Below are 57,059 nucleotides of genomic sequence, written 5' to 3' on the forward strand. Positions count from 1 at the left end.
CGGCGCCATCCACCTGTTGCCCGGTTCCGCGGCGCAGGTTCAAGGCATCTTCAACCCCACCGTCCTGCCAAAATTCTTGCGGGATCAGCCTATAAGTAGCGCGCCGACACCGCTATTGGCTTCCCCGTTGTCTTCACCTGCCAGGGATGCGGCCCGCGCCCTAGCACAGCATACGAGCGCTGAGACAGATTCTCGCGCGCTACTTCCAGGCCTCCTCGTGGGCATAGATGGCGGTGCTGGTGACGTAGTGGCGCAGCGTCCCGCACTCGGGGCCATTTGGCGTGGACAAGGCTACGAGGTCATCGAGGACGCAGCGCCGACTGGCAATGTGGTGGCTATTGATGAGCTCGCAGCGCTTATCGAAGCCGCGATAGCTAGGGAAGCATCTGCACCTGAGACAGACAGTGCCAAGGCGGTAGAACTCATCGCTCCCGAAGCCGAGCACTTGCCTATCGGATGGCTGCCTGACAAAGAAGATCCAGCTCGTGTCAGCCTCGGCGCAGGCTTAGCCGATGGGCTTCTCTCCGCCGAGATAGCGGCGCTCCTAGGGCGGTTGGAGGTCGATATCAGTATCACCCCGTGGCGAGGGTTGCTCTTTCACGACCTCCCGGAAGGCGATGCCGAGGTCATAGTGAAAGTACTGGCGCCGCGCGGTTTCATCTTCGATATCAACTCGCCGGAGCTGTCCTTCTAGGGGCTTTCTTTCATGGGCAAGCTCGCTAGCGGGGCATGTGCCGCCACAAGGGACGCGGAACGCAGCGCATAATCCATGCGAGGATTCGCAAGGAGGAAGGAATCCACAGCGTGCGGCTGCGCAGTCGGGGCAGGCGGACGGAGTCCTGCACTGCGTCAGTCCCCTGCCCGTGCGCATCGATCACCGATTTGTCCATTGCATCGACGACGGCCATGGCCACGTCGGCTGGGGTCACTGAAAGCGGAGCCGGCTTCATGCCCTTGGTCATTGAACCGATGACGAAGCCGGGGCGAGCGGTCAGCAAAGCCAGGGGTCCCGCATGCAACCTATCGGCCAAGCCCTGGCAGAAGGCGTCTAGGCCGGCCTTTGTAGAGCCGTACACGTAGTTGGCGCGCCGCGCTCGCCAACCGGCTATCGAAGAAAAGGCCACGATATATCCGCTGCACATCTGCGAGGCCAGCACTGTGAGCATCGATACTTGCGCAGCATAATCCACGACCGCGATGTCATAGGCGTGCGCCTCGTCTTGCTCTGCGCGGGTCTGGTCGCCGAGAATCCCAAAGGCAACGACGGCGACGTTGATGTCACCGGCTAATGCCCTGGCGCGTTCGAATACCTGCCGGTGTTCGGTTTGGTTGCAAGCATCGAAATCAATGACGTGGACACTGGCCGCCGTTGTTGAAAGCGCATGGACGAGATCCTCCATGCCGTGTTCGCCACGCGCAGCAAGGACAACGTCATTTCCAGGCGCTAGCCGTGTGGCAATCTCGTCACCGATGTCGCTGCGGCCTCCCAGGATGAGTATGCCGGCCACTTAACGCAGCTCCCGTGGGCCGTCGTTCAAGCAAATGCACTCGGCGTCACCGACCACAACGATGTCCTCCAAACGCATGCCCCACTGGCCGGGCATATAGATTCCCGGCTCGATGGAAAAAGCCATGCCAGGCTGCAAAACTACCTCGTTGCCGCGCATAATGAAAGGCTCCTCATGCGTGGAAAGCCCAATGCCGTGGCCAGTGCGGTGAACAAAATACTCCCCAAATCCTGCGTCGCTGATAATGCGGCGTGTTACCTCATCGACCTCGGAGGCGGTGGAACCAGCAATTGCCTGCGCACGGCCGGCGGCTTGGGCTTTGAGGAGGACATCATAGGCCTGAGTGAAGCCGGCAGGCGCGGCATCAAGGTCACCGCCGACGATATATGTGCGCGTGCAATCGGAATGATAGCCAGAAGGCAGCGTTCCGCCGATATCGACGACCACCGGGTCCCCGTGCTCCATAACGCGATCGGAGAAGCTGTGGTGGGGGTTTGCTCCATTCGGCCCAGAGCCGACGATGACAAAGTCCACCTCAGCGTGCTCACGCAGGATTTTCTCGTGCAGCTGTGCGGCTACCTGTGCCTCCGTTAGACCTGCCTGCAAAAGCTGTGGCACGGCGTCATGGACCGCATCGATGGCTGCGCCCGCCTTGCTCAGCTCGGCGATCTCGGCAGCGTCCTTGCTCATGAACAGCTCCGCCAAGGCATAGGTGGCCAGGCTGAACTCCGCGTGGCTGAGCAGTTGTTGGAAACGCAGAACGTGGTCGGCCGTCAAAGAGGAACCAAGGGCTATGCGCTCAGGCTTAGCCATGCCTTCTACGGCACTACGATAAGGGTCCTCCCCGTCTTTCCAACCGCGGATCTCCACGCCTATCTCCCCCAGCGGAGAGGAGAAAAGATCCTGGTAGTCCGTCTGCGGTGCTAAGACGCGGCAGTCGCCTTGAGCCGGGACCACCAGCGCTGTGAGGCGCTCGTGGGAAGACATCCAAGAGCCCGTTAGGTACGCAAAGTCCGCTCCGGTGCCGACGATGAGCAGATCGATCCCCGTGCTCGCCACAATGCTCTGAGCCTTATGTAGGCGTTCAAGATAAACAGAGGGAGCGAAACTTGTCGGAGTAAAAGTCATGCCAGACATGCTACCCGTGCCGCTTACGCGGCCTCGGGTGCAGGGACACTGGCCAGAGAGTGCAGCTAGGGTATGTAATGTGAACCTAAGACAGATACTCCCGGAGGATGCGAGGCGCGCCACGGTCCGGCTAACTGCGCCGACTAGCTATTGTTCTGGAGTGCTCATTGCCGCAGACCTCGGCGCCCACTCGGCTAAGGCCACCGCCTTCGTGCTGACCTGTGCGCATTTCTTTCGAGGCCTTCCCGCCAATCCTGTTCCTGCCATCACAGTCACGGGGCCGGGATTTAGGCGCACAGTGAGTGCGGTGAGGAGGATCCGTGGCACTGATATCGCCGTCGCCAAGCTTGACTCCCCCGCCCCAGCGCGGGCCCTGCCACCAGTCACCCGGCGCGGGGCGGTGTGGATGCAGCGCATTGTCACCTACGGCTACGGCGGAAGGCGCACCACCGCGAGTGAAAAGCCGGGGCGGGCACTTATCACCCTCCCTCTGAGCCTTTCACGCAACCTCTCTACGCTTGTCGCCCCAGCCGGGCTGGTACTTAACCGCCCTGGGGCAATCAAAGGAGATTCCGGAGGCCCAATCTTTGGCGCCGGCGAGGTGCTCGCCACCCAGTCCCTCGTACTGGATCCCGCGGGTGTGCAAACTCCCTTGGCTACCACTTCCCTATTAGGCAGTCACCGCGGTGCACTAAGGCGTGCGATAGGAGCTCTTTAAACTGGGGCGTGAATGCTAGGCGAATGAGCGCTGCCCTCGACTGAGCTCTGCACTATCGTGCCTAGCAGCCCTGCCGCCTTAAGCACCTATGGCCACGACCCCGCGTTGGATGGCATCGATAGCGCGGCGCGCATTGCTGCGGATATCAGGTTCATATCCGGTCTTCGCCACCTGCTGGAGTAGATCGACAACCTGCCTGCACCAGCGCACGAAGTCACCTGGAGTAAGCTCCGCACCGGATTCTGCAGCGGCTGCAAGGCAATATCCCAACGGAGCACCGGCCGCCCACTGGTGGATAGCCAGGGCAAAACCCGGCTCCGGCTCCCGGGTTATGGGTAAGCTATGGCGCTTCTCGTCCGAGATGAGCTCGGTGTAGATGCGCCACGTTGCCTCCATGGCCACGCCCATGGCTTCCGTGGCAGCCTGCGGCTCGCCACCAGTGGCTTTACGGTTCTCAAAAGAGCACAGAGAAGCCACCCCCGCGAGTTCAGCTGGGTCAAGATCGTTCCAGATGCCGCGTTTGAGGCATTGAGCCACGAGGAGATCTGACTCGTTGTGGATCTGCGCGAGCCGCTCGCCTTCCTCGGTGATGACGGGAACGCGTTCATCCCCAAAGCCTTCAAAGACCACATAGTCCATCTCTGAGAGTAGACCAACGATGCGCTCGAAGGTGGAGGCCAGCGTGTCAGTAGCGCGCTTAACCGTCGAATTGAGCCTTGCCAGATCGCGCTCCCGCCGCAGCAGTTTCTGCACGAGGCGCGCCAACTGCTCGCGGTCCGTTGCCGGCCATCCATGAGCCGGGTGGCTGCGGATGGCTCGCCGCAACTCATCGACGCGGTGCGAGGGGCGCTGGCGTGGAGTCCGCCGCATCTTATGCGGACGATCATAATGATTGCGGCGGAAGGAATCCTCCACGAACTTAGTATTGCGCCGCGGATTCTTTTGCACGGGTCGCGGCAACTTCATGTGGCCGACGTGGATGGGCGGATTGTCAATACCGGCGGCGTCGATACGCCCTGACCAGCCCTGCTCTGTGGTGACCCAAGGGCGAGGATCCGCACTCTGATTGGCCGGAGTGATAACCACAGCCAGGACAGGATGCTTGCGGCCAGCCATAGCGATGACATCCCCGACCTGGAGGCGAGACAAGACTGCGGCCACCTCCTGCTTGCGCTGCGTATCCGAGGTAGATTGTGAAGATTTCTCTTCATCGCTCAACTCGCGACGAAGGCGCACATAATCCACGATGACATCGACTGGATCGGACTCATCGAGGGTAGGCGGCGCTAGAGACTCAATGAGCTCGCTCAATTGTGCGCGCAGCTCGCGTACGCGGTGCTCGGCGCGTTCTATTTCCCGCGTCTCCTCCACCACGGAGTCATCCGCTTGGAACTGCGCGAAAGACTTCTCGAGTAGGCGCAGCGAATCCTCGAAGCCGAGCATTCCCAGGAGATTGACGGCCATGTTATAGCCGGGCTGGAACGTAGAGATAAGTGGATAAGTTCGGGTTGAGGCCAAGCCTGCTACTTGCCGTGGGTCCATTGCCGGTGCCCATTGGACTACAGCGTTGCCCATCGTATCAATGCCGCGCCGGCCCGCCCGCCCGGTGAGCTGGGTGTATTGACCCGGCGTGAGATCAACATGGGCCTCGCCGTTGAACTTAACGAGCTTTTCGAGCACCACGGTGCGCGCTGGCATATTTATGCCCAGCGCCAGGGTTTCCGTGGCGAAGACTGCTCGCACCAGCCCCTTGACAAAAAGCTCCTCCACGATGTGTCGAAAGGCGGGGAGCATACCTGCGTGGTGCGCGGCAAAACCGCGCGAGAGGGCCTCGCGCCAGCGCGTGAAATCCAGCACCTGCAGATCCTCTTCCGGGATGCCCTCGACCCCAGCATCGATGATGGACTTGATTCGCTCCGATTCTTCAGGCGAGGTCAGGTGCATGCGGCTGCGCAGGCACTGATGCAAGGCACCATCGCAGCCAGCGCGGGAAAAGATGAAGGTAATAGCAGGGAGCATGTTGAGCTCCTGCAGGCTACGCAGCACCTCCGGCCGCCCGAGGGGACGGTAGCGATCTTGAGCGCGCGGGGCGCCAGAGCGGCCTGCCCGCGATGATCCTTCCCCATCGCCGGAGCCACCCTTGTGCCGCGCCCGCGCCCGAAAGCTCTTGCGGGAGCTGTACTCCGAACGCCCTTCATCCGCAGTACCAGACTCTAGGCGCTGGATGCGGCGAACCAACTCGCCATTGACTTGGCCTTGGGTCCTCGGCTCAAACAAAGGGAAGATCTTCTTGCCCAGCATCATCCACTGATCCAACGGGACAGGGCGGTGCTCGGAAACAATGACGGCGGTGTCTCCGCGCACGGTGCTGAGCCAGTCTCCGAATTCCTCGGAGTTTGAAACCGTGGCGGACAGCCCAATGATGGAGACGTGTTCGTCAAGGTTGAGGATTACTTCCTCCCACACCGCGCCGCGCGAGGCATCAGCCAAGAAGTGGATCTCATCCATCACGACGTGGCTGAGCCTATCCAAAGCGGCGGACTCGGCGTAGATCATGTTGCGCAGAACTTCCGTGGTCATGACCACGATCTCCGCGCCCGGGTTAATGGAGACGTCCCCAGTAAGCAGGCCGATGGCGTCTTCGCCGTGGACGGCAACGAGGTCATGGTACTTCTGGTTGCTCAGCGCCTTAATAGGAGTGGTATAAAAGCACTTTGTGCCGCGAGCGAGGGCGACGAAGACGGCAAACTCCCCCACCACGGTTTTTCCAGCGCCAGTGGGGGCGCATACCAACACTCCATGGCCGTCTTCGACTACGCGGCAGCCTTGCTCCTGGAAGTCATCGAGGGGGTAAGGAAGTGTTGCGGAGAACTCTCCCAGCAGTGTCTGACTCATAGTGAATCAGGGTACCTTCCCTAGAGAACATCGTCGAAGTAGCCGGCGGCAGGACCTTGCGCGCCGCCGTCAGACTTCTTTTCTTCCTCTTCAGAATGACTTGCCTTGTCACTGTGAGACGCAACAGAGCCTGTGGGAGCAGTCGCAACTGAGGAGGCCGCGTTTGTGGGCTGGGTTGTTGACCCTCGTGCGGCCCCTGTTGCAGATGCCAGTGCGGAACTAGTCGAGGTAGGCGCGGAAACGGGAGTGGGCTTTCCTACTGCGCCGGGGCCCTCATCCAAGGGGGAAGCCGTCTCATCGTCGAGGTCCATCCACTCCGGACGTGTGTTATCACGGCGCTTGTCATTGATCCGGCAGAACTGGAAGGCCAGCTCAACAAGAAGTTCGAGGGAAGCCGCAAGCACAAACATGGAGAAAGGATCCTGGCCGGGAGTGACTGCCGCGGCGAAGATCATGATAACGACGAAGATGATCCGCCGCTTGTCCTTGACTGTTTCATACTCCAGCACGCCGATCATGTTGAGCGCGACAATGAGCAGCGGGATTTCGAAGCTCACACCGAAGATTGCTAACAAGGCCAGCAAGAAGTAGAAATACCTCTCACCTGTCAGCGCTGCAGTCTGATATTCGTCACCGAGCCCCATGAGGAACTCGAGTCCAACCGAGAGAATGAAGTAGGCCAAGACGGCGCCGAGAACGAAAAGGAGAACGGCGGTGCTGACGACGAGGAAAGTGACTCGACGTTCACGCTTGTGCAGTCCGGGCACCACGAAAGCCCACAACTGGTAGAGCCACACGGGCGAAGAGAGCACCGCACCGGCGAGGGCAGCGACCTTCACACGCAGCAACAGCATCTCAAAGGGGCTGGTAGCCAACAGGCGGCATTCGCCGTCTGCGGTAAAACTGGCGCGTTTATCTGCAGGAAGCTCACAATAAGGACCACGCAGGATCTCACCGAGCGGCTGCAAGCCGAAAGGCGCTTGCTGGTACCAAATGAAACCAATGGTGGTGCCAATGACGATCGCGATGAGAGCGATGACTATCCTGCGGCGCAGTTCTTGGAGATGCTCGACGAGCGTCATTTCTCCAAGCGGATTCTTGGGCCGCTTGGCCGAGCGCAGACGCCTAAAGGCGCCTAGTTTCGAGGCCCGCTGTTTTTGCGCGCCGTCCTTATCAGACATGCTTCATGTTCTTTCGAAAAAATGAGCGACCTACCTCTCGCTTTCCTTCCCCACAGGGAAAGGTGAAGGAAAAGGCAAGCCGCTGAAAACTACTGCTGCTGCTGGGTGCTGTCTTGGCCCTTGACGGGCTGAGTCTGTCCCGGCTGCATGTCGGAGCTATTCCAGAACTCTTCGCTGCTCTGCTTCGATGCGGCGATCTGACCCTGCTGTGCGGGATCTTCGTTCTCCGACTTCATTTCCTTTACCTCAGATTTGAAGATGCGCATGGAACGGCCCATCGAGCGTGCCAACTCCGGCAGCTTACGTGCGCCAAACAGCAACACGACTACGAGGACGATAAGTGCAATTTCCCAAGGTCCCAAACTCATGGGTTCCCCTTTTCTGAGTCTTAGACGCGGCGCGAAAACGCGGCCACAATACAACGTGTGATTACTGGCTACCGAGTATAGCCCTCGAGCGCCTTTTCTCTGCGCTCCGCGAGCGCCTCTACCAATTTTTTCGGGCCGGTAACCCGCAATCTATCGGACTCCCCCAAGGCGAAGCGGAGGAACCAGTCCACGGAACCAACCGGCATCGTGGCAGATAGGTAGCCATTTCCCACCGGCTCACCGAGCTTGATGTCGTGATAATCTGCTAACCATGTGAACTCTTGGTGAATCTCTAGTTGCACGTGTTGTGGGCGTTCCATCGCAAAGGGTTCCTCAGGATCGAAGTCGAGCTGCCGCAGATGCGGATTAGCCTTCTCATCGAGGATCTCAATCTCTCGCATGCGGTCGATCCTAAAGCGTCGATGCGCGTGAACCTGCTCGTCCCACGCTGCGAGGTAGGTGTGGGAGTCCACGATAAAAATACGGGCAGGATCGACCACACGGTACTTTTCTTCGTCCGAGGAAGCGCTCCAATAGTAAAACGCCAGCTTCCTGCGCTCATTCAACCCCTGAGCCACTAGGGCTTGGGCCTGTGACTGGCGAGGATCAGCGGCGGCCAGAGAATCGTAGATGGCTGAGGTCTTCTCATCCATAATCCCGCGCAGCTTGGCTGCGGCAGAGAGCACAGCTGCCGAATCCACCAGACCCGGCATGGCCTCCAGCGATTCCAAGGTGAGCAGCAGCGCCCCGGCCTCCGTTGGAGTCAGGCGCAGAGGCTTGTCAAGGCCTTGGTCGTTGTAGATGGTGACACCGTCACGGTAGTTGAAGGACAAGTCGATCAAGTCCTCGGTCCTACGCCCTACGCCGGAGCAGAATAAGCGCTCCACCGCGTCCTTGAGCTCCTCCGGGCGCATTCCCAAGTCAGTCGCTGCTTCCAAGGGAGTCTGGTCCGGATGGGTACGAAAATAGGGAATGAGGTTCAAAGAACGCACTAGGGCTTGCAACTTCTGGGAGCCGTCAGCGGCCATTACTTCTTTCCTTTCTTCCGCGGGGATGCCTCCACAGGGTCTGTCGCTTCCGCAGGCTCCGACGCTTCCGCAGGCTGAGCGGAAACAGCCGTTACTGGGCCTTGCCTGCGTGTGCTTTTACCGCTCAACAAGGCGACTATCTCCGCACGAATCTCCTCTGGAGATACCACGATGACCTCCGGTGCGTAGCCGGCAGCGGTGCGCACCAGCCAGTCCCGGTCGACACCCCGCAGGCGCACTAGGCCACCTTCCATCTGTTCACCAGCCTGGGAGATCTCCTGCGCACGGCCGGCTGGCACACGCACGACGGCGTCGACACTGTCCCCACGCTGCAGTGCCTTAACGACGAGTTCCTGCAGTGGGGCGGCGGGCTGGAGGTGAGTGGAAGAGTCCCGCGAGCGGCGCACGTTGCTCACGCGCAGGATCCTAAACACCCGGGTGGCCTGCTTGTCGACGTCCCAGCCCACCAGGTAAACGCGGCTGTAATGGTTGACTAATCCCCAGGGATCCATGCTGCGGCGCTGTGGCGTAGACGCTGGGGTGGGGCGATAATCAAAGACAATGCGCAAACCGGCGCGCACTGCGGTCAAGATGGCGGTGACTATATCCGCGCTGACGCGAGTGATGTCATTGTTTGCGGTATAAGCCGGAGCGCCGGAGAGATCTCGGGAGGCGCCCGAGGCCGCAATCTTGGTCCAGCCTGAGAGGCTGAAATCACTCAGGCCACCCGGCTGACCAATTCCGCCGGCAAGACCTAGAACCATGGCTTCCTCGGGGCTAAAGCTCACCGGGGGCAATTGATAGTCCTCATCGTTGAGGCGATACATCACCCCATCCTCCCCACTGCTGTGGACAATGGGAACGCCGGCACGCTGCAGAGTGGCCACGTCCCTGCTGATGAGTTTGGCAAAGGCCTCGTTGCTGCGCTCTTGATAGCCCTCGACGTTGAGGCGGATCCAGGCGGCGCTGCGGTCAGGGCTGCCGCCAGAGCCTGCTGCCCCTAAGAGAGAAAAGGCCAGGTTAGTAAGGCGTTCGACGGCCTCAGAGCGGGGTGTCGAAGCGGGTTCTTCCGCTTTAACCATGTGCAGGCTCCTTATCAACGTGTTTATCAAAAGTCTTCGGGCCAGTTTTCCTAAAACTAGGCGCCGCCAGGAAGGCCCAAGCTCTCAGGAGTGAAATTTCTCCATGTAAGCTAAGAGCTCATCCAAGCGTGGATCCTCCGCGTCGAAAGGATCGAGGAACTCCTCCGTGAGCGGCTCTGGGCGGTTGACTTTCAAGCGCGTCCAATCCACCGTGACATTGGCATTGAGTCTGTGTGCTGCGGCCAAGAACTTTCCTCGCAGTGCCGCACGCGTGGTGTCTGGCGCGTGATTGATGGCGTGCTCAATGGCCTCATCCTGCGTCCAGCGCGCGATCATGCCGCGGCGCAAAAGAATATCGTAGAGGCCTCTGCCTGCGCGAATATCGTGATAGGTCAGGTCAATTTGGGCGAGCTTGGGATGACCCCAGTCCCCGCCGAGCTTGTCACGGTAGCGTTCCACCAGCCCGCGTTTGATGATCCAGTCAATCTCCCGGTCGACCTTGCTGAAGTCTTGCGACTCTATGGCAGCCAAGACGCGCTCCCACAGATCCACTACGCGCCGCAACTCGGCGGTGGGTGTGCCAGCGTCTTCGCGCTGCTCCAACCAGCGTTTTGCTTGTGCGCAAAAGGCCGCCTGCACTTCGAGCGCGGTGACCGTGGAACCGTCCTCCAAGTGCAGCGGGGTACGGCCCGTGGCGTCGCGGGCAATATCCCGGATGCGGCTGATGGGTTTGTCGACGGCGAAGCGCGGGACGTCGAAGCCCGCCTCAAGCATCTCGAGCACGAGCAAGGTAGAGCCCACTTTCAACGCCGAGGTGGGCTCAGCCATGGAAGAATCACCCACGATGACGTGCATGCGCCGGAAGCGCTTGGAGTCTCCGTGCGGTTCGTCGCGGGTATTAATGATGGGCCGCGAACGTGTGGTGGCAGAAGAAACTCCCTCCCAGACCTGGTCTGCACGCTGGGACAAGAGGAACTTTGCTGGCTCATTGCCCTTGGCCGGAGCTATCATGCCGGCACCGCAGATGAGTTGGCGGGTGATCATAAAGGGCAGCAGAGCCACGCCTAGATTTTTGAGGATCATGTGTCTACTGATGAGGTAGTTCTCGTGACAGCCATAGGAATTACCGGCCGAATCAACGTTGTTCTTAAACAGGTAAACGCTGCGCGCACAGCCTTCGGCCTCCAAGGCTTGCTCAGCCTTTCTAGCCAGCCCATCCATCACGCGATCCCCGGCCCGCTCATAGTTGATGAGTTGAGTAAGGCTATCGCACTCGGCGGTGGCAACCTCGGGGTGCGAGCCCACGTCGAGATAGAGCCGGGAGGCGTTGGGGCTAAAAATGTTGGAGGAAGAGTACTCATCGATGATGGGCCGGAAAAGCACGCGGGCGACCTCGTCGGGGGTCAGCTTGCGCTGCTCAGGGGTGGCGCTGGTGAATATCCCGTACTCGACCTCGATGCCCATGATGCGGCGGGTAAAAACGGGGCTGACGGCTGCGGAGGCTTCGCTCACGGACTATTCGCCGCCCTTTTGGACGTAAGAGCGAACGAATTCCTCGGCGTTGTTTTCTAGCAAACCGTCAATCTCATCGAGAAGATCATCGGTTCCGGCACTGTTGATGCTGACCTGGCCCGCGGCGACTTCTTCTGCCTCTGCGCCGTTGTCTCCGCCGGATTGGGAAGAGATCTGGGATTTTTCGGTCGACATGGACGTTTCCTTTCAGCTGTTATGGCTTGCTCAATGCTGTTATTGCTTGGGGCTTAGAATACTCGGCTTCTATGAATACTCGGCCTCTATGCCTAGTTGCTGAAGATTGCTCAGCAGCTGCTCGGCATTGGCGGAGCGAGCGAGAATCTCCCCCACCTGCTTTTCGGTGAGTTCGTGGGTATCATCTAGGGCGATCGTGGCCTCTCCGCCCGGCAGGGAAAAGGTCAGGCTCTGCCAGCTGACAGCGAGAAGCTGTTCGGCGAATGCTCGCGTGACCTCACCCCGGAAGTAGGCGCGGGTATCGCGCGGAGGCATGGTCGCCGCCGCGTCGATCTCAGCCTGGTTGACCAACTCGCGCATCCGGCCACTACGTACTAGGGCGTGATAGAGGGACTTGTGGGGGTCGATATCTGCGTATTGGAGGTCCACCAGCGCTAACTTAGGATCCGTGATGGCAAGTCCGCGATCGAGGTATCCCCGGATGAGGCGATACTTGGCTACCCAATCCAAAAGGTGCGCGGCACTGAGAGGGTCTTTCGCCAAGAGGGCCGTGACCTCGTCCCACGATTCGAGAACCTGCTTTTCTACCTCGGTGACCGCGGTGAGACGACTGCGGTATTCCCCCAGCAGCTCTAGCGCACTCAAGCGCCGCCCGTCGCGCAGCTCGAGTCGATGGTGAAGGTCCACATCGTGGCTGACGCGCGAGACTTCGGCCACGGCGTCGACCAAGCGCAGATCACTGAAGTCCACGCCGGACTCAATGGCATCAAGCACGAGGGAAGTTATTCCCAGCTTCAAGAAATTCGAGGTATGAGACATGTTGGCATCCCCGATGATGACGTGCAGGCGCCCGAAGTCTCGCGCCACCGCATGAGGCTCGTCCCGGGTATTGATGATTCCGCGGTTGAGCGTGGTCTCCAGCGATACTTCTTGCTCGATGTAGTCGGCGCGTTGGGAGATTTGAAAACCGGCGCCGCTGCCGTCTTGACCTAGTCCTACCCTGCCAGCCCCGGTGATGACCTGGCGGGCAACGAAGAAAGGAATGAGCCCCTGCGCTATATCTTCGAAGTCTGTGGAGCGATGGTACTGGTAGTTCTCGTGCGAACCATAGCTCGCGCCTTTGCCGTCGACGTTGTTCTTATAGAGGCGCAGTGGCGGGCAGGGCTCGTGGTGCGAGAGCACCGAGGTATTCTGCGCGCTCAGCTCCGCCACTGCGGCGGCGGCTTGGCGCGCGACGACGTCCCCCGCGACATCGTAAAGCATGGCGTCGAAAGCATTGCTACATTCCGGGGAGGAGTACTCCGGGTGGGCGTGATCGACGTAGAAGCGTGCGCCGCTGGAGGTAACCACGTTGGCTACGCCAATAGCATTTGGATCAACGACCGGCACCGTTTTATAGCGCTTGAGATCAAAGCCGCGGGAATCCCGCAGAGGGTGCTCCTCGGCGTAGTCCCAGCGCGAGCGTGCCCCTGTGTAGAGCGCTGCGTAGGCCACGACCGCGTGAGTGGAGGAAACAATCGGCGAAAAGCCGGGGTCGGTGGGAGTGGAGATGCCGTACTCGGTCTCTGTGCCTATGATGCGTGCCATGTGCTGCTCCTATAACCGAGTAACTCAACCCTAACCACCTTGGCTCCGCCCTGCGTGCCAGTTACGATCTTCGCCCAATCCTCCGGGTTCGCCGAGGTAGGAACGTACTCTGACTCCGCTTGCTCGGCTGCGATGGCCTGCTGCAAGTGGGCGAACCTAATCCCGGCTGGGATCTGCGGCTGAGAGCCTGCGGAGCCCGTCGAAGTACCGAGGGCATCTTTGATGGCCAGCTTCTTGGCACGGGAGATGATGTTGGCGATCATGGCGCCAGAAACGAAGTCCCGGTAATGCAGATCCCGGGTCTCCTGACTGTTGAAGTGCAGACGTACGAAGGGACGCTCGGAGTAGAGCTCTTCGACGGCAGCCTCGACCAAGAGATCGCGTTCCTCGGCCAAGGGCACCGTGGTTCCAAGGTGGCGCTGGAAGATTTCCCGCGCGGCCTGACGGTTCGGACGATTGACTCGTATCTTGATGTCGAGGCGCCCTGGGCGCATGATGGCTGGGTCTATCAACTCTTCACGGTTGGTGGCACCGATGACGATGACGTTGCTGAGCTGTTCGACGCCGTCAAGCTCGGTGAGCAACTGCGGCACCACAGTGGTTTCCATGTCCGAAGACACCCCGGAACCGCGGGTGCGGAAGATGGATTCCATCTCGTCGAAGAAGATGATGACGGGGCGGGAGGAATCAGTGGAGGCCAGCTCGCGGGCCCGCTCAAAGATGAGCCGAATGCGACGTTCTGTCTCTCCGACGAACTTATTGAGCAGTTCAGGGCCCTTGACATTAATGAAGTAACTCGAGGAGGTGCTTCCCATGTGCTTGGACAAGGAATTGGCAACTGCCTTGGCAATGAGTGTCTTTCCGCAGCCAGGAGGGCCATAGAGCAAGACACCCTTGGGCGGGCGTAGATCAAAGGCACGGTAGAGTTCAGGATGAAGAAAGGGCAGCTCAACGGAATCCCGGATCTGGGAAATCTGTGCCTCAAGGCCCCCGATATCGCCATAAGAGACGTCCGGGACCTCTTCCAAAGACAGCTGCGCTATCTCGGTCTTGTGGACCTTTTCCAGGCCCAGCCCGGCCTTGGAGTCAACGAGGATGGTGTCCCCGGCGCGCACGTTCGCCCGCAGGGCGTCTGCCAATACAACGACTTCCTCTTCCCCGGAGGCGGTGGCCACGATGGCGCGATCGGTGCCGATCAGCTCGCTGATCGTGCCCAGCGCCCCAATTCGAGGGGTTTCGCAGGCCTCGACGACCACGAAACCGTCTCCCAAACGGACTTGCTGACCCACCTTGAGGGTTCCTGGCTCTAGGGAGGGCGAAATCTTCAGACGCATGGGGCGCCCGTTGGTATAAACTTCGGCGTCTCGGCGTGAGTCATGCGCGCGCCCAGAGTAACCAAGGAACACTCCGTAGGTGGAAGCAGGCTCCGAGAGCGCATTGACCTCGGCGAGCATCTGCTGCAGCTTATCGCGGGATTCTTGCAGCAGACCAGCGAGCTTCACGTTGCGGCTGGAGAGCTTTTCGACCTGCTTTTCTAGGTCGGTAGTTACTTTCATAGATTCCACCCTAGCGCGCGAGGACTTCCGATAACTAAGGTTGGCTTACTTGAATTGCCCACCTGGTCGCCCTCGCAGGATAATGGCTACTTACGAGCGCGGCGCTGCGGGCGCGGCGGGGTGACTCCGTCTGCCAGTCTCCGGGTCCAGATCAGGAAAGCGGTGTGGGCATTCATGCGGTGCTCAGGGCGGGTGGCAAGCCCCTCAACCTTCCACTCGCGCACGAGGGATTCCCAGGCCTTGGGCTCGGTGAAGCACTGCAGCTCGCGGATTCCCTCCATGACCTTCATCAGCTGCGGGACGGTGGCAACGTAAGTCATGAAGACGCCACCCGGAATCAGGAGATCTCGCACGGTATCTAGATGCTCCCAGGGTTCGAGCATGTCTAGGATCACACGGTCAACTGGGCCGCCTAAGTCCTCGACGGTGACATCCCCAAGATCGCCAAGGCGGGGGCTCCACCACTGCGGTTGCTCCCCGAAGTACTCGCGGACGTTATCAACTGCATACTCCAAGTGATCCTCGCGTACCTCATAGGAAAACACGTGCCCTTCAGGCCCCACCGCGCGCAGCAGAGTCATGGACAAGGCCCCCGAGCCGGCACCAGCCTCGAGGACGCGCGCGCCCATGAAGATGTCGCCCTCGACGAGGATCTGTGCGGAGTCCTTGGGATAGATCACCGCCGCGCCACGCGGCATGGACAAGACGTGATCAACCATGAGGTGCCTAAAGAGCAGGAAGGCGGAGCCCATCGTCGACTTAATCACAGAGCCCTCATCCATGCCCACGATGTCGTCATGGTTGATGATGCCCTTGTGGGAGTGAAACTGCCCGCCTTCTTCCAAGACCAGGGTGTAGTGACGGCGTTTGGCATCCGTGAGCTGGACACGGTCACCGTAATGGAAAGGCCCGGAATAAGGCATAGCTGGTGGTGCTCCTCAGAGTGATTCGAGTATTGGTATAAGCCGATCTTTAGCCAAGCACCGGCTTGGCTGTAGCCGAAGGCTTTTCGGTGTTTAACCCACCAAGTATGCCTCAAGAGCCTGGGCCAACCATAGTTGGTCGCGTTCGCCCACCATTTCACGCACAGAGTGCATTGAGAGCATGGGTACCCCGACGTCCACGGTATCGATGCCCAGACGCGTGGCCGTGATGGGGCCGATGGTCGAGCCGCAGGGAACATCGTTATTGCCCACGAAACGCTGAAAAGGAACCCCGGCGCGCTCACAGGCTGCCTCCCACAGGCTAATGGTTACCGCGTTAGACGCGTAGCGTTGATTGGCATTGATCTTGGTTACGGGCCCCTGCCCGATGATCGGGTGGTGTCCCGGATCATGCTTGCTGGCATAGTTGGGGTGCACTGAATGGGCGGCATCGGCGGAGACGCAGCTCGATCGCGCATACATGCGCTGCTTATCCTCGGCGTCAGCCCCCAGGGCACCCGCGGTGCGCCCTAAGACATCATCCAAGATGGGACCAGCTGCGCCGAAGCGCGAGTTCGAGCCCACCTCCTCGTGATCAAAGGCGGCCATGACGAGGATGTCTCTTCCCTCATACTCCCCTGCCGCCTGGGTCAGGGCCCGCAGGCTGGCAAAGACGGAGGAAAGGTTGTCCATGCGCCCGGCGGCGATGAAGCGCTCCCCCGCCCCAAAGACAGCGCCGCGCGCGGCATCAGCGGTGATGAGGTTGAATGCGGCAATATCGCCGGCGTCGATCCCCAGTTGCTTCGCTATCACCTCCAGGATGGAAGTCTCCGGATCACCCACGCTCAGAACCGGCTGCATGTGCTGCTGGCGGTCCGGCTTGAACTCGTCCTGGCGGTAGAGGTGGATAGCCAAGGAGGGCAGGCGCAGCAGCGGGCCGGTATTGACTAGGTGGCGGTCACCGTCCTTGGTTACCAGCTGACCTGCGACAGTAAGCTCTCGGTCAAACCAGGTATGCAGCAAGGCCCCGCCGTAGACTTCCACAGCCACCTGCTGCCAGCCAGCGGCGCTAAAATCAGGCTGCGGTTTTAACACGAGCCCGGGGGAATCCGTGTGAGAACCAATGATGTGAAACCCTGAATCCGGTGAAGCCCCCTCCGGCACAAACCACGCCATGAGTGCCCCACCGCGAATAAGGTAGTGGCCGCCCGGCGTGCTTGACCACCTCTCGCTTTCTGCCTGGCGCTTAAAACCTGCGGCCTCCAAAATCCTCGCGCCTTCTGCAGCGGCATGGTAGGAAGATGGAGATGCAGCGATGAAATCTAGAAAGTCCTCAGTCGAATTACTCATGCCCTCTAGCTTGCCACGAACAAGCAAGCGATAGGCTGAAAGGATCATGGCTTCTTCACATAACACTCCCCGCCCCATAGCCCTCTCGCCCTCGCGGGCTTCCGATTACACCCAGTGCCCTTTGCTTTATCGCTTCCGGGCCATCGACCGCCTGCCGGAGCCTAAAACTGTCGCGCAGGTGCGTGGAACACTCGTCCACGCAGTACTCGAGCACATGCATGACCTCCCCCGCGAGGAGCGCACTTACCCGGCAGCAGTGAAGATGATTAAGCCGGAATGGGCCACCATGGCGGAAAAGGACGCGGAGCTTAGCCAGCTCATCTCCCCAGATAAGGAGCTGGAGTTCTTCGTGGAGGCTCGTTCCCTCATCAAGGGCTATTTCCAGATGGAGAACCCGCAGGGCTTCGACGCCGCGGACACGGAAATGTACGTCAATACCGTGCTGCCCAACGGTGTGCCTGTGCGCGGCTTCATCGACCGCGTCGACGTCGCGCCGGGCGGGCAGGTACGCGTGGTGGATTATAAAACCGGAAAGAAGCCCAGCCCACGCTATAGCCACGATGCCCAGTTCCAAATGCGCTTTTATGCGCTCGTGTATTGGCGGCTCTTGGGAACCATTCCGGCCCAGCTTCGCTTGATGTACCTCAAGGTTCTGGACTCAATGATTCTCAGCCCCAACCGCGAAGAACTCGAGTACTTTGAGCGCGACCTCGGCGTCTTGTGGGCGAAGATTGAAGGCGATGGGCGCAGCGGGGACTTCCGTCCCAAGACGTCCAAGCTCTGCGGCTGGTGCGCCCACCAGGCAATATGTCCTGCCTTTGGCGGCACACCGCCTGCCTATCCTGGCTGGCCGGGATCGACGGCCGATACAGACTAGGGGTTCTGGAGGTAGTTACAGCTCACCTGCGCTGCGTCTAGAACAGGCCGGTGATGTTGCCGTTCTCGTTCACGTCGATGGCGTTTGCGGTGGGCTTCTTAGGAAGTCCAGGCATGGTCATAACGTCTCCGGTAAGGGCCACGATGAATCCAGCTCCGGTACGCGGCAGCAATTCCCGCACGTGCAGGACGTGGCCGCTGGGAGCGCCTAATTCGTGGGGATCATCCGAGAAAGAATACTGCGTTTTGGAAATAACCACGGGCAGGGTATCCCAGCCATTGGCTTTGATGTAGGCAAGGTCCTTCTTGGCCTTCGCTCCGTATTCCACACGGGCGGCACGGTAGATGGAGGTAGCGATCTTCTCAATAGAGGCCTCGACTCCCTTCGCGGGATCGTAGAGGGGGTGAGAATCACCATCGAGGTGCTCGAGGACAAGCTCCGCGAGCTCTAGTGCGCCCTCCCCGCCCTCCCCAAAGACGCGGACCTCAGCCAGCGGAACGCCGAAGAAGTCAGCCCATTCGCTCATGAGCTCACGCTCGTCTGCGGTATCGCTGGGGAAGAGATTAAGGGCCACGACTGGGCTAAGCCCGAATTGCCGGAGGTTTTCCACGTGACGCTCTAGATTTCCTAGTCCTGCACGCAGTGCGTCGAGGTCTTCCACATCAAGGTCCTGCTTGGCGACGCCGCCGTTGTACTTCTGCGAACGGATCGTCACCACTACCACCGCACCGGCGACGTCGAGGTGGCCGAAACGGGCCTTGATGTCGAGGAACTTCTCCCCTCCCAAGTCCGCGCCGAACCCTGCCTCGGAGAGAACATAGTCACCGAACTGCAGCGCGGTGGTAGTAGCCAGAAGCGAGTTGCAACCGTGTGCGATGTTGGCGAAGGGGCCGCCGTGCACGAAAGCGGGAACGCCGCCTAAGGTTTGCACTAAGTTGGGGTTGATGGCATCTCGCATCAATGCAGTAAGCGCACCATCCGCCTCGAGGTCACGTGCCGTGACTGGTTCTTGGTCAAAGGTATAGCCAATGGTGATGTCGCCGAGACGACGCTTCAAATCCTGCAGGCTGGTTGCCAGGCACAAAATGGCCATGATCTCCGAAGCGGCGGTGATGGTAAATCCAGTCTCAGCCGGGACTCCGTGTGCAGGCCCTCCCAGACCGGTGACGACCTTGCGTAGCGAACGGTCATTGACGTCCTCACAGCGCTGCCAGGTAACTCGACGAGGATCGATGTTGAGGTGGTTTCCTTGGTGGATATGGTTGTCCACCAAGGCCGCCAAAGTATTGGTAGCCGCGGTAATGGCGTGAAAATCCCCCGTGAAGTGGAGGTTAATATCCTCCATAGGCACAATCTGGGAGTATCCGCCACCCGCGGCGCCACCCTTGATGCCCATCACGGGGCCCTGGGAGGGCTCACGAAGGGCCACGATGGCTTTCTTGCCTAGCCGGTCGAGGGCATCCGTCAGGCCAATCAACACCGTGGACTTGCCCTCGCCCGCGGGAGTGGGTGAGACTCCCGTGACGAGGATCAGCTTTCCTTGCCCCTCACTCGGGCCCAACTTGGTGATATCCACCTTCGCCTTGGTTGTGCCATAGGCAATAAGGGCCTCTTGCGGTATTCCCGCCTTGGCGGCGATGAGTGAGATGGGCTGTAGCTTATGAGCTTGGGCAATTTCGACGTCGGAAGGCTGTGTAGTCATAAACTGCATCCTACCGAGGTCGAAGCGCATTGCTTAAAGCAGGTCGGGGTGCACTTTAAAGAATCAGCGCGCCGAAGAGGTAGCCCAGGAGGACCGAAAGCACGATGCTGACGACGCCAGGCACGATGAAGGGGTGGTTGAATACGGCCTTTCCGATTCGGGTGGAGCCCGTGTCATCCATCTCCACGGCGGCCAGCAGTGTCGGGTATGTAGGAAGCACGAACAGGGCTGCAACCGCAGGGAATGCCGCGATGGCGGTCAGCGGGCTGACACCCAGTGCAAGCGCGGGCGGAATGATCGCCTTCGTGGTGGCGGCCTGCGAGTAGAGCAAAGCAGCGGCGAAGAAGAGTACCACGGCCAGCAGCCACGGAGCAGATTGGATGACCTCGGAGGCAATGCCTTCGATTCCATCGATGTAGTGGTTGATGAGGGTCGTGCCCAGCCAGGCCACTCCGAGCACACACATGGAGGCAGACATACCGGACTTAAATACCTGCGTATTGAGCACGTCCGCAGCCGGAATCTTAGTGAGCAGAACTATGGCTGTGGCTGCCGTGAGCATCACGGCCATGATGGCCTCGTTGCGTGGCAAGGTCGGATCCGAAATAAGTCCCAGCTGATCGGACGTTAAGGTAGCCCAGGCCATGACGACGAGGATGGCTACAAGGAAGATACCTACTGAGGCTTTAGCACCTTTAGCAGGAACAAAGTTCTCAGCGCTCGCCGGCTTTTCCACGAGACCTGCTGCTAGGCGCTCCTGGTAGACCGGATCATCCTCAAGTTCCTTGCCCATTTTGTTGGCGATCCACGCCGCGGGGAAGATGGACAGGAAGGTTGCCGGAATCAAGATGGCGAGAATCTGCAGGTATCCCACGCCTTTAGGTTCCAACAGAGACGCCAACAAGACCACAGCTGCAGAAAGCGGCGAGGCGCAGATCGCCATTTGGGAGGCAACCACGGCGATAGACAGCGGCCGCGAGGGACGCACCTTACCTTCCTTGGCCACCTCGACGATGACGGGAAGAGTGGAGAAGGCAGTGTGGCCGGTGCCGGCGAGGACCGTCATCAGCCAGGTGACCACCGGGGCGTAGAAAGTGACGCGCCGCGGATTCTTTCGCAGGAACTGCTCTGCCAAATAGACCAAATAGTCCATGCCCCCCGCACGCTGCATGGCAGCAATGGCGGCGATGACTGTCATGATGATGCCGATGACATCAAAGGGAATATCCTCGCGTGTTACTGGGACGCCCGTGGCGCCCAACAGTAAAACACCGAGGCCACCGGCCATGCCGATGCCGATAGAACCCATACGGGCGCCGATGAAAATGGCCCCCAAGACTATAAGAACGTGTACGACAACCATTGATGCTCCCCTAGTTGTTCGATAGCCGGTTCACGTGGACGAGGAAGAGAGCGAGAAGCTAGACAAGACTCCTGTGCAGATCCTCGTTGACGTGAACCTATGATGAATTGCTTAACTTTTACTTTGCTACATTTGAGTAGGTTTTGTGCATATAAACCCCCGCTTGTGTCCGTTCCCACAACCCGTACGGACATCCCACATAAGTGCAGATTTGGCAGGTAGTCCAAAAAGAAGGTGGGAGGCCGAGCCCGGCACAATGCCGGACCGTTCTCCCACCTTTTAGCGCTCGATATGCACTCTCGAGCCGTTAACCCTTGCCGAACCCTCTACTGACGCTGTTTAAAGCGCAGCGATGCTCGGGTGCCTAGGAAGTGCTCAAGGCACTCTGGGTGAAACTAGTTCTCGTCGACGTAGAGCTGGCCGCGGAACTCGGGGTGCATGAGGTTTTCCACCGAAAGAACCTTGTCCAAGGTGGCCTCATCGAGCAGACCCTTCTCAAGGACGAGCTCGCGCACACCCCTACCCGTGTGCAGGGACTCCTTGGCAATGAGATCGCCATTGTGGTGGCCGATGAACGGGTTGAGATAGGTGACGATACCGATGGAGTTCTCGACGTAGGCGCGGCATACCTCCGGGTTGGCGGTGATTCCCACTACGCACTTCTCACGCAGGGTGTCGACAGCGTTGCCCATGATGCGGATGGATTGGAACAGTGCCTCGCCGATGACGGGCTCCATGACGTTGAGCTGGAGCTGCCCAGCCTCTGCGGCCATGGTGACCACGTGATCGTTGCCGAAGACCTTGAAGCAGACCTGGTTGACTACCTCGGGGATAACCGGGTTGACCTTACCCGGCATGATCGAGGAACCAGCCTGACGCGGAGGCAGGTTGATCTCGTGGAGTCCGGCGCGCGGGCCGGAGGAAAGCAGACGGAGATCGTTGCAGATCTTCGACAGCTTCATAGCGGCACGCTTGATGGCGGAGTGCAGCAAGACATAAGCACCGCAGTCCGAGGTGGCCTCGATGAGGTCACGAGCTGTCTTCATCTCCAGGCCAGTAACCTCCGACAGGGCGGCGGTGACCTGGTGGCGGTAGCCAGCCGGGGTGTTAACTCCGGTGCCGATCGCGGTAGCGCCGAGGTTGATCTCGCGCAGGCGCGACTGTGCATCGCGCAAGACAGACTGCTCTTCGGCCAAGTTGTGCGCGAAGGCCTTGAACTCATCTCCCATGGTCATGGGGACGGCGTCCTGCAGCTGGGTGCGGCCCATCTTCAAGATGTCTTGGAACTCGTTACCCTTTGCGTTGAAAGCGGCTTCCAATGCATCGAAGCGCTCGATGAGCTTGTCGACGGCGGCGTACACACCAAGACGGAAGCCCGTGGGGTATGCGTCATTGGTGGACTGCGACATGTTGACATCATCATTGGGGTTGATGATGTCGTAGGAGCCCTTGGGCTCACCGAGGTATTCGAGTGCCAAGTTGGCAACAACCTCGTTGGTATTCATGTTTAGAGAGGTGCCGGCACCACCCTGGAATACGTCGAGGGGGAATTGGTCCATGCAACGACCCTTGTCAAGGATCTGATCACAGGCCCAGATGATGGCCTCCGCCTTCTTGCGAGGCAGGGTGTGGAGACGACGGTTTGCCATGGCAGTGGCCTTTTTGACCTGCACCATGCCGCGTACGAACTCCGGAATGGAGTTGATGGTGACATAGGAGATCTGGAAGTTATCCATAGCGCGCACGGTGTGGACGCCATAGTAGGCATCCGCCGGAACCTCAAGAGAACCGAGCAAGTCGGTCTCTGTACGCGTCTTCTTGGTCCCTAGGCCGGAACCGGGCTTCTCAGTCTTGTCGGTTCCTACAGTCTGGCCAGCCTCCACGGAGGTCTTTTTGACCTCTTCCTTGGAGTCATGGACATTCTTCTTGGAGGGCTTTGCCATGGTGACAAACTCCTTAAAACAGCTCGCGACCTACCTACGGTAAGTCTGGAATGAATTTGATTCACTCACCATCGTAGACGCGCTGGCAGATTAAGGGTGCGAAAAAAGTTATTGTCTACCGCTAGAAGCGGGCTATCCGTAGATCGGAAGCCAAAATGGCCTCCGCACCCAGGGACAATAGCTCATCCATGACGTGGTTGGCGCGCTTACGCGGCACCATGGCGCGAACCGCAACCCAGCCCTCACGCGCCAAAGGCGAGACGGTTGGACCGGTAAGACCAGGGGTCACCCGCGAGGCGGCATCAAGATTGCTCTTTGCCACGTTGTAATCAAGCATGAGGTAGTGACGGGCGTGCAAGATACCCTGGATGCGGCTGAGGACAGTCTCTTCCTCTGCACTCAGGGGTTGCCCCTCGCGTTTGATAACGATAGCTTCGGAGGACAGAATCTTCTCCCCAAAGGGGGCGAGCCCCTGCTGACGCAGGGTAGTTCCGGTAGAAACCACGTCCGCGATGACATCGGCCACTCCCAGGTGGATAGAGATCTCCACCGCGCCATCGAGCCTAATGACCTTGGCTTCAATGCCACGGGCGCGAAGGTCATCACGCACGAGGTTGGGATAAGAGGTGGCGATGGTCTTTCCCTCTAGCTTCTCCACGCTCCACTCCTCACCAGCCGGAGCGGCATAGCGGAAGGTCGATGCACCAAAGCCGAGGCGCAGCACCTCGTTGAACTTGGTACGGGAATCCAACGCAAGATCACGGCCGGTAATCCCCATATCAAGTACGCCTTGGGAGACGTATATAGCAATGTCCTTCGGGCGTAGGAAGAAGAACTCTACATCGTTGTTCTTGTCCACGACGTTGAGGGACTTGTTATGCCCTCGGCCCTTGTATCCAGCCTCGGAGAGAATATCGAGCGCTGCCTCGGACAAAGAGCCCTTATTGGGCACAGCAATCTTTATCATGACTTCTTCCTAGAGATTCTTGTACTGCAGAATGTGTAACACTGGTACTGCTACAGGTACTTATATACGTCTTCCAAAGCGATTCCACGCTTGAGCATCATGACCTGGGTCCAGTACATGAGCTGAGACATTTCTTCCGCGAGTTCGGCGTCTGATTGGTACTCTGCGGCGAGCCATACCTCGCCCGCTTCCTCGATGACCTTCTTACCGATGAAGTGAACGCCCTTATCTAGGGCCTCGACGGTGCCGGAGCCCTCCGGGCGGTTGTCTGCTTTTTCTTTTAGTTCAGCAAAAAGTGCCTCAAAATTCTTCACGGCAGACTATTATTCCACAGTTATCCACCCGAGGCGGCATAAACCATGGCTTTAGCTGCGCACAGTGTTTCCTACCCAGGAAATCTGCCCGAACCAACCGTAGACGTCAACAGCCTGTACCCCGTCGAGGTGAGCGGAACGGTAAAGCTCCGCGATGGTGGAAACCTCCCGGGGAACCTCCACCGACTCATCAGCAGGCAAACCGATAACGCGGCAGCCTGCGTCGACCGCGGCGCGCATACCCGTGGCAGAATCCTCGAACACGAGGCACTGTGCTGGGTCCAGTCCGAGGCGACGGGCGGCCTCGCGGTACATGTCCGGTGCAGGCTTACCGTGCTCTACTTCGTCTCCGCAGATAGTGTCCACAAAGTGCTCTCTGCCCACTGCGTCAATAGCGGCATCGGCGACATTGCGTTCCGTGTTGGTAGTCACCATCATGGGAATCCCGTCGGCACCAAACTGCGCTAAAAGGTCCCGGATACCGGGAAAAACTTCCAAGCGCTGGGAGAAGAGTTCCTTTGTGTACTCAAACATCGCACGCCGGTAGTCCTCTTCCCGCTCCACAGGAGCCTTAATTCCAGCCACCTGCGCGCAGTAGCGGAAGGTGGTGGAAAAAGTGGCTCCGACGGTCGCTAGGCGCTCCGTTGGCGTTAGTCGGCGGCCCATCTGCTCGGACAGGAAGTACGTGGCCTCGGCCCATAAGGGCTCGGAGTCAGTGAGCGTGCCATCCATGTCCCAAAAGATTGCGGCGGGTTTAGAGGCGGCGGGTTTATTCGTAGTCATGCGGGGATTAAAGGTCTCCTTTAAAAAATCTTGCGAGTGCTAAAACTCGAGCTCAGGCAGCTGCGCCAAGGCCTCGTCATCTGCGCCTGTGGCTGCAGAGGCATTGTAAATGAGGACTCCCAGTTCCTGCTTCTCCTCCGGCTCGAGGACCGCATCTGCCTGACGGCGGTTAAAACCTGCCAACTGGGCAACTCCAGCCTCCACCACGGCTGCCAGCGCTTCGCTGTCTGGATCATCGGGCAAAGTATCGAGGGAATCAAGCAATCCCTCGAGGAGAGACTTAAGCTCCGGCAACACTGCCGCATCAAAGGGGGCGGACCAGAACTCTTTTTCCTCCGCACGGAGATAATCCCCGGTTGCGAAGGAATGTAGATTATCGATGAACTCGTCAATTGTGGGTTGAAAGTCTGCGCGAATGCTCATGGTCTAAATACTGCCCTAAGATTGCGCGAGGCGCACCCCCACGAGGGAATCAAAGGCCTGAGAAACCAGCTCCCCTGCTGCGGGGTCATCCTCGCCACGCGACTGCATAGACCATGCATCGACGGCGGCTAGCAAAGCCGGAGTATCAAGATCATTGGACAGCGCCTGGCGCATCTCTTGCACCAGCGCCTGTGCCCTACCAAGCTGGCCGGGATGAGACAGCGCCTCGCGCCAGGTGTGTAGACGCTTCGTGGCTTCGGCCACGATGGCCTGCGACCAGTCCCGATCGCTGCGGTAGTGGCCAGCGAAGACGCCAAGCCGGATGGCTGAAGGCTCGACGCCCTGCTCCACGAGCTTGTGTACGAAGACGAGGTTTCCCAGCGACTTCGACATCTTGACCCCATCGAGGCCGATCATTGCGCTGTGCACGTAGAAATCAGCCATGCGCTCCACCTTGAGCGCGGCTTCCACATGTGCGGCGGAGAACTCGTGGTGCGGGAACTTCAGGTCGCTTCCGCCTCCTTGGATATCGAAGGAAGACCCAAGGTGGTCCGTGGCGATGGCCGAGCACTCGATGTGCCAGCCAGGGCGGCCCGGGCCAAAGGGAGAATCCCACGCGGGCTCGCCCTCGCGGTGGGCGCGCCAGACCAAGGCATCGAGCGGATCCCGTTTTCCAGGACGCTGCGGATCACCGCCACGCTCGGCGAAGAACTCAGCCATCTGCTCGGCGTTGTAGTTGGACTCGTAGCCGAAGTGCTTGGTCGCGTGAACCGAGGCATAAACGTCTGGGTACTCCGGATCATCAACCACATAGGCGGCCCCCACAGCGAGAAGCTTTTCTACCATCGTGATGACCTGATCGATGGCCTCCATCGCGCCAACGTAGTTCTGCGGCGGGAACACGGAGAGTATCTCCATATCACTGCGGAAGAGATCGATCTGCGAGGAGCCGAGCTCCTTCCAATCAACGCCGTCACGCTGAGCACGCTCGAAGAGCGGATCGTCGACATCGGTGACGTTTTGCACGTAATGCACCGCTTTGCCGGCATCGAGCAGCACCCGATAGATGAGGTCAAAAGTAAGATAAGTGGCCGCATGGCCCAAGTGCGTCGAGTCATAGGGCGTGATTCCGCACACGTACATGCGCGCGGCGTCACCCTCTATACGGAGCGGCCGAATCGCTTCATCGGCGGAATCGTAGAGACGCAGAGGCACCGAAGTGCCAGGAACACGGTCGAAATGGGGCGCGGGCCAAGAATGCATGCAGACCATCGTAGCCCCCACCGCGCCGCCGCCGCACTTTGCGCATTCTTAGCCCAGTTGCCCTAAGGCTGCAGAACGCCCAGTGCCAGCAGGATCATGAGCAGCACGCCAACTGGGATGCGGTAAGCAGCGAACCAGGCGAAGGAGTGGTTGCCCACAAACTTGAGCAGCCACGCAATGGAGGCATAGCCCACGCCGAAGGCGATGGCGGTGCCCACCAGCAGCTGCATGCCGGTGGCGGATTGACCGACGGTGGGGCCGAAGGCGTCGTCAAGCGAAAACAGACCCGAGGCCAAGACCGCCGGAATAGCCAAAAGGAAGCTGAAGCGAGTGGCGACCTCGCGGTCCAGACCCAAGAACAAGCCGCCGGAAATGGTGCCACCAGAACGGGAGACGCCGGGGATAAGCGCTAGGCACTGGCACAGACCCATGACGATGGCGTCCTTCATGTTGAGCTCATCGAAACCGCGGCTCTTGGAGCCCACGCGCTCGGCGAGGATGAAGAAGAAGGAAAAGAGGATCAGCATGGCTGCAGTGATCCACAAGTTGCGCAGGCTATCGCGAATGAGATCCTTGGCGAAGAAGCCGACCAGTCCGATCGGGATGGAACCGACGATGATCATCCAGCCCATGCGATAGTCCTGTCCACGCTTTTCTTTATTGAAAAGCCCCCGGAACCAGCCCAAGATGATCTCCCAAATCATCTTGGCAAAGAATACGATGACCGCCAGTTCCGTTCCCAACTGGATGACGGCGGTGAAAGAAGCGCCTGCGTCCTCGCCCCAGAACAATTCCGAGACGATACGCAGGTGTCCTGAGGAGCTCACGGGGAGAAACTCAGTGAGGCCTTGGACGATTGAAAGAACGATGACCTGGATCCAGGACATCGCATCGGTAGCTGTTGCGGTATTCACCCGAGATAGCCTACAACTCAATTTCACGGCTTCGAAGTTTCGCAACACGCGCTGCTAGGATAGAAAATCGTGATTGCACTGCTCGCTTCCCAGAAAAGGGCCGCCCTTGCGCTGAGCCTCAGCGCCTTAGCTTTGGCCGGCTGCCAATCAGACAGCGAGGTCGGAGTCGGATCCGACCCAGACACGGCGGTGCAGGGTAATGCCACCCCAGCGCCTTCCCCAGCTGCAACTAACCCGGCCGGAAAGCTGAGCCTTGAGGGCCAGTCGCTCAAAGATCTCGCAGTGATCGACAGCACTGTGGCCGTGCATTCCGCCACGGGCTTGGAGGTGGGTAGCCAGTCGGATTTTGAGGCAGGCAAGGCTGCCACCGTGCCACTTAATGAAAGCTGCGGCGAGCTAACGGCCTCCGAACAGGGCTTCGTCATTGCTTGTGGCGATAAGGTCCTTATCATCGATCCCACGGAGCCCACCTCCCCGACCGAGGTGGACGTGTCGGAGGACGCTCCCGCCACAGCCGCCGCCCTTATCTCAAGCGGTGAGCTCTTTGTCACCTCGGCTGATACCGCCGAAGTCGGTGTCTACAGGGAGGGCCAACGCGTGGAGGACATCACCGCTGAGGCTGGCTCGGATCAGCTCATTCCCGTCCCCAATGCCAATATCCGGGACAACGTAGTGCGCATCCAGCGCTCCGATTCCACTATCCAGAACCTCGATTGGGAGCACGACCGCGCAGGTGGTCGCCTGCGCGCGGGCCAGGGTGTGGGACAGATCGCCGCAGGTGACAACGGCATTGTCTTGGCCTCGGACACAGTGGGCAAGCGCCTGGCCATCTACACCGCTGACGACGTCATTCGCCTCCATCAGTACGGCAATACTCCCGGCGTGCCTTGGGCAGTGGCTTGGGACGAGGGACGCCAGTTGGCGTGGGTGACCACCACCGATACCAATGAGGCTCACGCCTACAACATCTCGACCGGCGTTCCCATAGAAAAGGGCTCGTTTCCCACGGTTTCAGCCGCCGAGCACATGGCCGTGTTGGAGGATGGCACGCTTGTAGTCGCTTCCGCCACCGGTGATGGCCTTCAGTTTTACTCCGACCCTGACCTGAAATAATCCACCCTGTGCTCATCCGTCGCCACGAAACCCGAAGTCAGCCCCCAGATACGTCAAAACATTTCACGACACCTCCACGAAGGAACGGACTCCTCCCCATGCATACCTCCCCAGTCGACCGCTTGCGCGCACGGGCCTATCAGCTGGCATTGCGCGGCATGTTCACACTTGATCCCGAGACCATCCACACCATCATCAGCCGCGGGCTGGCGGCCCTGCAGGCTGTCGGTCCGGCGAACCGCGGACTCGCCAAGATCCTGCCCTTTAGGGATCCAGTGCTTTCCCAGGAGGTTTTTGGCGTGATTTTCCCACGGCCGCTAGGCTTAGCCGCCGGCTTTGACAAGAACGCCGCCGCCGCCGATGCCTGGGCTGCGGTGGGTTTTGGCTACGCCGAGTTAGGCACCGTCACCGCGTTAGCCCAGCCAGGCAACCCAGCCCCGCGCCTGTTCCGGCTCAAGGCCGACAAGGGCATTTTGAACCGCATGGGCTTTAATAACCACGGCGCAGCGGTAGCCGCACAGAATCTGCGCAAGCGGCGCTATAGCGATCCCCTCGGCATCAACATTGGCAAGTCCAAGGTCACTCCCGCTGAGCAAGCTGTCGATGACTACCGCCGCTCCGCTTCCGTGCTCGACAGCCTCGCAGACTACCTCGTGGTCAACGTCTCCTCCCCCAACACCCCTGGCCTGCGTGATCTGCAGGCGGTGGAATCCTTGCGTCCAATCCTGGCCGCGGTCCAAGAATGCACCGCACTGCCGGTCTTGGTAAAGATCGCCCCAGACCTCAGTGACGCCGATATCGATGACATCGCCGATTTGGCCGTTGACCTCGGCTTGGCCGGAATCGTGGCGACCAATACCACCATTTCTCGTGAGGGGCTGCGTACTCCCGCCGCCGAGGTCGCGGCCATGGGTGCCGGCGGCGTTTCCGGTCCCCCCGTTGCCGCGCGCTCGCTCGAGGTCCTCAAGCGCCTGCACGAGCGAGTCGGTGACAAGCTCGTCCTCATCTCGGTGGGAGGCATCTCGACCCCGGAGCAGGCATGGGAGCGCATAGCCGCAGGAGCCACCCTCCTGCAGGGCTATACCGGCCTCATCTATGGCGGTCCAGACTGGATTCGGGATATTCACCGCGGCATTGCCCGACAGATCCATGCCCACAACTTGCGCAATATCTCTCAAGCTGTGGGCTCTGGCCTGCCGTGGAAAGATTGCTAGGAAGCTAGCAGCCGCGCCTCTAGTGCGTCCCTATGCTCACGCGCCGCAGGATAAGGGCGCATAGGCCTGCGCCCACAGCATAGAGCAGCAACCAGTACTGATCCATGACCACGAGGACAGTGCTGGGGGCGAAACGTCCCGCTATGACGAGAACCACGGCTACAGCTAGTGCTATAACCTGGGGTTTACTCGCCCGTTGATCACGGCGGATGGTGGCAAAGGCGCCTGCAATTAGCGCTGCTGCAACGATGGCCAAGGTTCCATAGGTCCATGTAAAGGGTGCCTGCCACCCATCACGGAACACGGAAATAACCGCCAAGAGGATCAGGACGAAGGCAAGAAACATAAAGGCGCCACCCACCCGCAGTGTGGTGGGGATAGGTACTCCCTGCGCCGGGGATTTACTAGTTGTCATCTACTTAGTCTCGTACCAGCCCCACAGGATTGCCCGGCCTAGGCTGTGGAAGTAGAGATTAAATCCGAGCTTCGCGGGGCTGGCCTCCGGCTCAATGTCCAGCTTGGCGACGTCGACCGCGTGCACCGCGTAGAGGTAGCGGTGCGGCGCGTGGCCGCCGGGAGGGTTCGGTCCGTAGTAGATACGCTCGCCAGAATCATTGCGCAGGCTGACGACGCCGTCAATGCCCAAATCCTTCGTCGCTCCAGCGTTGGTGGGCAGCTCGGTGACGTCTGCGGGGATATTGAAGGCAGCCCAGTGCCAGAACCCCGAGGCCGTAGGGGCGTCAGGATCGAAGCAGGTCACCGCCAAGGACTTCGTTCCCTCCGGAAGCCCAGACCACGCCAGCTGCGGGGATATACTGCGCGGGGCGCGAATGTCCTCCGAAATCTCTGCGCCATCCTCCAAGTCGCTAGAGGTCAAGGAAAAGCTGGGGAGGGTGCCCAGCGGGGCGTAGGGGTCCGGACCGGGGAACCGTGGATCATCTGCATAAGTAGCCATAACCCATTTGTACCCCACATCACAGGCCACTGTCTAAGGGGGTACACGTTACAGTGGACGCTGGCACGCCAGCGACCGGGGCCTGACTTAACCCTGACTTACCTCGTTGTCATTCACTACGGCATCTGGGAGATTTACCGGCGAAAAGCAGCTCCTCTACAACGCCATAAATAAGTATTGAGCTGGCGATTTGTATTCGATCTACGGATCGGGATACAGTATTCGAGTGCCCAGCCGAGAGGTTGAAACAAACACCCTGCCCGGGTGGCGGAATGGCAGACGCGCTAGCTTGAGGTGCTAGTGTCCTATTAACGGACGTGGGGGTTCAAGTCCCCCCTCGGGCACAATTGTGAAGTCTCGAGACATCGTTCCTAGAACGGTGCTCGAGACTTTTTTCATGTCGCCTAGAAGCCCCCCTCAGCTGAACTGCGCTGAGGGGGGCTGAAATTATTAAGAGAAGGCACTAGGAAATAGAAGGAACCTACTCTACTGCGGGCTCTACTGCCGGCTCTGCGGACTGAACGCGCGCGGCCTTGATGCGAGTGAGGGCGTACTTCACCACGATGGGCAGGACCGACAGCGCGATGATGAGGAGCATGATCTTCTCGATGGAGTCTGCGATCCCCGGGATGTTGCCCAGGAATACGCCGATGAGGTTCATCGACAGCACCCAGGTCACTCCCCCTAGAACGTTCCATCCCACGAAGTGGGTATAAGGCATCCGGGCGGTGCCAGCTGCTACAGGCACAAAGGTGCGCACGATGGGCACGAAGCGGCCTAGGACAAGCGCTGCGGATCCGTGTTTGGTGAAGAATTGCTCTGCAGCGGCAAGGTGAGAGGACTTGAGTATGCGGGCATCATCGCGGAACAAGCGGCGACCAAACTTGTGTCCCAGCCAATAGCCAACCTGGTCGCCGAGGATTGCTGCGACTACGCCGATGGCTAGGAGCTCCCAGATTGATACATTGAGCGGATCCCGCAGGATGGCTGCCGTTACGAGCAGGGAATCACCCGGCAAGAACGGAAAAAGGACACCGGATTCGATAAATACGACGATGGCCACGCCCACCAGCACCCAAGGCCCGAAGGCGGTCAACAAGGTGGTGGCGTCCATATAGGACAAAAGATTGTGGACTGCGTCCATGTCTAAGGCTCTGCTTTCTTTGGCGATTGTACGGGGCGGGTGGAAGCTTCCTAGGTATGCCACCCCGCCCGAATATTCTGACTATAGGGTTCTCAGTATCCTCCTATCCCCTGTCGAAGTCGCCATCGCAAGCCCAAAACCTGCCGAATTGTCATAGACCCCACATCATTTCGCCAGCCAGCCTGATTCACTACTGTCCCAAGCAGCCCGTAGCATGGTGGTCTATGACTACTGTCGCGACGAGGATTGCCACCTGGCTCCGCAGCTTCGGAGGCTTCCTCTCAGGAGTGGTTGCGGATGTCCGCAGCACATTGCGTAGCTGGTCCCCGCCACGCTGGTGCGCAGCCGTGGCTCTTCTTATAGCCGTCGTCGCTTTCCTGGTATTCGTCGACGTCCCAGACCTTGAAGCCCTACGCACGTGGGCGGAACACTTAGGCCCTTGGTTCATCCTTGTCTTCGGCGCCGCCTACATATTGTTCACCCAGTTCCCGATCCCGCGGACGTTATGGACTGTGGCTGCGGGAGTCCTTTTTGGGGCTTGGGAGGGAATAGTCATCTCCTTGGTCGCCCTCACACTCTCGGCAGTTCTATCCCTCGTCATCGTGCGAGCACTATTCGGGGAATGGATTCGCCCGCATCTGACGCACCCGGCGGTGTTCAAGATAAACGCGCACCTGGAAAGGCGTGGTTGGTTGGCCATTGCCTCCCTGCGCATGGTGGCAGGAATCCCTTTTTCAATTCTTAATTATGTGGCTGCGCTGACTCCTATACCGCTGATTCAGTTCGCCGCGGCCACTTTCATCGGATCGATTCCTACTACTGTCGTGGGCGTCATCTTCGGCGATGCGCTCATCGCCGGCGGCAACCCGTGGACCATCTTGGCCTTCATCGTGTTTGGGGTCATTGGGGTGGCAGGGCTTTTCTTAGACTCGCGGATTCCCACGCGCCCACCAGTCAAGCGCTCACGGTAGACTGTCCCCTAGTCATCTAGGAGGTAGGATTCATATGCTCGCTATTCACGCACGCTATCGTGGCCGTTCCTTGCGCCGCGCAGAGCTTGTTCAGCGCTCAGCCCACGCCTTATCCACCCTCGATGGGGTGGGCGAATTCGAGGTATTGGGCGTAGAGGACATCTGTGCCGTGATAGATTCTGCCGCCAGCGTGTGCGACGTCGTCATGGCGTTACTCGCCGATGGCGAGTGGGCGATAGGCATCGGCATAACCCCGGGTTCTGAGGTCACCGAGCCGGCTGCCCGCGGCGCAGCTACCGCCGCGCTAAAGACCTCTGCTCGAGCCGGCCAGGTCTACACCAAGATGAGCGTGCGGGGTCGCGCGGAGGAGGCAACTGACATCGCGGCGACCTTCGCGCTGCTGGGCTTCGTTCTACAAAAGAGAACGCTGGAAGGCCGCGAGGCCACCTCCTTGGTACGCAGCGGGCTTAATCAGAATGAGGCGGCCGAGCAGCTGGGTATTTCCAAGCAAGCCATGTCCCAGCGGCTGCAGGCGGCCGGCTGGGCAGCGGAAACGGCTGGTTGGAGCCTTGCTCTGCACCTGCTCGAGCGCGCCAATACCGTGGCCGTGGCTTGACGCAGTCCTTCTGCTTGGATTCTCCTACTTAGAGTATTCCTGCTTAGAGCAGATCTTCCTTGCGCAGCTCGGGGGTGGTGACAAAGTCGACGAGGCGCTCGACGGCGCCGATGAGGGTCGAGTCGAGGTCGCGGAAGGAATGCACGGCATTGTAGACCCGGTTCCAGCCCTCTTTGGGATCACTCCACCCCACGCGCCGACAAATGCCGGTTTTCCAATCCTCGCCGTAGGGAACTTCGGGCCACGCGCGCAAACCCAGGCGTTCGGGTTTAACTGCAGCCCAAATATCGATGAAGGGGTGCCCCGTGACTAAGACATGCTCGCCCACCGTTTGCGTCAAACGGGTCTCCTTGGAGCCCTCAACCAAGTGATCGGCCAAAACGCCGACGCGTCGCCCCTCCACAGGGCCGAATTCTGCGAGGCGTTGTGGGAGATTATCCAGCCCCTCTAAGTACTCAACTACGACGCCCTCAACACGCAGATCGTGGCCCCATACCTTTTCCACGATGGCGGCATCATGAATGCCCTCGACCCAGATCCGGGAGGGGGCGGCGACTTTAGCCTCAACGTTGCTCACTCGCCGCGAACCCGAATTGGAGCGCTGCGGCTGACTCTTGGGGCGGTAGCGCGTGAGAGTTACCGGCTGTCCTTCGTAGAGGAAGCCACCCTTGACCAGGTTGAATACGCGCTGCGTGCCGTAGCGATCCTCGAGGCGAATAACCTCTCCATAGACGGTTTTATCCACGCCGAGGACAGCGCCCACGAAGTCATCACCGCGTACCTCCACGACCATCCCCGGTTCCGCCGCCATCTCCGGGTACTCTCGTGCCTGCGCTCTGCTATGTCCGCGCAGGATGTCTCCACCATAGGGATCAATATTCATGGCTAGGCAGTCTATCTACTATAATTGTCCGCCATGGATATGCGCGCCGAGGTTTGGTCTCCACTTCAAAACACTGCCGTGTGGCTGGGCGCATGGTTATGGGGTCACGAGTCAACAGATGCCCTCATTGAGGCCGTCACCGAGCTGCAGGGGCCGGTTCGCGGTAGCCAAGATGAGCCGCTTGTCGAAGTCCTTTCTAGGCTCCGAACCGAAGCCACAGGGCTGCTTGTCCCAGGCTCGCGCGAGCCCGTTCTCCGCCTTATCCTTTCCGGTCCGGGACAAGCCCCAGCACTTCCGGCCGGATCAGAATCCGCCCAGGCTGCTTCCTTGAGCCCCGCAGGAGCAATCGTTGTCCGCACCACCGAACGAGATCGTCATATCGTAGTCGTTCCTCACACCGAGGTGTACGACGGCTGGGAGATGAGCCGATGGGAGATGTTGGTTGAAACGCTGCCCCTTCCGGCACCGGCCTGGCTCAGCCCCGGCGAGGCGGATGCGCTGCTGGCACGCGCCACCGACGAAGCGGCGACGCTCATCGAGGCAACGGGCTATCACAGCGACGCACTCCCCAACCCACGGTTGACCGTGGGCACGCTCAGTGATTTCTACGACGCCCCCGGGCTGCCGGCCTCGATCCCGGGCCGGGCAGCCAAGCTCTTCGCGCGCGCGGATCGCGTGGCGGCAATCATAGAGACCGTCACAGACAGGATCGGAGACCATAGCCTCGATCCCCAATTACTGTGCTTATGGCACTACATCAGACAGGCGCGGATGGCAGGGGTAAGCTATGCGCTCTCCGACTTTGCGGGAACAGTACGGCGCAGGGCGTGAATATCACAGCAGCCTTTGGCACAGGGCTCGCCGTTGATGGTGCAGCCTTGGCTAGTAACTGTTCCCAGTCCCGGGCTGCGCCTGCCAGCAGAGAGATCTTCTACGAGGTCCACCACCATCTCTGAGAAAGCCGCCGATGGTCCGACGGTGCGCACGCGCTGGAGGTCTACTCCCATCTCCTTAGCTGCATCGCGCAGCTCGGTGTCGAGGTCCCACACGATCTCCATGTGATCAGAGATGAACCCAATGGGACAGACGACGACCGCATCTACTCCATCTTCCTCGTGGATCTGCGTGGTGTGATTTACCACGTCGGGCTCAAGCCACGGTGTCGCGGGGTTTCCCGAGCGAGACTGCCACACGAGGTCATAGTCATCAATGCCCGCCTCCTGCGCAACCAGCCGGCTCGCCTCGGCGACCTGACGGGAGTAGATGTTTTTATCTCCGGGCCCACCGCCGACATTGTCGTGGGCGAGGGGAACAGAGTGAGCACTAAAGAGCATTCGAGCTTTCCTGCCCTCCGGTACCTGCGCCAGAGATTCCCGGACTGCCTGCGCTGTCTCAGAGATGAACTTGGGATGATCGAAGAACTGCGGCAACTTGGTGAAGTCCATTTCAGGCAGACCCTTGTCCGCGAGGTGCTTGCGCATTGCCACGATGTCCTCATCGTATTGACGGCAAGCGGAGTATCCGCCCCACGCCGAGGTGGCTAAGACCAGCACGTTGCGTACTCCGTCACCAGCCATGGCCTCGACAGTTTCACTGGCGAAAGGATGCCAGTTGCGGTTGCCAAAGTAGACGGGCAATTCGTGCCCCCGCTTCTCCAGCTCCGCCTCAATGTGGGAAATGAGTTCGCGGTTGAGGCGGTTGAGAGGGCTGACTCCCCCGAAGTGGAAGTAGTGCTTACCCACTACCTCGAGGCGCTCGCGGGGGATGCCGCGACCGCGGGTGACATTCTCCAAAAACGGAACAACCTCCTCGTTTCCTTCCGGGCCACCGAAAGAAAGAACGAGGAGGGCGTCGTAGCTAGAGGCATGGTGTTGTGCAGTAGTCATACCCCTAACTCTACCAACCAAAAGTTGGAGGTCTAAATGAGTCGCACGGCGTACTCGGTCATACCGGACCAGCGCACTGGGCTGACCTGAACGGTCGAACCGGACTGAGGGGCCTCGAGCATGGTTCCATCACCAAGATAGATGGCCACGTGCTGGCTACCGCCTGGACCGTAGAAGATGAGGTCGCCGCGTTCCATATTATTCGGGTTAATGTACTCGCCCTTCTGATACTGGTAACCGGTGTAGTGCGGAAGCGAGATTCCTACGCCTGCGAAGGCGTAGAGGACGAGCCCTGAGCAGTCGAAGCCGACCTTGTTATAGTCGCCATAAGAGTCTGCAACACCGCCGTCGCGGATTCCTAGTGTGGGACCATTGGCGTCGCCGCCACCCCATGCATAGGGCATTCCAATCTGGCCCATGCCGCGGCTAATGACTGCCTCGATCTTCTGCGAGCGATTCATGTCGGAGACCTCAGTCGAGGCATCCGCCGTGACTTCGTCACCGGTCTTAGTCGGAGTCAGCAAATCCGTCAGGGTCCGCAAGACCTCGCTGTCGGAAGACGCCGAGGTATCGACGCCCTGGAGCGCCAACAGCTCCGAGGAGGCATTCACCAAGTCGCCCACCTGATCGCCACTCAATCCGGTGTGGTTAGGCTGCGAGGCCGCCACGATGGAGGCGGCTGCGCTGACGGCAGAGCTACCCGCGTTGAGCAACTCCTGCGCGTTATCCGGGGCGCCGGCTGCGGCTAAGCCGTTGGCGGACATCTGCTGAACGGCAGGGTCGGAGGATAGGGCTGCACCGGTTTGTGCCACCTGGGCAGCACTCTCAGCATCGAGGTGTGGGCCTGTACCGCCGGAACGCAACTCGCGGGTAGCCTGTGCCTGGGCCTCGCCCTCAACGCTGGGCACTGCCGCTTCGCTCGTGCCAGTTTCTGATCCCGTGGCTGGTTCACTAGCTGTGGCCGACTCAGTTGCCGTCCCGGAGGCAGCGTTAGAAGGTGTTCCAGTCGTCGCTCCAGCAGCAGCCGTCGCTGCGGGAGCATGAGCCCCTTGATTCAAGGTTGAGCCATTGACGTTACTGTGGGCTGTGGAGTCCGAACTGCGTGTCGATTCTGTGGACTTATCCTTAGAATCAACTCCCTTGGCTTTATTTAAGGAGGTTTGCACCTCCTTCTCCTGCTTGATTAGCTCCTCGCGCTGGCTCGAGAACTGCTGAACCTTCGCCAGGCTCTCGTCGAGAGTCTTACGGGCCGCGGACTCGGCAGACTCTGCTTGATCTTCGCGGTCTTCGGCGAGCTTTTGCACCTGGCGCAACTGAGACTCACGGTTGGCCTTCTCAGTGCGGACCTTCGTCAGGTCGTCGACGACTGCCTGCTGCTCCTTTGTCTGGGTACGCAAGTAGGTATCGCGCTCGAGCTTGTCGCGCCGCGAGTCCGCGCCGGAAGCGTTGGTCACGACGTCGGATGTATTTGCCCGGCGGTAGGCGGTGCGTGAGAGCTCGTCCAACTTGGACTGGGCTTTCTCTACATCAGACTGCGCCTGGTCCAGTTCTTCGTTTGCCTTGGCCGTGCCCTGCTTGGCCTGCTGCGCCTCGGTACGGGCATCCTGCAGGTCGACGAGTGCGCGGTTGACGTTCTCACGGTTGCCGCCGATCTCGCCCTCGATGCGCGACACCTGGTCTTGGACGTCGGCAAGCGCGTTGGCCAGCTGGGCAACGGAGGCATTGCCCGAGGATAAGAGAGCAGTGATGTCCGTGGCAGGGCTGGCCTGCGCCACGACGGGGCTAAGAGTAGAAACAACGGATAAGGTCGCCGTGCAGGCTACAGCCGCAATAAGCGAACGCGCCTTCTTGGTGCGATTTTTAAAGATGGTGGCCACGAGGTTTTATCTCCTAGCACCCAACCTGGAAGTTCGTTGCGATGCTGCTCAACGCTCACCTGCTCCATACGCATTTCGGCGGCTATCTCGCACAACTGGGACGTAGCAGCGAAGGGATGGAACAAGGCGTGAATCAATAAGGAATGACTCATGGTATGTGCAGACAAAGCGGACAGGACTTCTCACTAAGTACCGAGGCGATATATAGATGGCTGCGCGTGGATTGCACGTGCGGCTACACGTTTGGGCCGGCGGAATCTCTTTAGAGAGGTTCACTGGCCTTCGACGCTGTGAAGCCTGCTCTTTCCAGCCCCTGGCACCACTGGCCACAACGGCGGCCCCGCCTTATGCAAGGGCGAGACCGGAGGGCCGGCGTGCCACGAACCGTGAACAGGTGCACGGACGTTGCTCCGTGTGGGAGACGAATCCTGCGTAGGCACCACGAGAATTGGTGCACTCCCCCTGCCGAACCCGGCCTGACAATCGATACCCAGTGACTTCTGGCTCCAACTGCCCGACTATCGAGCCCATGACATAAGGACGCTTAAGCGCTCGTCTCCCGCCTGGTACATGAAGGTGGGTGTTTAATTTTTAGGTTGGAACGCTGAGGTCTCAACGCTGATCATGAAAATACTGAACTCCGACACTGCGATGCTTCTTGCTGCCATCTCCCCCAGCTTTAGCAAAGGTAGCGCTCACGACTTAACGCTCGTTCTCAACGTCCGATGCCCGCCCGTGGTGTGCTTCCCCACATACCCGTGCGCTCATCCGTTGAGAGTCAAGGTCTAAACCATGAACTACTAGGACAACAATCAACCCGTGAGTCGATACTGGAACCATACGTCACATCAACAGCAAGTCGCACAATTTTCCCTGTAGTCACAGCCGTTTATCGTGGCATCTTCGCGTTACACGCACATCTAACCTGCAACTATTTTGTTACCCACCCGTTATTGTGAGCTTGCTCACTACTGCCCAACTGTCGGCGTGTCCTACGTCCAAATCCAGAACTGACACTTTCTTATGGCGAGATAAGTCAAGGCCTACTTTTTGACTTGCGCGTCTCCACGGGCTGCACGGTATGCGGCGATGCCGGCCGCAACGAACATAACGGCCAGCACTAGGGCTACAGCCAAGACTGGGCCACGATCGAGCCCAAGGCCTCCATAAAAGTGATCAAGCACAGAAGCCTGATCTAGGCCCTGTGGGATGCCATGCTGGGTGGATTCGATCTGTGCACGCGAGTAGACATCACTAACGGAGGAAACGGCGTTCGGCGCCTGCACGATGACAGAGTCGAGGCCCGAGTCTTGCTGCAGATCGCTGGCGAGATCTCTCAAATCTGCCAGATCGGGCGTGAAGACGTCGACGACGGCGATTCCATCCCCGGGCCGTAGGTGTCCGGCGACAAAGCCTTGCAGGTTCTCGTCTGCGGCCAGCTCCGGGTTGGTATAGGCAACTCCATCGGCTCTTAGCTGTTCACTAAGGCCTGCAATGTCAACGCCCGTCATGGTCACGAGAGATCCTTTCTTCACGCTTAGGCCGGGAGGACTCCCCTAATGCACCTTTGGCGTGCTCTACCTTGATTTATATAAGAGCCACCCCGGCACGGGGGACGTGACTCGCCACGAAGTATGCAAAAAGATGAAAACAGAACGCTTGTACTGTTATAGTTACAGCGGTCGAAGGTTTACCCCTCTACAATGGGTGAGTGAACCATCGCGTTCTTCTCGCCTCCGTGCGCCTGACGCCTATGCCCCGTAGCGGACTTTTTCCCTCGGGCCGCATCGGAGAATCCGAGTATTCATACAGAACAATAATAGTTCTACAAACAAGGAATGGAGCTCCCTGTGACTGAAAGCCTGAACTCCTTCGGTTCCAAGAAGACCCTTGACGTCAAAGGCAAGTCCTACGACTACTTTGACATCAACGCGGTCGAGGGCCTGGAGAAGCTGCCTTATTCGCTCAAAGTGCTCGCTGAGAATCAGCTGCGCTACGAGGACGGCAAAAACGTAACCAAAGATCACATCAACGCGCTGGCCAACTGGGATCCGGAGGCAGAGCCCTCTACCGAGATCCAGTTCACCCCGGCCCGTGTGCTGATGCAGGACTTCACCGGCGTTCCCTGTGTAGTCGATCTTGCTACGATGCGTGAGGCAGTGTCCGCTCTTGGCGGCAAGCCCGATCAGGTAAACCCCCTCAACCCGGCAGAGATGGTCATTGACCACTCCGTCATCGTGGAAGCTTTCGGCTCCACCGAGGCTCTTGAGAAGAACGTTGAGATTGAGTACCAGCGCAACGAAGAGCGCTACCAGTTCCTGCGCTGGGGTGCAGAGAACTTCTCCAACTTCCGCGTAGTTCCCCCCGGAACGGGCATTGTGCACCAGGTCAACATTGAGTACCTGGGTCGCGTTGTCTTCGACAACGACGGCCTTGCTTACCCTGACACCTGTATCGGCACGGACTCCCACACCACCATGGAAAACGGCCTGGGAATCCTCGGTTGGGGCGTTGGTGGCATCGAGGCCGAGGCAGCTATGCTCGGCCAGCCGGTTTCCATGCTCATCCCGAAGGTCGTGGGCTTCAAGCTCACCGGTGAAATCCCGGTCGGCGTTACCGCCACCGACGTGGTGCTCACCATCACCGAGATGCTCCGTAAGCACGGCGTGGTGCAGAAGTTCGTCGAGTTCTACGGCAACGGCGTTAAGTCTGTCCCGCTGGCGAACCGCGCCACCATCGGCAACATGTCGCCGGAGTTCGGTTCCACCGCTGCCATCTTCCCCATTGATGAAGAGACCATCAAGTACCTTGCCCTGACCGGTCGCCCCCAGGAGCAGATTGACCGCGTCGAGGCTTATGCCAAGGCACAGGGTATGTGGCTCGAGAAGGACGCCCCTGAGGCAAAGTACTCCGAGTACCTCGAGCTCGACCTATCCACCGTGGTTCCCTCCATCGCAGGCCCGAAGCGTCCCCAGGACCGCATCTTGCAGTCCGAGGCCAAGGAGAAGTTCCGCTCCGATCTCGCCAGCTACACCACCGACGAGGTTGTGGTTGATGAGACCACGAAGGAAGCCCTGCGCATGACCGCTGAGGGCGGCGCCACCGAGGAACTCGCTGACGTCACCGGCGGACTCAACAAATCCCGCGCCGGACACGGCGAGTCCGCAGCCAAGGGCTCCTCCGGACGCCCCTCCAAGCCCGTCATCGTCACCTCTCAGAACGGCGGCGAGTACACCTTGGATCACGGCATGGTGGCCATCGCCTCCATCACCTCGTGCACCAACACCTCCAACCCCTCCGTCATGGTGGGCGCTGGCCTTATCGCCCGCAAGGCAGCTGCGCTTGGTCTGCAATCCAAGCCTTGGGTTAAGACCATCTGCGCCCCCGGTTCCCAGGTCGTCGACGGCTACTTCCAGCGCGCCGATCTGTGGAAGGACCTTGAGGCACTCGGCTTCTACCTTTCCGGCTTCGGTTGCACCAGCTGTATCGGCAACTCGGGTCCGCTGCCTGATGAGATCTCCGCTGCCATCAACGAGCACGACTTGGCCGCTACCGCAGTTCTCTCCGGCAACCGTAACTTCGAGGGTCGTATCTCCCCCGACGTCAAGATGAACTACTTGGCATCGCCCATCATGGTCATCGCCTACGCCATCGCCGGCACCATGGACTTCGACTTCGACGCTCAGCCTCTCGGCCAAGACCAGGACGGCAACGATGTCTTCCTCAAGGACATCTGGCCCTCCACCGAGGAGATCGAGGCAACTATCCAGGACGCCATTTCCCGCGAGCTCTACGAGGCCGACTACGCTGACGTATTCAAGGGCGATGACGCATGGCGCAACCTTGACGTCCCCGAGGGCCAGACCTTCGAGTGGAACGAGGACTCCACCTACATCCGCAAGGCTCCTTACTTCGATGGCATGCCCATCGAGCCCGAGCCCGTTGCAGACATCAAGGGTGCTCGCGTGCTCGCAAAGCTGGGAGACTCCGTCACCACCGACCATATCTCCCCTGCTTCCTCCATCAAGCCTGGTACCCCGGCAGCGCAGTACCTCGACGAGCACGGCGTTGAGCGCCAGGACTACAACTCCTTGGGCTCTCGTCGCGGCAACCACGAGGTTATGATGCGCGGTACTTTTGCCAACATTCGCCTCTCCAACGAGTTGGTCGATGTACGCGGCGGATACACCCGCGACTTCACCCAGGAAGGTGGCCCGCAGGCCTTTATTTTCGATGCCTGCCAGAACTACAAGGCCGCCGGCATTCCCCTGGTTGTTATCGCTGGTAAGGAGTACGGTACCGGTTCCTCGCGTGACTGGGCTGCCAAGGGCACCAACCTGCTCGGTGTCAAGGCCGTCATCACCGAGTCCTTCGAGCGAATTCACCGCTCGAACCTCATCGGCATGGGCGTCATCCCGCTTCAGTTCCCGGAGGGCGAGTCCCATCAGTCGCTGGGCCTGGATGGCACCGAGACCTTCGACATCGAGGGCATCACTGTACTGAATGAAGGCGAGACCCCTAAGACGGTACATGTCACCGCCACCAAGGAGTCCGGCGAGACCGTGGAGTTCGATGCCACTGTGCGTATCGATACCCCCGGTGAGGCCGACTACTACCGCCACGGCGGCATCCTGCAGTACGTCCTGCGCCACATGGTTTAAGCTTCGGCTTTAGATCCTCAGTAGCGGGGCCGCAAGTTCTCTTGCGGCCCCGCTACTAGATTTTTCAACGGAGTCATAACTCCGCTTTAATAATTGAATAGTCTCGAGTTTTATCACGATAGAAATGGAAATTGTATGCCGATTGTCAGCGATTCCGAGCTTAACCGCCGTCGCCACGACATCCTGGTAGGTGCCCGCCGTTGCTTCGCCGAACACGGCTACGAGGGGGCCACGGTTCGCCTTCTCGAGGAGGCGACGGGCAAGTCTCGGGGTGCCATCTTCCACCATTTTGGGGATAAAGAATCGCTGTTTCTGGCGCTCGCCCGCGAGGACGCCGCTCGCCAAGCTGAGGTGGTGGCAAACAATGGTTTGGTCGAGGTCATGAGTGAGATGCTGCGGCACCCCGAAAGGCACGATTGGCTGGCCACGCGCCTGGAAATCACCTCGCTACTGCGAACTGATCCCTCATTCGCTGCTCGCTGGAAAGATCGCCAGTCCATTCTGGATGAGGCCGTGCGTGCTCGCTTGGCGTCCAACGCCGAGAAAGGACGCCTGCGCAAGGACGTAGACATCGACACTTTGGTGAGCTATCTGGAGACTTTTATGGATGGTTTTATCAACCGTCTAGCGCTCGGAGACACCGATAACCTTGATGAGGTTCTCAAGCTCGTTGAGCACTCTATCCGCGGTACTTCCCCGCGCTCATAGGCTGGGCTCGGGGAAGCATTTCTGGGCACCGGCTTCAGGTGGCCGCGAGGCTTTAAAGTGCTGCGAGGATTAAGCGGCGTGCGGGGGTTGACTTAGCTCGATCTCCGCTACCTCGGCATAGCGCCCCACCGCCTCCATGAAGGCCGCGTCGTGACACGTGATGATAAGAGCCGTCCCAGCTTCCAGCGCCGAGTGAATAAGGTCATGGACTCCGCTGAAGTCATCTACCATGGTGTCCGGTTCATCAAGGATCACCACCTCGCGCTGCAGGGAAAAGACATGCTGCAGCTGGGCTAGGCGCAGGCGCGACGAGCTGAGGTCCAGCGGGTGTTCGTCCCCGTCCGTGGCGTCCGTGTCGCCGATGAAGTCCGCTAGCCGTGACTCTACAACTTGATCTGCGGGGAATTGCAACGCCATGGTCAAGCTTGGATGGGTCCGAGGGTGGCCATCTAGACCTGCTGCTGCGCGCAAGAGCGTTGTTTTTCCTGAGCCATTGGCTCCGCGGATCCAGAGGACGCCGCCTCGCCTTGGTTTAAGATGCACGGGACCTACTGAAAAGTCCGTCCCAGTCGGTGGTTTGAGGTGCCACCACCTGCGCCGCCCCGCCTGCCTACTGACGGATACTTCCCCAAGCTCTATGGCACTGCCCGCCGCAATACGTTCTCTCTGCTTCTCATCCGGGCTATGCCGCGCACGAACCACGATGACTGCGGTGTGCGGCAATGCCGCCAACAATCCTGCTACTTTGTGCCGGGAATAGGGGTCGAGGCCGGCATAAGGCTCAACCACGATGAGAATCTCCGGCTGGGTTATCGCCACGCTAGCACACGCCAGCCTGCGTGTTTGGCCGCCTGATAGCCGTGCGGGATCGCGGTCAGCGAGCTCGCTGAGCGCCGCCTTTTCCAACATCGCAGCTACTCGTTGTTCCATGTCAACGCGCGCAACACCGTGATGTTCCAGGCCCAAGGCCACTTCTTCGCGCACCGTCTCGCGCAGGAGTGAGATATGCGCGGAGGCATCTGCGCCTACGACGGCGGTGGTTGCCAATTGCTTCGCCAGCTCTTGGGCGCGGGCATCCGCGCTCTCCGAGTGCTCTACGACGACGTCTACGAGGTGACCGGGAATTAGATCCATGTGGCAACCACCACCACGGCGCTGAGCAGCGGAAATAATATACAAATACAGCTTTGCGTCACACTGCGCTCAAGCGGCACCAGAAGCGTGCGAGGCCCGGGCCTATCGAAGCCAATGGCAGATAGCGCCTCACCGCGCTGGGCACCCTGGGTAAGCAGCTTGGAAATGACCGGCACGATAAACCGCGACAGAACGTTGCGTGGACGCATCCGCACTCCATCCAGCTTGTTTGCGTCCCGGACTGCCTGCACGACCAGCCTCCCCTGCGCCAAAAACTGCAGGGAGGTTCCCACCACATAAGCGGCCTTGTACCCCAGCCTGGAGGACTGCAACCACTTAGCCACGTCCGATACTTTGAGGGCAGCTACGGCGGCCAGGAAACAGGCCATCAGGGCCCCAAACCTAAGTGCCAACTCTGCGGCAAGCGATACTCCGTCCGAGGTGATGAGAGGAGCCAGCCGGTGCTGCCCGTAAGGAGCGTGAATGACCAGCATGGAAGCCGCGGTCGGCAAAGAAAGCGCAAGGGTCGTGGCGATGACGGAGATAGAGCGCGAATACCACGTGCCTAAGGCCCACGCCGCACAGAGCACTCCAGCCGAGGTCCACGGAGAGTTGGCCGCCATGACCACTATCCAGGCGCAGCCCGCAGCGAGCAGCGCGGTCGCAGGGTGAAGCTGCCTAGGTGCAGCGCTGGCCTTAGTCATTAGCGCGGACGAAGAGACTCGAGCGTGCGCTTTGGGAGAGCCTTGAGTGCGGTCCAGACGATCAACATGACGATAGCTTTATCGAGCGGGTCAGAGATGAAGGACTGCAGGGTAACCGAGGCGATGAGGGAATTGCCCAGCTCCCTAAAGAGCGAGACGACGGCACCGGTGCCCAGTCCTGCTGTTCCTCCGTAGACGAAAGCAGCGACAGGTGCCGCCAGCATGCCGGTGACAATACCCAGTAGAACACCGGAGACGATCACACTCCACCAGGCCCTGAATGCACCCTTTTCAATGGCCCAACCGGCGAGGAAGCCCGTGGCGGCGGAAACTGCAGCAAAAGGGAGTGCTGCGGGGTTGATAAAGCCCCATACAACCGAGGACAACAGGCCTGTGGACACTCCGGCCAGTGGGCCTGCCAGCGCCGCGACAAGGATGGTGCCTACCGAATCGAGGTAGAGCGGAATGCCGATGGAGCCGACTACCTCACCAATGACGATGTTGAGCACGAGAGCAGCGGGAATAACGGCGATGGTTCGGGCTGGTAATAAGGGCAGGGTTCCTGCCAAGAGCAGTGCAGCCCCCAGCAAGTATCCAACCAAGGTGATGAGTCCCTCGGTGGAGCCTCCCACGGACTCCCAGTCCGTAGGCCGGACCAAGACTAGGTAGATCCACGTGGCGGCTGGAATGATGGCGCCCGCGATGATTAGCGCCTTGCGAGCAGGAGTAAGAGCTGGATTAGACATAGAGATCCCCAAATTAAGGCCGAGTATTCGGCCAGAGTGAGCTTCCCTATGTCACCTCGGGAAATTTTCGCTGCTTAGCTTACTGCATTCTCAGGAGAAGCCAAAAGTTTCAGGGCCCGGGAAAACTCGCGATGTGCTGCCTCGATGTCCGCGCCAGTGACCACAGCGCAGTTGGCGGGGCGGTTCCAGTGCCCGCGCAGGTCCGCCACGCTCGTTCCGCGCAAGAGCTGCGACTGCGCCTCCACCGCCACCGTCGTCTCCATCGCCTCATAGGGCACGGTTCCCAAGGCGATCATGCACGTGAGCAGATCATGAATCTGGGCTTGATAGCCCTCACCTTGTTTTTCGTGGAACTCGAAGTAGAAGCGCAGAATCTCGGGCAGCACCGCTGTCAGCGGGTGCCGGTTCAAGATTTCCAGCATGCTTTCAAAGCGTTGTGGATCAACCAAGAACCGCTCGGTGACCTCTAAAGAGCACAACGTCGAATGTGCGGGGGCCTCAAAGAAAGAGCGCGCCGCGTCCGGGTCCACCCAGAAGTTCCACTCTGCCGTGGGGGTGGTGTTGCCGCGGTAGTTGATAGCACCGCCCATGATGGTGATGGAGGAAAAGCCCGCAGCCCCCGCGGAATCCACGTAGCGAGCAAGGTTGGTCACAGGCCCGGTCACGATGAGGTGAGCACCAGCGGCGGCGGCAGCCTTCCACATCTCTTGCCAAGTCTCTTGCTCCTGCGCCGCAGCCAAGTCAGTCGAGGCTGGCGCGGGAGGACTAAAATAGCCCAAACCTTCGGGTCCATGAGTCTCCGGCGTGGTGACTAGATCCACGACCAGGGGCGCGGACTCACCGGCTTGGACCGGCACCTCCCCTAGCCCGCATTGCTCTAGAATCCAGGCGGCATTAAGCGCGGTCTGCTTAACTCCCACGTTGCCTGCCGTGGTGGTCACACCACTCAGGGAAATCTCCCCCGCGCGATGCAGCCCTGCCAGATACATCAAGGCCAGGGCATCATCAATGCCGGGATCGCAATCAAGGAGCACTTTCTTCATGGGCTATAGCCTAGATCGAAGAGACCGGATTATCTCCATCGACAAAGGCAAGCGGGCTGGCGGGCAGCTTTCGACGCCCGAGGGCTTCCGTGATGACTTGAGCCACCAGTTCTCGCGAGGTTTTCTCTTGTAGCCCTGTGGCATCGTCTGGGATGACCTTGATGCCGTGCGATGCTTCGTCGCCAAGCGCGGCGGGGCCCAGGATGAGGTAATCCAAGTCCGTGGTCCCGAGGCGCTTGTCGACGGCTTTCTTGGCCTCCACGTAAGCGTACCAGCTGCCGTCCTGGGGATCAGCTTCGTTCCTGGTCGCACCCAGATAAGAGATCATGATGTACTCGGGCACCGGGCCACCTGCGGCCTGGAGGTGCTCGAGGGCGTCGATAGTGGCTAGGGCACCATCCCTATCCACCGCCCACGTCAATTCGGATCCACCACGCCCGCCGTTGCCTGCGCCCCATACCACTGCGTCGAAGCCCGAAAAGAGCTCCGCCCACTGGCTCACGCTGGTCGTGGTGATATCCCCTAACACCGCGTGGGCGCCCAGGGCCTCAATCTCAGCAACCTGTTCCTTAGAACGAATGAAGGAAGATACCTCATGGCCTGCGGCAACCAACATGGGCGTGGCGAGCAAAGCAATCTTGCCATGGCCTCCGATGTATAGAACCTTCTTGGCTACGGTTGCGGTCTGTGTTTGGGTATCCGGGGTGGACTCTGCGTTAGTTTCAGTATTCTTCTCGCTCATGCCGCCCCACTCTAACAGCAGCTGCGGCACTCGTGACGGCAACGCGATGCAGGTAGGCTAAGCGCAGGTGCGACAAGGCTAGAGGTTAGACTGTTATCCATGTATGCCATCATGACCGTCACCGGCGCCGATAGCACCGGTATTATCGCCGCCGTAACCACCACCCTTGCAGAGCTCGACATCAACATCGTTGATGTCTCCCAAACGCTGATGTCGGGCTACTTCACTATGATCCTGCGCGTCGAGTTCGACGATGCCGCTGTGACCATCCCCGAAATCCAGGAGCGGATGAACCCAGTTGCCGAAGCCAAGCAGCAGTCCATTCGCATTCAGTCCGAGTCCCTATTCACAGCGATGAATGAGATCTAAGATGACGAACCGCTTCAACACCAGCAACATCCTCGACACGATCGAGATGATTGACAAGTATCGTCTCGATATTCGCACCGTAACCATGGGAATCTCCCTGCTCGGATGCACGCGTACCACCATGGAAGAGACCTGCCAAGCCATCTACGACCGCGTCACCACGCAGGCCGCGCACCTCGTCGAGGTCTGCGAAGGCATCGAAGCCGAGCTGGGCATCCCCATCGTCAACAAGCGCATCTCCGTAACGCCCATTTCCTTGGTCGTGGCCGGGGTTGCCGGCAGCCCTGTGGATGCTGCCAAGGCCCTAGACCGCGCTGCCAAGGAGGTGGGCGTCAACTTCGTCGGCGGCTACTCCGCCCTGGTTGAAAAGGGTGCCACCACCGCCGACAAGAAGCTCATCTCCTCGATCCCCGAGGCTCTGGCCTCCACCGACGTGGTGTGCTCCTCCGTCAACATCGCTTCCTCGCGCGCTGGAATCAACATGAATGCCGCCAAGAAGATGGGTGAGGTATTCAAAGAGGCAGCAGAGCTGACCAAGGATGACTCCGCCATCGCCTGCGCCAAGCTGGTTGTCTTTGCCAACTCTGTGGGCGATAACCCCTTCATGGCTGGCGCCTTCCACGGCATCGAGGAGCCAGATTGCGTTGTTTCCGTCGGAGTCTCCGGCCCCGGCGTTGTCGATCGTGCCCTCGGATCCCTAGAAGGTGCCACCCTCGACCAGGTGGCAGAAGAAGTTAAGAAGGCTGCGTTCAAGATCACCCGCGCCGGGCAGTTGGTGGGCAACCTCGCCTCCGAGCGCCTCGGCGTTCCTTTTGGCATCATCGATCTCTCGCTGGCGCCTACCGCGGAGTTGGGAGATTCCGTGGCTCATATCCTCGAGCACATGGGCCTGGACCAGGTAGGAACGCACGGCACCACCGCCGCGCTCGCCCTGCTGAACGACGCCGTTAAGAAAGGCGGCATGATGGCCTGCTCCCGCGTCGGTGGGTTGTCTGGCTCCTTCATCCCTGTCTCGGAAGACAAGGGCATGATCGACGCCGTGCGCTCCGGCTCCATTTCTATGGACAAGCTCGAGGCGATGACCGCGATCTGTTCCGTCGGCTTCGACATGATTGCGCTGCCGGGAGATACCTCCGCGGCCACCATCGCGGGAATGATCGCCGACGAGGCGGCCATCGGCGTGATGAACCATAAGACCACCGCCGTGCGCGTTATCCCCGTCCCCGGCGCCAAGGTGGGAGATGAGGTCAACTTCGGCGGCCTTCTCGGCTACGCGCCTGTTATCCCCGTGAGCACCGTGAGCAACTCCAAGTTCATCGAGCGCGGCGGCTTCATCCCTGCTCCTGTGCACGGATTCCGCAACTAGAAAGTAACAACCACAAGAGGCGCTTCACCGCGCCTCTTGTAGCCAGCGGCCAGTCTAGGCCAGTTCGACGATCTCCATGTATTCGTCGTTCCACATGTCCTCATCGCCGTCCGGCATGATGATGACGCGATCCGGGTGCAGGGCCTTAACCGCCCCGGGATCGTGCGTAACCAGCACCACGGCACCGGTGTAGGTGCTCAATGCATCGAGCACCTGCTCGCGCGAAATCGGGTCAAGGTTGTTCGTAGGCTCGTCGAGCAGCAAGACATTGGCGCGGGAAGAAACCAGCGTGGCCAGGGACAGGCGGGTTTTCTCACCGCCGGACAGGGTCCCGGCAGGCTGCTGCAGCTTGTCCCCGGAGAACATAAACGCGCCGAGCAATCCGCGCAGATCCTGCTGGCCTGCGTCCGGACAAGCATCAATGGTGTTTTCCCACACCGACTTGTCCGGATCGATGTTGTCATGCTCCTGGGCAAAATAGCCCACCCGCAGCCCGTGCCCAGAGACAATCCCGCCCTCACCATCGGTACGCTCGACCCCGGCCAGCAACTTGAGCAGCGTGGTCTTGCCAGCGCCGTTGTATCCGAGCACAACGACCCTTGAGCCCTTGTCGATGGCTAGATCCACGCCGGCGAATACCTCCAGCGATCCATACATCTTGGTCAGTCCGTGCGCGTTCATCGGGGTCTTGCCGCAGGGAGCGGGCTCCGGGAACTTGATGTGGGCAACCTTATCTGCCACCCGCACGTCATCGAGCTCATTCATCATGCGCTCGGCGCGGTGGAGCATTTGCTTAGCCGCCGCAGCCTTGGTGGCCTTCGCGCCCAGCTTCGCGGCCTGCTTGTGCAGAGCTGCGGACTTCTTCTCCGCATTAGCGCGTTCCCGACGCCGCCTCGCCTCATCCGTGGCACGAGCATCAAGGTACTTCTTAAAGCCCATGTTGTAGACGTCTACCTCGGCGCGCACGGCATCGAGGTACCAGACCTTATTGCACACCGCCGAGAGAAGCTCCACGTCGTGCGAGATCATGATGAGCCCGCCTTCGTGCTTGGAGAGGAATTGCCGCAACCAGACGATGGAATCGGCATCAAGGTGGTTGGTGGGCTCATCGAGCAAGAGCGTGGTCTGAGACTTGCCAGAGCCTTCAGTGGCGGCGAAAAGGATCTGCGCCAGCTCCACGCGCCGGCGTTGACCGCCGGAGAGCGTCTTGAGGGACTGATCAAGGACCCGCTGCGGCAGGCCCAAGTTATCGCAGATCTGGGCACAGTCTGCATCCGCCTCGTAACCGCCGAGGGTCTCAAACTTCTCTTCTAAGCGCGAGTACTTGGCAATAGCCTTGTCGCGCTTGGCATCATCTTCAGCGTTTTCCATCAAGTCTTGCTGCTTGAGCATGGAACGCTTGATGGTATCCAAACCACGGGCGGAGAGAACGCGCTCCCTAGCCGTTTGGTCGATGTTGCCCTCCCGCGAATCCTGCGGAAGATAACCAATGGAGCCCGACCGGGTGACAGAGCCACCGTAGGGCTCCGTCTCACCGGCGAGAATACGCATGGTCGTGGTCTTGCCTGCACCATTGCGGCCGACGAGGCCGATGCGATCACCCGGCTGTACGCGCAGGAGCTGGCCGGGGGCATCGAGCAGGGTGCGAGCGCCAACGCGCACCTCAAAATCATTGGTCACAATCACGGGGATCCAGTCTAGCAACCGGCGCCTCGCGCGCGAACTCGCGGCGAAAAACTAGACCGCGAACCCGAGAGCCTGCAGCATCTCCCGGCCTTCTTCGGTGATCATATTGGGACCCCACGGCGGCATCCAGACCCAGTTGATCTGAATAGCTTCCGCGAGCTTGTTGCCCACGATGGCGTCCTCCACCTGCTCGCCGATAACATCCGTCAGCGGGCAAGCCGGTGAGGTCAGCGTCATGTTGATGACCGCAGTCTCCTTGCCATCGATGTCCTCGAGCCAGATGTCGTAGACCAAACCTAGGTCAACGATGTTGATTCCCAGCTCGGGGTCAATGACATCGCGCATGTACTCGGTGATATCGAACACCTTGGAAACTTGCTGCTCGCTCTGCTCAGGGCGCTCGCCGGCTCCCTCAAAAGAGGAGCTGTCATTCTGGTACGGGTCTTTGGGTTCTTCACTCATGATCCTTCTCCACTTCGTTGAGAGCGTCGGCCGATGCGGCCTGGAAGGCTTTCCAGCCTAGGAGTGCACATTTTACGCGAGCCGGGTACTTGGCGACGCCCGCAAAAGCTACGCCATCCCCGATGACATCTTCATCTCCCTCGATCTCCCCACGCGACGTCACCATCGCGTCGAACTCCTCGACCTTCTCGTTGGCCTCATCGAGAGTGTGGCCGATGAGCTCCTCCGCCATCACAGAGGTTGAAGCCTGGGAAATCGAGCAGCCGGTGGCATCGTAGGAAATGTCCTCGACGGTGGTGCCGTCTGCAGAAAGCCTGACCCGCAGAACAATCTCATCTCCACAGGAGGGGTTGACATGGTGGACCTCTGCCTGCCCTTCGCGCAAACCCTTGTGCTGAGGGTTTTTGTAGTGATCCAAGATCACATCTTGATACATAGAATCTAGGTTCATGCTTCCACCCTAAAGAACTCACGGGCCGCCTTAACGGCCTCGATCAGCTTGTCTACCTCTTCAACGGTGTTGTAGAGGTAGAAGCTTGCCCGCGCGGTTGAATTGATATTGCAAGCGCGATGCAGCGGCCACGCGCAATGGTGCCCGGTACGGATAGAAACACCGCGATCATCGAGCACCTGGCCCAAATCGTGCGGGTGCACGCCATCGACCACGAAGGACACTGCCCCGCCGCGGTTCTCCGTGGTGCTAGGCCCAACGATGCGTACACCAGGAATGGATTGCAGGCCCTCCAGTGCGCGCGCACACAGTTCCTTCTCGTGGGCGTGGATATTATCCATGCCGATCTCGCTCAGAAACTCTACCGCCGCACCCAACCCGACGACCTGGCTGGTCATCTGGGTGCCCGCCTCGAAGCGTGTGGGTGGCTCCGCAAAGGTAGTCTTTTCCATGGTGACGATCTCAATCATGGAACCGCCCGTCAGGAAAGGCGGGAGCTGCTCCAAGAGAGCGGCCTTGCCATAGAGCGCTCCCACACCCGTAGGACCACACATCTTGTGGCCGGAAAAGGCCGCAAAATCCACGTCGAGAGCATGGAAATCAACCGGCATATGCGGTACGGACTGGCACGCGTCGAGGACCACGAGGGCGCCTACCGCACGTGCGCGGGAGACGAGTTCTGGGACATCACTGATAGCGCCGGTGACATTCGACTGGTGAGTAAAAGCCACCACCTTGACTGAATCATCCAATTCGAGGGAATCGAGGTCGATACGCCCATCAGGAGTCATCTTGTACCACTTCAACGTGGCACCGGTACGCGCACACAACTCCTGCCAAGGCACGAGGTTGGCGTGATGCTCTAGCTCGGTGATGACGACGGTATCGCCCTGGCCTACGTAGTGGTCACCCGCGCGCTTATCGCTGAGGATATAGGCCACCTCGTTGAGAGCCTCGGTCGCGTTTTTGGTAAAGGCGATCTCATCGCGGTCAGCGCCGACGAAAGCAGCAATGTTTCGACGCGCAGTCTCATAGGCGTCATCTGCCTCTTCAGCGAGCTGATAAGAACCACGGTGAACGGGAGCGTTCGTGTGCAGGACAAACTCTTCCTCCGCCTTCCACACCGATGCAGGGCGCTGGGAGGTAGCACCCGAATCCAGATAGACCAGCGGCTTCCCACCTCGCACCGTGCGCGCGAGGATGGGAAACTGCTTCCTAATCTCGGTTAAGTTTAGGTTAGACATGAGGCTTTCTTATTTGATGAACTGCTCGTAGCCTTCGGCCTCGAGCTGGTCAGCCAACTCGGCGCCTCCGGTCTTGATAACCTGGCCGTGTGCGAAGACGTGCACGAAGTCTGGCTTAACGTAGTTGAGGATCCTCTTATAGTGCGTAATCATCAAGATTCCGCCGTTGGTTTCCTCTTGGTAGCGGTTGATACCCTCGGAGACTACGCGCAGAGCGTCGACATCCAAGCCGGAGTCGGTCTCATCCATAATGGCGAACTTGGGCTTGAGAAGATCGAGCTGCATAACCTCGTGGCGCTTCTTCTCTCCACCGGAGAATCCCTCATTGACGGCGCGCATAGCAAAAGACTTGTCGATGGAAAGCTTTTCGCGCGCGGCGGTAATTTCCTTGTTCCACTCACGCAGCTTCGGAGCTTCCCCTCGCACTGCCGTTACAGCCGAGCGCATGAACTGCGACATCTTCACACCCGGCACTTCAGTGGGATACTGCATGGCTAGGAAGAGACCGGCGCGGGCGCGCTCATCGACATCCATGTCTAGGACATTCTCGCCGTCGAGCAAAATCTCGCCTTCGGTCACCTCGTACTTGGGGTGGCCTGCAATGACATAAGACAAGGTTGACTTGCCGGAGCCGTTGGGGCCCATGACCGCGTGCGTCTCCCCCGACTTGATGGTCAAGTTGACGCCCTTGAGAATTTCCTTCGGCTCGCCGCCTTCTTCGGTGGGGAGCACCTGGGCGTGAAGATTCTTAATTTCCAGTGTTGACATGGGGATTTTTACCTGCTTTCGGGGATGTTAAGCGTTAATTTTTTCGAGCTCGTCGGTGACGCGGGATTCCAGATCCTCACGCAAGGACTCAACAGGGATCCGAGAGATGACCTCGGAGAAGAATCCACGGATAATGAGTCGACGTGCCTCGGCGGCGGGGATGCCACGGGACATCAGGTAGAAGACTTCTAGATCGTCGAAACGTCCAACAGTGGCCGCGTGGCCTGCGCCGACGATTTCACCCGTCTGAATCTCGAGGTTTGGAATGGCGTCCGCGCGTGCGCCGTCGCTAAGAATGAGGTTGTTGTTGGTCTCGTAGGTGTCTGTGTTGGTCGCATTTTTGCGGATCAACACGTCACCCACCCAGCAGGTACGAGCCTCTGGGGAGCGGCGTCCTTCCACAGCGGACTCAGCTGTTTGGCCCTGCAGCGCGCCCTTATAAAACACCCGGGAGCGGCAGTTCGGGACCGAGTGATCGACCAGAAGACGGTTTTCGAAGTACTGCCCCGCATCAGCGAAGTAGACACCGAGAAGCTCCGCGTCTCCGCCGGGAGCAGAAAACACCACGCGGGGCACAATACGGACCATCTCCCCGCCGAATACCGCGCTGTTGTGGCGCAGTACGGAGTCACGGCCCATCTGCACGATTTGGTGCGAGAGGTGGACTGCATCGCTGTCCCAGTCCGCATCCACGATGACGGTGAGGTGGGCGCCATCCCCGAGGAGGAACTCCACATTGTCTGCATGCGTGCCGGAACCGACGTACTTGAGCACCACAGTGGCCTCGGCGTGATGGCCCACCTGGATGGAGGTGGCACCAAAAGAGGTGACATCCTGACCCGCGCCGGTGATGGTGATCTCCACCGGCTGCTCGAGCTGTGCCTCGGGTGCGATGGTGACCAGCTGCGCCTCAGGCATGGAATCCCATGCCTGAGCGGCGACGCGATCTGCCGGTGCTCCCGCAGTCCCTAGACGAGAGTCATCCGGAGATATGGTTTCCGAGGTCACCCCAGCGGGCGTAGTAACGGAAATCTTTTGAGCAACAACAGGGGCAAACTCCCCGTTGTGCAGCCCGCGGAGGTTTCGCAGCGCGATAAAGCGCCATACCTCGTCGCGTCCGCGAGGAACGGGAAAATCCTCGACGTTAAAGGACGTGAACTGGTCACCCTTGGTGACATCAGCCGGGTTAAATTCATTGGTGGCTACCACTTAGCCCACCGATCCTTCCATCTGCAGTTCGATAAGGCGGTTGAGTTCGAGCGCGTATTCCATGGGAATTTCTTTCGCGATCGGCTCGACGAAGCCGCGCACGATCATGGCCATGGCTTCCTCCTGCGCGATTCCTCGCGACATGAGGTAGAACAACTGCTCCTCAGAAAGCTGCGAGACCGTGGCCTCGTGTCCGAGAGTCACGTACTCGTTACGGATGTCGTTATAGGGGTAGGTGTCCGAGCGGGAGTTGTTGTCGACCAAAAGCGCGTCACACTCGACATTTGCGGTCGAATGCGGGGCATTGTGGTTGACCTGTACGAGCCCGCGGTAGGCGGCGCGCCCACCATTGCGGGCGACCGACTTGGACACGATATTCGAAGATGTTCGCGGCGCCATGTGCACCATCTTCGAACCGGTGTCTTGCACCTGGCCCTCGCCGGCAAAAGCCAGGGAAAGAACCTCGCCCTTGGCGTGCTCGCCCAGCAGCCAGACGGAAGGATACTTCATGGTCACCTTGGAGCCGATGTTGCCATCAACCCATTCCATGGTGCCGCCCTCTTCTACCTTGGCGCGCTGAGTAACCAGGTTATAGACGTTGGTGGACCAGTTCTGGATGGTGGTGTAGCGGCAACGGCCGCCCTTCTTGACCACGATCTCGATGACACCAGTGTGCAGCGAGTCTGAATCGTAGATAGGAGCGGTGCAGCCCTCGATGTAGTGAACGTAGGCATCCTCTTCGACGATGATGAGGGTGCGCTCGAACTGACCCATGTTCTCCGTGTTGATACGGAAATAAGCCTGCAGAGGGATATCGACGTGCACGCCCTTGGGGACGTAGACGAAGGATCCGCCTGACCAGCAGGCGTTATTCAGCGAGGAGAACTTGTTGTCTCCAGCGGGGATGACGGTGCCGAAGTACTCCTGGAGGATCTCCGGGTATTCACGCACGGCAGTGTCCGTGTCTACGAAGATGACGCCCTGAGCCTCCAGATCCTCGCGGATCTTGTGGTAGACAACCTCGGACTCGTACTGCGCAGCAACGCCAGAGACGAGGCGCTTCTTCTCCGCATCTGGGATGCCGAGCTTATCGTAAGTTTCCTTGATGTCAGCAGGAAGATCGTCCCACGTCTTAGCCTGCTTCTCCGTGGATCGAACAAAGTACTTGATGTGATCGAAGTCGATGTCCGAGAGATCCGGACCCCAGGTTGGTACCGGCTTCTTGTTAAAGATGCGCAGAGCCTTGAGACGGGACTCTAGCATCCATTCCGGCTCATTCTTCTTAGAGGAAATATCGCGAACGACGTCCTCACTCAGGCCACGGTGGGCTGCTTGGCCGGCCTCGTCGGAATCGTGCCAGCCATAGCTGTAGCCACCCATGGAGGAGATAATTTCCTCATCGGTCATCTTGGTTTCAAGCTTTGGTGCTGGTTGTGCCTGTGTCATCAGAACCCGCTCCTTTCGCTGTTGCTTTTGATTGGTGTCAAGGGGATGTTCGTCGTGCAGATTCCATGGCCTTCTGCGATA

At 59.5% G+C, this 57,059-nt stretch carries 54 protein-coding genes and 1 tRNA gene (2 of these 55 running past the window's edge); 13 read left to right on the plus strand and 42 right to left on the minus strand.

Features of this window, described 5'->3' with window-relative positions:
* Nucleotides 1–694, plus strand: the 3' portion of a protein-coding gene (locus F4V60_RS06145; protein WP_141255881.1) for a cobalamin biosynthesis protein. The gene continues 143 nt to the left of window position 1, outside the view; 694 of the gene's 837 nt are visible here — the last part of the coding sequence; its start codon lies beyond the left edge, outside the window; it ends in the stop codon at nt 692–694.
* A 25-nt stretch (nt 695–719) separates the two neighbouring features.
* Here the strand turns inward: F4V60_RS06145 and F4V60_RS06150 are convergent, their stop codons facing one another.
* Entirely contained in the window at nt 720–1,508 is a 789-nt protein-coding gene (locus F4V60_RS06150; protein ID WP_075729800.1) for an SDR family oxidoreductase, read from the minus strand.
* On the minus strand, nt 1,509–2,636 hold the full coding sequence (locus F4V60_RS06155) for a M24 family metallopeptidase (protein WP_075731114.1): 1,128 nt from the start codon (nt 2,634–2,636) through the stop codon (nt 1,509–1,511).
* Nucleotides 2,637–2,715: 79 nt separating this feature from the next.
* Between F4V60_RS06155 and F4V60_RS06160 the strand changes: the two genes are divergently transcribed.
* Nucleotides 2,716–3,354 (plus strand): S1 family peptidase, encoded by a 639-nt coding sequence (locus F4V60_RS06160; protein WP_170216816.1) that lies wholly within the window; start codon nt 2,716–2,718, stop codon nt 3,352–3,354.
* 78 nt (nt 3,355–3,432) lie between these two features.
* On the opposite strand, the gene F4V60_RS06165 is transcribed toward F4V60_RS06160, so the two are convergent.
* From F4V60_RS06165 to F4V60_RS06215, 11 genes are all read right to left on the minus strand, one after another.
* A complete protein-coding gene (locus tag F4V60_RS06165; RefSeq protein ID WP_075729801.1) occupies nt 3,433–6,249 on the minus strand; it encodes a DEAD/DEAH box helicase in 2,817 nt (938 codons plus the stop codon).
* A gap of 20 nt (nt 6,250–6,269) precedes the next feature.
* Nucleotides 6,270–7,331: a twin-arginine translocase subunit TatC gene (tatC, locus tag F4V60_RS06170; protein WP_141255885.1), complete on the minus strand. Its 1,062-nt coding sequence runs from the start codon at nt 7,329–7,331 to the stop codon at nt 6,270–6,272.
* Nucleotides 7,332–7,519: 188 nt separating this feature from the next.
* Nucleotides 7,520–7,798 (minus strand): Sec-independent protein translocase subunit TatA, encoded by a 279-nt coding sequence (tatA, locus tag F4V60_RS06175; RefSeq protein WP_075729802.1) that lies wholly within the window; start codon nt 7,796–7,798, stop codon nt 7,520–7,522.
* A gap of 68 nt (nt 7,799–7,866) precedes the next feature.
* On the minus strand, nt 7,867–8,826 hold the full coding sequence (locus F4V60_RS06180; protein ID WP_075729803.1) for a helix-turn-helix transcriptional regulator: 960 nt from the start codon (nt 8,824–8,826) through the stop codon (nt 7,867–7,869).
* The gene (locus F4V60_RS06185) at nt 8,826–9,908 is read right to left on the minus strand and encodes a helix-turn-helix transcriptional regulator (RefSeq protein ID WP_075729804.1); all 1,083 of its coding nucleotides are present in this window, start codon (nt 9,906–9,908) and stop codon (nt 8,826–8,828) included. The genes F4V60_RS06180 and F4V60_RS06185 overlap by 1 nt, the downstream gene beginning before the upstream one ends.
* Before the next feature lie 84 nt (nt 9,909–9,992).
* Nucleotides 9,993–11,372 (minus strand): Pup--protein ligase, encoded by a 1,380-nt coding sequence (gene pafA / locus F4V60_RS06190; protein WP_075731118.1) that lies wholly within the window; start codon nt 11,370–11,372, stop codon nt 9,993–9,995.
* Nucleotides 11,373–11,423: 51 nt separating this feature from the next.
* Nucleotides 11,424–11,615 carry a ubiquitin-like protein Pup gene (locus F4V60_RS06195; protein ID WP_075729805.1) on the minus strand — a complete coding sequence of 64 codons (192 nt, stop codon included), beginning with the start codon at nt 11,613–11,615 and terminating at the stop codon, nt 11,424–11,426.
* 69 nt (nt 11,616–11,684) lie between these two features.
* Nucleotides 11,685–13,202, minus strand: coding sequence for a depupylase/deamidase Dop (dop, locus tag F4V60_RS06200; protein ID WP_075729806.1), 1,518 nt, complete (start codon nt 13,200–13,202; stop codon nt 11,685–11,687).
* Nucleotides 13,187–14,758: a proteasome ATPase gene (arc, locus tag F4V60_RS06205; RefSeq protein ID WP_075729807.1), complete on the minus strand. Its 1,572-nt coding sequence runs from the start codon at nt 14,756–14,758 to the stop codon at nt 13,187–13,189. Before arc ends, dop begins: the two co-directional genes overlap by 16 nt.
* 86 nt (nt 14,759–14,844) lie before the next feature.
* Nucleotides 14,845–15,681 (minus strand): tRNA (adenine-N1)-methyltransferase, encoded by an 837-nt coding sequence (locus F4V60_RS06210; protein ID WP_075729808.1) that lies wholly within the window; start codon nt 15,679–15,681, stop codon nt 14,845–14,847.
* A 93-nt stretch (nt 15,682–15,774) separates the two neighbouring features.
* A complete protein-coding gene (locus tag F4V60_RS06215; RefSeq protein ID WP_075731120.1) occupies nt 15,775–17,031 on the minus strand; it encodes a M18 family aminopeptidase in 1,257 nt (418 codons plus the stop codon).
* A gap of 46 nt (nt 17,032–17,077) precedes the next feature.
* Here F4V60_RS06215 and F4V60_RS06220 point away from each other — a divergent pair, with 46 nt between their 5' ends.
* Entirely contained in the window at nt 17,078–17,908 is an 831-nt protein-coding gene (locus tag F4V60_RS06220) for a RecB family exonuclease (RefSeq protein WP_075729809.1), read from the plus strand.
* A 37-nt stretch (nt 17,909–17,945) separates the two neighbouring features.
* Here the strand turns inward: F4V60_RS06220 and F4V60_RS06225 are convergent, their stop codons facing one another.
* From F4V60_RS06225 to F4V60_RS06265, 9 genes are all read right to left on the minus strand, one after another.
* Complete coding sequence (locus F4V60_RS06225) at nt 17,946–19,610, minus strand: formate--tetrahydrofolate ligase (protein WP_075729810.1); 1,665 nt, start codon at nt 19,608–19,610, stop codon at nt 17,946–17,948.
* 55 nt (nt 19,611–19,665) lie between these two features.
* On the minus strand, nt 19,666–20,973 hold the full coding sequence (locus F4V60_RS06230; RefSeq protein WP_075729811.1) for an anaerobic C4-dicarboxylate transporter: 1,308 nt from the start codon (nt 20,971–20,973) through the stop codon (nt 19,666–19,668).
* Nucleotides 20,974–21,368: 395 nt separating this feature from the next.
* The gene (gene aspA / locus F4V60_RS06235) at nt 21,369–22,916 is read right to left on the minus strand and encodes an aspartate ammonia-lyase (protein ID WP_075729812.1); all 1,548 of its coding nucleotides are present in this window, start codon (nt 22,914–22,916) and stop codon (nt 21,369–21,371) included.
* Between the two features lie 121 nt (nt 22,917–23,037).
* Nucleotides 23,038–23,883, minus strand: coding sequence for an ATP phosphoribosyltransferase (gene hisG / locus F4V60_RS06240; RefSeq protein WP_075729813.1), 846 nt, complete (start codon nt 23,881–23,883; stop codon nt 23,038–23,040).
* Between the two features lie 50 nt (nt 23,884–23,933).
* Nucleotides 23,934–24,197 carry a phosphoribosyl-ATP diphosphatase gene (locus tag F4V60_RS06245; protein ID WP_075729814.1) on the minus strand — a complete coding sequence of 88 codons (264 nt, stop codon included), beginning with the start codon at nt 24,195–24,197 and terminating at the stop codon, nt 23,934–23,936.
* A 51-nt stretch (nt 24,198–24,248) separates the two neighbouring features.
* Nucleotides 24,249–24,980, minus strand: coding sequence for an HAD family hydrolase (locus F4V60_RS06250; RefSeq protein ID WP_075729815.1), 732 nt, complete (start codon nt 24,978–24,980; stop codon nt 24,249–24,251).
* A gap of 39 nt (nt 24,981–25,019) precedes the next feature.
* Nucleotides 25,020–25,403, minus strand: coding sequence for a hypothetical protein (locus tag F4V60_RS06255; RefSeq protein ID WP_075729816.1), 384 nt, complete (start codon nt 25,401–25,403; stop codon nt 25,020–25,022).
* A 15-nt stretch (nt 25,404–25,418) separates the two neighbouring features.
* Nucleotides 25,419–26,666: a cysteine--1-D-myo-inosityl 2-amino-2-deoxy-alpha-D-glucopyranoside ligase gene (gene mshC / locus F4V60_RS06260; RefSeq protein WP_075731122.1), complete on the minus strand. Its 1,248-nt coding sequence runs from the start codon at nt 26,664–26,666 to the stop codon at nt 25,419–25,421.
* A gap of 62 nt (nt 26,667–26,728) precedes the next feature.
* A complete protein-coding gene (locus F4V60_RS06265; protein WP_084559260.1) occupies nt 26,729–27,553 on the minus strand; it encodes an undecaprenyl-diphosphate phosphatase in 825 nt (274 codons plus the stop codon).
* Between the two features lie 96 nt (nt 27,554–27,649).
* On the opposite strand from F4V60_RS06265, the gene F4V60_RS06270 reads away from it, so the two are divergent.
* The gene (locus tag F4V60_RS06270; protein ID WP_232315992.1) at nt 27,650–28,693 is read left to right on the plus strand and encodes a YncE family protein; all 1,044 of its coding nucleotides are present in this window, start codon (nt 27,650–27,652) and stop codon (nt 28,691–28,693) included.
* Between the two features lie 98 nt (nt 28,694–28,791).
* Nucleotides 28,792–29,907, plus strand: a complete 1,116-nt coding sequence (locus F4V60_RS06275; RefSeq protein ID WP_075729818.1) for a quinone-dependent dihydroorotate dehydrogenase — start codon at nt 28,792–28,794, stop codon at nt 29,905–29,907.
* Nucleotides 29,908–29,926: 19 nt separating this feature from the next.
* Here the strand turns inward: F4V60_RS06275 and F4V60_RS06280 are convergent, their stop codons facing one another.
* Both F4V60_RS06280 and F4V60_RS06285 read right to left on the minus strand, forming a co-directional pair.
* Nucleotides 29,927–30,322: a hypothetical protein gene (locus tag F4V60_RS06280; protein WP_075729819.1), complete on the minus strand. Its 396-nt coding sequence runs from the start codon at nt 30,320–30,322 to the stop codon at nt 29,927–29,929.
* Complete coding sequence (locus F4V60_RS06285; RefSeq protein ID WP_075729820.1) at nt 30,323–30,862, minus strand: YbhB/YbcL family Raf kinase inhibitor-like protein; 540 nt, start codon at nt 30,860–30,862, stop codon at nt 30,323–30,325.
* A 258-nt stretch (nt 30,863–31,120) separates the two neighbouring features.
* Between F4V60_RS06285 and F4V60_RS06290 the strand changes: the two genes are divergently transcribed.
* A tRNA-Leu gene (locus F4V60_RS06290) sits at nt 31,121–31,206 on the plus strand.
* Nucleotides 31,207–31,343: 137 nt separating this feature from the next.
* On the opposite strand, the gene F4V60_RS06295 is transcribed toward F4V60_RS06290, so the two are convergent.
* Nucleotides 31,344–32,006 carry a DedA family protein gene (locus F4V60_RS06295; protein WP_150387362.1) on the minus strand — a complete coding sequence of 221 codons (663 nt, stop codon included), beginning with the start codon at nt 32,004–32,006 and terminating at the stop codon, nt 31,344–31,346.
* Between the two features lie 224 nt (nt 32,007–32,230).
* Here F4V60_RS06295 and F4V60_RS06300 point away from each other — a divergent pair, with 224 nt between their 5' ends.
* On the plus strand, nt 32,231–32,977 hold the full coding sequence (locus F4V60_RS06300; protein WP_075729822.1) for a TVP38/TMEM64 family protein: 747 nt from the start codon (nt 32,231–32,233) through the stop codon (nt 32,975–32,977).
* Between the two features lie 34 nt (nt 32,978–33,011).
* Complete coding sequence (locus F4V60_RS06305) at nt 33,012–33,593, plus strand: MarR family transcriptional regulator (RefSeq protein ID WP_075729823.1); 582 nt, start codon at nt 33,012–33,014, stop codon at nt 33,591–33,593.
* A gap of 43 nt (nt 33,594–33,636) precedes the next feature.
* On the opposite strand, the gene F4V60_RS06310 is transcribed toward F4V60_RS06305, so the two are convergent.
* Nucleotides 33,637–34,476, minus strand: coding sequence for a DUF3097 domain-containing protein (locus F4V60_RS06310; protein ID WP_075729824.1), 840 nt, complete (start codon nt 34,474–34,476; stop codon nt 33,637–33,639).
* A gap of 33 nt (nt 34,477–34,509) precedes the next feature.
* Here F4V60_RS06310 and F4V60_RS06315 point away from each other — a divergent pair, with 33 nt between their 5' ends.
* On the plus strand, nt 34,510–35,307 hold the full coding sequence (locus F4V60_RS06315; protein ID WP_075729825.1) for a hypothetical protein: 798 nt from the start codon (nt 34,510–34,512) through the stop codon (nt 35,305–35,307).
* Here the strand turns inward: F4V60_RS06315 and F4V60_RS06320 are convergent.
* From F4V60_RS06320 to F4V60_RS06330, 3 genes are all read right to left on the minus strand, one after another.
* Nucleotides 35,262–36,362, minus strand: a complete 1,101-nt coding sequence (locus tag F4V60_RS06320) for a ferrochelatase (protein WP_075729826.1) — start codon at nt 36,360–36,362, stop codon at nt 35,262–35,264. The two genes, F4V60_RS06315 and F4V60_RS06320, sit on opposite strands and share 46 nt — an antisense overlap.
* A gap of 32 nt (nt 36,363–36,394) precedes the next feature.
* Nucleotides 36,395–38,239 (minus strand): DIP1281 family NlpC/P60 protein, encoded by a 1,845-nt coding sequence (locus tag F4V60_RS06325; protein ID WP_075729827.1) that lies wholly within the window; start codon nt 38,237–38,239, stop codon nt 36,395–36,397.
* 1,043 nt (nt 38,240–39,282) lie between these two features.
* Nucleotides 39,283–39,750: an Rv1476 family membrane protein gene (locus tag F4V60_RS06330; RefSeq protein ID WP_075729828.1), complete on the minus strand. Its 468-nt coding sequence runs from the start codon at nt 39,748–39,750 to the stop codon at nt 39,283–39,285.
* 339 nt (nt 39,751–40,089) lie between these two features.
* Between F4V60_RS06330 and can the strand changes: the two genes are divergently transcribed.
* Together can and F4V60_RS06340 are read left to right on the plus strand one after the other, a co-directional pair.
* Nucleotides 40,090–42,900, plus strand: coding sequence for an aconitate hydratase (gene can, locus F4V60_RS06335; protein WP_211356592.1), 2,811 nt, complete (start codon nt 40,090–40,092; stop codon nt 42,898–42,900).
* 135 nt (nt 42,901–43,035) lie between these two features.
* On the plus strand, nt 43,036–43,608 hold the full coding sequence (locus tag F4V60_RS06340; RefSeq protein WP_075729830.1) for a TetR/AcrR family transcriptional regulator: 573 nt from the start codon (nt 43,036–43,038) through the stop codon (nt 43,606–43,608).
* 69 nt (nt 43,609–43,677) lie between these two features.
* Here the strand turns inward: F4V60_RS06340 and F4V60_RS06345 are convergent, their stop codons facing one another.
* The 5 genes from F4V60_RS06345 to F4V60_RS06365 form a co-directional block, all read right to left on the minus strand.
* A complete protein-coding gene (locus tag F4V60_RS06345; protein ID WP_075729831.1) occupies nt 43,678–44,742 on the minus strand; it encodes an ATP-binding cassette domain-containing protein in 1,065 nt (354 codons plus the stop codon).
* Entirely contained in the window at nt 44,733–45,446 is a 714-nt protein-coding gene (locus F4V60_RS06350) for an energy-coupling factor transporter transmembrane component T family protein (RefSeq protein ID WP_232315894.1), read from the minus strand. Before F4V60_RS06350 ends, F4V60_RS06345 begins: the two co-directional genes overlap by 10 nt.
* A complete protein-coding gene (locus tag F4V60_RS06355) occupies nt 45,446–46,192 on the minus strand; it encodes a glycosyl transferase family 9 (protein ID WP_075729832.1) in 747 nt (248 codons plus the stop codon). The genes F4V60_RS06350 and F4V60_RS06355 overlap by 1 nt, the downstream gene beginning before the upstream one ends.
* Before the next feature lie 74 nt (nt 46,193–46,266).
* Nucleotides 46,267–47,235: a nucleoside hydrolase gene (locus tag F4V60_RS06360; RefSeq protein ID WP_075729833.1), complete on the minus strand. Its 969-nt coding sequence runs from the start codon at nt 47,233–47,235 to the stop codon at nt 46,267–46,269.
* Between the two features lie 10 nt (nt 47,236–47,245).
* Nucleotides 47,246–47,977, minus strand: a complete 732-nt coding sequence (locus tag F4V60_RS06365; RefSeq protein WP_075729834.1) for an SDR family oxidoreductase — start codon at nt 47,975–47,977, stop codon at nt 47,246–47,248.
* A 99-nt stretch (nt 47,978–48,076) separates the two neighbouring features.
* On the opposite strand from F4V60_RS06365, the gene F4V60_RS06370 reads away from it, so the two are divergent.
* Nucleotides 48,077–48,346: an ACT domain-containing protein gene (locus tag F4V60_RS06370; RefSeq protein ID WP_075729835.1), complete on the plus strand. Its 270-nt coding sequence runs from the start codon at nt 48,077–48,079 to the stop codon at nt 48,344–48,346.
* A gap of 1 nt (nt 48,347) precedes the next feature.
* Nucleotides 48,348–49,712 carry a PFL family protein gene (locus F4V60_RS06375; protein WP_075729836.1) on the plus strand — a complete coding sequence of 455 codons (1,365 nt, stop codon included), beginning with the start codon at nt 48,348–48,350 and terminating at the stop codon, nt 49,710–49,712.
* A 54-nt stretch (nt 49,713–49,766) separates the two neighbouring features.
* On the opposite strand, the gene F4V60_RS06380 is transcribed toward F4V60_RS06375, so the two are convergent.
* The 8 genes in view from F4V60_RS06380 to F4V60_RS06415 are tightly spaced (at most 51 nt apart) and all read right to left on the minus strand, a layout consistent with a single transcriptional unit that may run on beyond the window.
* The gene (locus tag F4V60_RS06380) at nt 49,767–51,398 is read right to left on the minus strand and encodes an ABC-F family ATP-binding cassette domain-containing protein (RefSeq protein ID WP_075729837.1); all 1,632 of its coding nucleotides are present in this window, start codon (nt 51,396–51,398) and stop codon (nt 49,767–49,769) included.
* A gap of 51 nt (nt 51,399–51,449) precedes the next feature.
* On the minus strand, nt 51,450–51,860 hold the full coding sequence (locus F4V60_RS06385; RefSeq protein WP_075729838.1) for a metal-sulfur cluster assembly factor: 411 nt from the start codon (nt 51,858–51,860) through the stop codon (nt 51,450–51,452).
* Nucleotides 51,853–52,311 carry a Fe-S cluster assembly sulfur transfer protein SufU gene (gene sufU, locus F4V60_RS06390; protein ID WP_075729839.1) on the minus strand — a complete coding sequence of 153 codons (459 nt, stop codon included), beginning with the start codon at nt 52,309–52,311 and terminating at the stop codon, nt 51,853–51,855. Before sufU ends, F4V60_RS06385 begins: the two co-directional genes overlap by 8 nt.
* Nucleotides 52,308–53,555 (minus strand): cysteine desulfurase, encoded by a 1,248-nt coding sequence (locus F4V60_RS06395; protein ID WP_075729840.1) that lies wholly within the window; start codon nt 53,553–53,555, stop codon nt 52,308–52,310. Before F4V60_RS06395 ends, sufU begins: the two co-directional genes overlap by 4 nt.
* Before the next feature lie 9 nt (nt 53,556–53,564).
* Nucleotides 53,565–54,323, minus strand: a complete 759-nt coding sequence (gene sufC, locus F4V60_RS06400) for a Fe-S cluster assembly ATPase SufC (protein WP_075729841.1) — start codon at nt 54,321–54,323, stop codon at nt 53,565–53,567.
* Between the two features lie 27 nt (nt 54,324–54,350).
* Nucleotides 54,351–55,532: a Fe-S cluster assembly protein SufD gene (sufD, locus tag F4V60_RS06405; protein WP_075729842.1), complete on the minus strand. Its 1,182-nt coding sequence runs from the start codon at nt 55,530–55,532 to the stop codon at nt 54,351–54,353.
* Nucleotides 55,533–56,978 (minus strand): Fe-S cluster assembly protein SufB, encoded by a 1,446-nt coding sequence (sufB, locus tag F4V60_RS06410; RefSeq protein ID WP_075729843.1) that lies wholly within the window; start codon nt 56,976–56,978, stop codon nt 55,533–55,535. It abuts the gene before it with no gap.
* A protein-coding gene (locus F4V60_RS06415) for a helix-turn-helix transcriptional regulator (RefSeq protein ID WP_232316012.1) crosses the window boundary here: on the minus strand, nt 56,978–57,059 show its 3' portion. Its footprint extends 566 nt past the window's final position; 82 of the gene's 648 nt are visible here — the last part of the coding sequence; the start codon falls outside the window, past its right edge; it ends in the stop codon at nt 56,978–56,980. Before F4V60_RS06415 ends, sufB begins: the two co-directional genes overlap by 1 nt.

The sequence above is a fragment of the Corynebacterium flavescens genome (genome assembly GCF_008693105.1).
Lineage (GTDB): Bacteria > Actinomycetota > Actinomycetes > Mycobacteriales > Mycobacteriaceae > Corynebacterium > Corynebacterium flavescens.

Excerpts from the sequence above, each read along its gene's own strand:
- F4V60_RS06155 (WP_075731114.1), bottom strand. The coding sequence starts at position 2,636 with ATGACTTTTACTCCGACAAGTTTCGCTCCCTCTGTTTATCTTGAACGC.
- F4V60_RS06165 (WP_075729801.1), bottom strand. The coding sequence starts at position 6,249 with ATGAGTCAGACACTGCTGGGAGAGTTCTCCGCAACACTTCCTTACCCC.
- tatC (WP_141255885.1), bottom strand. The coding sequence starts at position 7,331 with ATGACGCTCGTCGAGCATCTCCAAGAACTGCGCCGCAGGATAGTCATC.
- tatA (WP_075729802.1), bottom strand. The coding sequence starts at position 7,798 with ATGAGTTTGGGACCTTGGGAAATTGCACTTATCGTCCTCGTAGTCGTG.
- F4V60_RS06180 (WP_075729803.1), bottom strand. The coding sequence starts at position 8,826 with ATGGCCGCTGACGGCTCCCAGAAGTTGCAAGCCCTAGTGCGTTCTTTG.
- F4V60_RS06185 (WP_075729804.1), bottom strand. The coding sequence starts at position 9,908 with ATGGTTAAAGCGGAAGAACCCGCTTCGACACCCCGCTCTGAGGCCGTC.
- pafA (WP_075731118.1), bottom strand. The coding sequence starts at position 11,372 with ATGGGCATCGAGGTCGAGTACGGGATATTCACCAGCGCCACCCCTGAG.
- F4V60_RS06195 (WP_075729805.1), bottom strand. The coding sequence starts at position 11,615 with ATGTCGACCGAAAAATCCCAGATCTCTTCCCAATCCGGCGGAGACAAC.
- dop (WP_075729806.1), bottom strand. The coding sequence starts at position 13,202 with ATGGCACGCATCATAGGCACAGAGACCGAGTACGGCATCTCCACTCCC.
- arc (WP_075729807.1), bottom strand. The coding sequence starts at position 14,758 with ATGAAAGTAACTACCGACCTAGAAAAGCAGGTCGAAAAGCTCTCCAGC.
- F4V60_RS06210 (WP_075729808.1), bottom strand. The coding sequence starts at position 15,681 with ATGCCTTATTCCGGGCCTTTCCATTACGGTGACCGTGTCCAGCTCACG.
- F4V60_RS06215 (WP_075731120.1), bottom strand. The coding sequence starts at position 17,031 with ATGAGTAATTCGACTGAGGACTTTCTAGATTTCATCGCTGCATCTCCA.
- F4V60_RS06220 (WP_075729809.1), top strand. The coding sequence starts at position 17,078 with ATGGCTTCTTCACATAACACTCCCCGCCCCATAGCCCTCTCGCCCTCG.
- F4V60_RS06225 (WP_075729810.1), bottom strand. The coding sequence starts at position 19,610 with ATGACTACACAGCCTTCCGACGTCGAAATTGCCCAAGCTCATAAGCTA.
- F4V60_RS06230 (WP_075729811.1), bottom strand. The coding sequence starts at position 20,973 with ATGGTTGTCGTACACGTTCTTATAGTCTTGGGGGCCATTTTCATCGGC.
- aspA (WP_075729812.1), bottom strand. The coding sequence starts at position 22,916 with ATGGCAAAGCCCTCCAAGAAGAATGTCCATGACTCCAAGGAAGAGGTC.
- hisG (WP_075729813.1), bottom strand. The coding sequence starts at position 23,883 with ATGATAAAGATTGCTGTGCCCAATAAGGGCTCTTTGTCCGAGGCAGCG.
- F4V60_RS06250 (WP_075729815.1), bottom strand. The coding sequence starts at position 24,980 with ATGACTACGAATAAACCCGCCGCCTCTAAACCCGCCGCAATCTTTTGG.
- F4V60_RS06255 (WP_075729816.1), bottom strand. The coding sequence starts at position 25,403 with ATGAGCATTCGCGCAGACTTTCAACCCACAATTGACGAGTTCATCGAT.
- mshC (WP_075731122.1), bottom strand. The coding sequence starts at position 26,666 with ATGCATTCTTGGCCCGCGCCCCATTTCGACCGTGTTCCTGGCACTTCG.
- F4V60_RS06265 (WP_084559260.1), bottom strand. The coding sequence starts at position 27,553 with ATGTCCTGGATCCAGGTCATCGTTCTTTCAATCGTCCAAGGCCTCACT.
- F4V60_RS06275 (WP_075729818.1), top strand. The coding sequence starts at position 28,792 with ATGCATACCTCCCCAGTCGACCGCTTGCGCGCACGGGCCTATCAGCTG.
- F4V60_RS06280 (WP_075729819.1), bottom strand. The coding sequence starts at position 30,322 with ATGACAACTAGTAAATCCCCGGCGCAGGGAGTACCTATCCCCACCACA.
- F4V60_RS06285 (WP_075729820.1), bottom strand. The coding sequence starts at position 30,862 with ATGGCTACTTATGCAGATGATCCACGGTTCCCCGGTCCGGACCCCTAC.
- F4V60_RS06295 (WP_150387362.1), bottom strand. The coding sequence starts at position 32,006 with ATGGACGCAGTCCACAATCTTTTGTCCTATATGGACGCCACCACCTTG.
- F4V60_RS06300 (WP_075729822.1), top strand. The coding sequence starts at position 32,231 with ATGACTACTGTCGCGACGAGGATTGCCACCTGGCTCCGCAGCTTCGGA.
- F4V60_RS06305 (WP_075729823.1), top strand. The coding sequence starts at position 33,012 with ATGCTCGCTATTCACGCACGCTATCGTGGCCGTTCCTTGCGCCGCGCA.
- F4V60_RS06310 (WP_075729824.1), bottom strand. The coding sequence starts at position 34,476 with ATGAATATTGATCCCTATGGTGGAGACATCCTGCGCGGACATAGCAGA.
- F4V60_RS06315 (WP_075729825.1), top strand. The coding sequence starts at position 34,510 with ATGGATATGCGCGCCGAGGTTTGGTCTCCACTTCAAAACACTGCCGTG.
- F4V60_RS06320 (WP_075729826.1), bottom strand. The coding sequence starts at position 36,362 with ATGACTACTGCACAACACCATGCCTCTAGCTACGACGCCCTCCTCGTT.
- F4V60_RS06330 (WP_075729828.1), bottom strand. The coding sequence starts at position 39,750 with ATGACGGGCGTTGACATTGCAGGCCTTAGTGAACAGCTAAGAGCCGAT.
- F4V60_RS06340 (WP_075729830.1), top strand. The coding sequence starts at position 43,036 with ATGCCGATTGTCAGCGATTCCGAGCTTAACCGCCGTCGCCACGACATC.
- F4V60_RS06345 (WP_075729831.1), bottom strand. The coding sequence starts at position 44,742 with ATGGATCTAATTCCCGGTCACCTCGTAGACGTCGTCGTAGAGCACTCG.
- F4V60_RS06350 (WP_232315894.1), bottom strand. The coding sequence starts at position 45,446 with ATGACTAAGGCCAGCGCTGCACCTAGGCAGCTTCACCCTGCGACCGCG.
- F4V60_RS06355 (WP_075729832.1), bottom strand. The coding sequence starts at position 46,192 with ATGTCTAATCCAGCTCTTACTCCTGCTCGCAAGGCGCTAATCATCGCG.
- F4V60_RS06360 (WP_075729833.1), bottom strand. The coding sequence starts at position 47,235 with ATGAAGAAAGTGCTCCTTGATTGCGATCCCGGCATTGATGATGCCCTG.
- F4V60_RS06365 (WP_075729834.1), bottom strand. The coding sequence starts at position 47,977 with ATGAGCGAGAAGAATACTGAAACTAACGCAGAGTCCACCCCGGATACC.
- F4V60_RS06370 (WP_075729835.1), top strand. The coding sequence starts at position 48,077 with ATGTATGCCATCATGACCGTCACCGGCGCCGATAGCACCGGTATTATC.
- F4V60_RS06375 (WP_075729836.1), top strand. The coding sequence starts at position 48,348 with ATGACGAACCGCTTCAACACCAGCAACATCCTCGACACGATCGAGATG.
- F4V60_RS06385 (WP_075729838.1), bottom strand. The coding sequence starts at position 51,860 with ATGAGTGAAGAACCCAAAGACCCGTACCAGAATGACAGCTCCTCTTTT.
- sufU (WP_075729839.1), bottom strand. The coding sequence starts at position 52,311 with ATGAACCTAGATTCTATGTATCAAGATGTGATCTTGGATCACTACAAA.
- F4V60_RS06395 (WP_075729840.1), bottom strand. The coding sequence starts at position 53,555 with ATGTCTAACCTAAACTTAACCGAGATTAGGAAGCAGTTTCCCATCCTC.
- sufC (WP_075729841.1), bottom strand. The coding sequence starts at position 54,323 with ATGTCAACACTGGAAATTAAGAATCTTCACGCCCAGGTGCTCCCCACC.
- sufB (WP_075729843.1), bottom strand. The coding sequence starts at position 56,978 with ATGACACAGGCACAACCAGCACCAAAGCTTGAAACCAAGATGACCGAT.